The 48,636-nt window shown below is 36.4% G+C and carries 39 protein-coding genes, 1 tRNA gene, 5 pseudogenes and 1 riboswitch (1 of these 46 running past the window's edge); of the genes and pseudogenes, 31 read left to right on the top strand and 14 right to left on the bottom strand.

All coding sequences use genetic code 11. The features are described from left to right. Positions 1 to 260: 260 nt before the first annotated feature. Together AB3I42_RS07640 and AB3I42_RS07635 are read left to right on the top strand one after the other, a co-directional pair. Entirely contained in the window at positions 261 to 2,021 is a 1,761-nt protein-coding gene (locus AB3I42_RS07640) for a 1-deoxy-D-xylulose-5-phosphate synthase (protein ID WP_081122702.1), read from the top strand. A 201-nt stretch (positions 2,022 to 2,222) separates the two neighbouring features. Next, positions 2,223 to 2,696: a YbaK/EbsC family protein gene (locus AB3I42_RS07635; RefSeq protein WP_306690440.1), complete on the top strand. Its 474-nt coding sequence runs from the start codon at positions 2,223 to 2,225 to the stop codon at positions 2,694 to 2,696. Positions 2,697 to 2,980: 284 nt separating this feature from the next. On the opposite strand, the pseudogene AB3I42_RS07630 reads toward AB3I42_RS07635, so the two are convergent. Further along, positions 2,981 to 3,750, bottom strand: a pseudogene (locus AB3I42_RS07630) (ankyrin repeat domain-containing protein). A 227-nt stretch (positions 3,751 to 3,977) separates the two neighbouring features. On the opposite strand from AB3I42_RS07630, the gene AB3I42_RS07625 reads away from it, so the two are divergent. From AB3I42_RS07625 to AB3I42_RS07610, 4 genes are all read left to right on the top strand, one after another. After that, positions 3,978 to 4,592 (top strand): flavin reductase family protein, encoded by a 615-nt coding sequence (locus AB3I42_RS07625; RefSeq protein ID WP_010737636.1) that lies wholly within the window; start codon positions 3,978 to 3,980, stop codon positions 4,590 to 4,592. 433 nt (positions 4,593 to 5,025) lie between these two features. Further along, a riboswitch (M-box (ykoK) riboswitch) is annotated at positions 5,026 to 5,191 on the top strand. Positions 5,192 to 5,304: 113 nt separating this feature from the next. Next, positions 5,305 to 6,498 (top strand): FtsW/RodA/SpoVE family cell cycle protein, encoded by a 1,194-nt coding sequence (locus AB3I42_RS07620; protein WP_010737635.1) that lies wholly within the window; start codon positions 5,305 to 5,307, stop codon positions 6,496 to 6,498. A 79-nt stretch (positions 6,499 to 6,577) separates the two neighbouring features. Further along, the gene (locus AB3I42_RS07615) at positions 6,578 to 7,459 is read left to right on the top strand and encodes an LCP family protein (protein ID WP_010737634.1); all 882 of its coding nucleotides are present in this window, start codon (positions 6,578 to 6,580) and stop codon (positions 7,457 to 7,459) included. A 121-nt stretch (positions 7,460 to 7,580) separates the two neighbouring features. Then, positions 7,581 to 9,617: a penicillin-binding transpeptidase domain-containing protein gene (locus AB3I42_RS07610; protein ID WP_181933716.1), complete on the top strand. Its 2,037-nt coding sequence runs from the start codon at positions 7,581 to 7,583 to the stop codon at positions 9,615 to 9,617. Positions 9,618 to 9,730: 113 nt separating this feature from the next. Here the strand turns inward: AB3I42_RS07610 and AB3I42_RS07605 are convergent, their stop codons facing one another. From AB3I42_RS07605 to AB3I42_RS07570, 8 genes and pseudogenes are all read right to left on the bottom strand, one after another. Continuing rightward, entirely contained in the window at positions 9,731 to 10,933 is a 1,203-nt protein-coding gene (locus AB3I42_RS07605) for an MFS transporter (RefSeq protein WP_081122712.1), read from the bottom strand. 175 nt (positions 10,934 to 11,108) lie between these two features. Next, the gene (locus AB3I42_RS07600) at positions 11,109 to 11,561 is read right to left on the bottom strand and encodes a MarR family transcriptional regulator (protein ID WP_368022416.1); all 453 of its coding nucleotides are present in this window, start codon (positions 11,559 to 11,561) and stop codon (positions 11,109 to 11,111) included. A gap of 71 nt (positions 11,562 to 11,632) precedes the next feature. Further along, on the bottom strand, positions 11,633 to 12,784 hold the full coding sequence (locus tag AB3I42_RS07595; RefSeq protein WP_131773486.1) for a cation:proton antiporter: 1,152 nt from the start codon (positions 12,782 to 12,784) through the stop codon (positions 11,633 to 11,635). A gap of 242 nt (positions 12,785 to 13,026) precedes the next feature. Beyond that, a complete protein-coding gene (locus AB3I42_RS07590; protein WP_010737629.1) occupies positions 13,027 to 13,551 on the bottom strand; it encodes a DUF308 domain-containing protein in 525 nt (174 codons plus the stop codon). A 69-nt stretch (positions 13,552 to 13,620) separates the two neighbouring features. Then, positions 13,621 to 13,968, bottom strand: coding sequence for a DUF2200 domain-containing protein (locus tag AB3I42_RS07585; RefSeq protein WP_010737628.1), 348 nt, complete (start codon positions 13,966 to 13,968; stop codon positions 13,621 to 13,623). A gap of 148 nt (positions 13,969 to 14,116) precedes the next feature. After that, the gene (gene ahpF / locus AB3I42_RS07580) at positions 14,117 to 15,655 is read right to left on the bottom strand and encodes an alkyl hydroperoxide reductase subunit F (RefSeq protein ID WP_181933715.1); all 1,539 of its coding nucleotides are present in this window, start codon (positions 15,653 to 15,655) and stop codon (positions 14,117 to 14,119) included. Between the two features lie 11 nt (positions 15,656 to 15,666). Further along, entirely contained in the window at positions 15,667 to 16,230 is a 564-nt protein-coding gene (ahpC, locus tag AB3I42_RS07575) for an alkyl hydroperoxide reductase subunit C (protein ID WP_010737626.1), read from the bottom strand. A 212-nt stretch (positions 16,231 to 16,442) separates the two neighbouring features. After that, a pseudogene (locus tag AB3I42_RS07570) lies at positions 16,443 to 17,989 on the bottom strand (helix-turn-helix domain-containing protein). A gap of 143 nt (positions 17,990 to 18,132) precedes the next feature. Between AB3I42_RS07570 and AB3I42_RS07565 the strand changes: the two are divergent. Then, entirely contained in the window at positions 18,133 to 19,332 is a 1,200-nt protein-coding gene (locus tag AB3I42_RS07565) for an LPXTG cell wall anchor domain-containing protein (RefSeq protein ID WP_368022415.1), read from the top strand. Positions 19,333 to 19,456: 124 nt separating this feature from the next. Here the strand turns inward: AB3I42_RS07565 and bsh are convergent, their stop codons facing one another. From bsh to AB3I42_RS07540, 5 genes and pseudogenes are all read right to left on the bottom strand, one after another. After that, positions 19,457 to 20,434, bottom strand: coding sequence for a choloylglycine hydrolase (bsh, locus tag AB3I42_RS07560; protein ID WP_081122719.1), 978 nt, complete (start codon positions 20,432 to 20,434; stop codon positions 19,457 to 19,459). A gap of 304 nt (positions 20,435 to 20,738) precedes the next feature. Then, positions 20,739 to 21,764 (bottom strand): AI-2E family transporter, encoded by a 1,026-nt coding sequence (locus tag AB3I42_RS07555; protein WP_131773121.1) that lies wholly within the window; start codon positions 21,762 to 21,764, stop codon positions 20,739 to 20,741. A gap of 131 nt (positions 21,765 to 21,895) precedes the next feature. Beyond that, positions 21,896 to 22,327, bottom strand: a complete 432-nt coding sequence (locus tag AB3I42_RS07550) for a MarR family winged helix-turn-helix transcriptional regulator (RefSeq protein WP_034866544.1) — start codon at positions 22,325 to 22,327, stop codon at positions 21,896 to 21,898. 58 nt (positions 22,328 to 22,385) lie between these two features. After that, the gene (locus AB3I42_RS07545; protein ID WP_010719118.1) at positions 22,386 to 22,796 is read right to left on the bottom strand and encodes an organic hydroperoxide resistance protein; all 411 of its coding nucleotides are present in this window, start codon (positions 22,794 to 22,796) and stop codon (positions 22,386 to 22,388) included. Positions 22,797 to 23,005: 209 nt separating this feature from the next. After that, positions 23,006 to 23,542 (bottom strand): annotated as a pseudogene (locus tag AB3I42_RS07540) (YitT family protein); the annotation flags it as partial. A gap of 175 nt (positions 23,543 to 23,717) precedes the next feature. Between AB3I42_RS07540 and AB3I42_RS07535 the strand changes: the two are divergent. From AB3I42_RS07535 to AB3I42_RS07420, 24 genes and pseudogenes are all read left to right on the top strand, one after another. Beyond that, complete coding sequence (locus tag AB3I42_RS07535; RefSeq protein WP_325830180.1) at positions 23,718 to 24,044, top strand: hypothetical protein; 327 nt, start codon at positions 23,718 to 23,720, stop codon at positions 24,042 to 24,044. Continuing rightward, complete coding sequence (locus AB3I42_RS07530) at positions 24,025 to 25,386, top strand: isochorismate synthase MenF (protein ID WP_368022414.1); 1,362 nt, start codon at positions 24,025 to 24,027, stop codon at positions 25,384 to 25,386. Before AB3I42_RS07535 ends, AB3I42_RS07530 begins: the two co-directional genes overlap by 20 nt. Beyond that, complete coding sequence (menD, locus tag AB3I42_RS07525) at positions 25,383 to 27,131, top strand: 2-succinyl-5-enolpyruvyl-6-hydroxy-3-cyclohexene-1-carboxylic-acid synthase (protein ID WP_306690437.1); 1,749 nt, start codon at positions 25,383 to 25,385, stop codon at positions 27,129 to 27,131. Before AB3I42_RS07530 ends, menD begins: the two co-directional genes overlap by 4 nt. After that, positions 27,124 to 27,705 (top strand): alpha/beta fold hydrolase, encoded by a 582-nt coding sequence (locus tag AB3I42_RS07520; protein WP_368022413.1) that lies wholly within the window; start codon positions 27,124 to 27,126, stop codon positions 27,703 to 27,705. The genes menD and AB3I42_RS07520 overlap by 8 nt, the downstream gene beginning before the upstream one ends. After that, positions 27,672 to 27,959 carry a hypothetical protein gene (locus tag AB3I42_RS07515; protein WP_368022412.1) on the top strand — a complete coding sequence of 96 codons (288 nt, stop codon included), beginning with the start codon at positions 27,672 to 27,674 and terminating at the stop codon, positions 27,957 to 27,959. Before AB3I42_RS07520 ends, AB3I42_RS07515 begins: the two co-directional genes overlap by 34 nt. Next, positions 27,949 to 29,058: an o-succinylbenzoate synthase gene (gene menC / locus AB3I42_RS07510; RefSeq protein WP_368022418.1), complete on the top strand. Its 1,110-nt coding sequence runs from the start codon at positions 27,949 to 27,951 to the stop codon at positions 29,056 to 29,058. Before AB3I42_RS07515 ends, menC begins: the two co-directional genes overlap by 11 nt. Positions 29,059 to 29,387: 329 nt before the next feature. After that, a complete protein-coding gene (locus AB3I42_RS07505; protein ID WP_306690435.1) occupies positions 29,388 to 31,157 on the top strand; it encodes a glycoside hydrolase family 13 protein in 1,770 nt (589 codons plus the stop codon). A 98-nt stretch (positions 31,158 to 31,255) separates the two neighbouring features. Next, entirely contained in the window at positions 31,256 to 32,515 is a 1,260-nt protein-coding gene (locus AB3I42_RS07500; RefSeq protein WP_010737611.1) for an extracellular solute-binding protein, read from the top strand. A 394-nt stretch (positions 32,516 to 32,909) separates the two neighbouring features. Beyond that, positions 32,910 to 34,208: a carbohydrate ABC transporter permease gene (locus tag AB3I42_RS07495; protein WP_010719129.1), complete on the top strand. Its 1,299-nt coding sequence runs from the start codon at positions 32,910 to 32,912 to the stop codon at positions 34,206 to 34,208. 3 nt (positions 34,209 to 34,211) lie between these two features. Next, positions 34,212 to 35,063: a sugar ABC transporter permease gene (locus AB3I42_RS07490; RefSeq protein WP_010719130.1), complete on the top strand. Its 852-nt coding sequence runs from the start codon at positions 34,212 to 34,214 to the stop codon at positions 35,061 to 35,063. Between the two features lie 12 nt (positions 35,064 to 35,075). Beyond that, positions 35,076 to 35,891, top strand: coding sequence for an integral membrane protein (locus tag AB3I42_RS07485; protein ID WP_010737609.1), 816 nt, complete (start codon positions 35,076 to 35,078; stop codon positions 35,889 to 35,891). Between the two features lie 149 nt (positions 35,892 to 36,040). Further along, complete coding sequence (locus tag AB3I42_RS07480) at positions 36,041 to 37,207, top strand: class I SAM-dependent methyltransferase (RefSeq protein ID WP_010719132.1); 1,167 nt, start codon at positions 36,041 to 36,043, stop codon at positions 37,205 to 37,207. Between the two features lie 50 nt (positions 37,208 to 37,257). Continuing rightward, complete coding sequence (locus AB3I42_RS07475; protein WP_014834649.1) at positions 37,258 to 37,428, top strand: hypothetical protein; 171 nt, start codon at positions 37,258 to 37,260, stop codon at positions 37,426 to 37,428. Between the two features lie 460 nt (positions 37,429 to 37,888). Then, the gene (prdC, locus tag AB3I42_RS07470; RefSeq protein ID WP_368022411.1) at positions 37,889 to 39,238 is read left to right on the top strand and encodes a proline reductase-associated electron transfer protein PrdC; all 1,350 of its coding nucleotides are present in this window, start codon (positions 37,889 to 37,891) and stop codon (positions 39,236 to 39,238) included. Positions 39,239 to 39,264: 26 nt separating this feature from the next. Further along, entirely contained in the window at positions 39,265 to 41,160 is a 1,896-nt protein-coding gene (gene prdA / locus AB3I42_RS07465) for a D-proline reductase (dithiol) proprotein PrdA (RefSeq protein WP_368022410.1), read from the top strand. 13 nt (positions 41,161 to 41,173) lie between these two features. Beyond that, positions 41,174 to 41,482, top strand: a complete 309-nt coding sequence (locus tag AB3I42_RS07460) for a CBO2463/CBO2479 domain-containing protein (RefSeq protein ID WP_010719135.1) — start codon at positions 41,174 to 41,176, stop codon at positions 41,480 to 41,482. Further along, positions 41,483 to 42,199 (top strand): annotated as a pseudogene (gene prdB / locus AB3I42_RS07455) (D-proline reductase (dithiol) protein PrdB); the annotation flags it as partial. Positions 42,200 to 42,646: 447 nt separating this feature from the next. Further along, positions 42,647 to 43,189, top strand: coding sequence for a CD3073 family putative ECF transporter S component (locus AB3I42_RS07450; RefSeq protein ID WP_181914501.1), 543 nt, complete (start codon positions 42,647 to 42,649; stop codon positions 43,187 to 43,189). 110 nt (positions 43,190 to 43,299) lie between these two features. Next, positions 43,300 to 43,396 (top strand) — tRNA-Sec (locus AB3I42_RS07445). Positions 43,397 to 43,751: 355 nt separating this feature from the next. Beyond that, a pseudogene (locus AB3I42_RS07440) lies at positions 43,752 to 44,266 on the top strand (ATP-binding cassette domain-containing protein); the annotation flags it as partial. A gap of 57 nt (positions 44,267 to 44,323) precedes the next feature. Then, positions 44,324 to 45,373, top strand: coding sequence for a MetQ/NlpA family ABC transporter substrate-binding protein (locus AB3I42_RS07435; RefSeq protein WP_368022417.1), 1,050 nt, complete (start codon positions 44,324 to 44,326; stop codon positions 45,371 to 45,373). Between the two features lie 240 nt (positions 45,374 to 45,613). Continuing rightward, positions 45,614 to 46,246: a PepSY domain-containing protein gene (locus tag AB3I42_RS07430; protein ID WP_010737589.1), complete on the top strand. Its 633-nt coding sequence runs from the start codon at positions 45,614 to 45,616 to the stop codon at positions 46,244 to 46,246. Positions 46,247 to 46,321: 75 nt separating this feature from the next. Continuing rightward, a complete protein-coding gene (locus AB3I42_RS07425) occupies positions 46,322 to 47,254 on the top strand; it encodes a dihydroorotate oxidase (RefSeq protein ID WP_131773134.1) in 933 nt (310 codons plus the stop codon). A gap of 325 nt (positions 47,255 to 47,579) precedes the next feature. After that, a protein-coding gene (locus tag AB3I42_RS07420) for an amidase (RefSeq protein ID WP_181914503.1) crosses the window boundary here: on the top strand, positions 47,580 to 48,636 show its 5' portion. It continues 392 nt past the right edge of the window; the window shows 1,057 of its 1,449 coding nt (coding positions 1–1,057); it begins with the start codon at positions 47,580 to 47,582; the stop codon falls past the right edge of the window.

The following is a 48,636-nucleotide window of genomic DNA, read 5'->3' as shown; positions in this document are numbered from 1 at the left end:
ATGGGGCAATAATCAGATTTTTTTCTGACTATTGTCCCACTCTCTTTTTTTATCTACTTTAAAAAAATTCGGTCCAGTTAGTAAAGTTTATTCGTGTAAGCTGTTTAGAATAAAAATATCATTGTTATTGTGAAGTTTTACTCAAAATCCTCTTGACTTAGAGTTGACTCCAAGTAGTACAATATCTTTTGTGGTAACAATTACTAAGGCCGAAATGAGTTATTCTTTTCGGACATGTTATTGCAAAAGGAGAGAGAATAGTGAGTATAAAGACAAACATCTTAGACCAAATCAATGGTCCAACAGAGGTAAAAAAACTAACGATAGACGAAATGTCTGAATTAGCTACAGAAATGAGAGAAAAGATTTTACAAAAAAATAGTGCAATCGGAGGACATGTCGGCCCAAATTTGGGTGTCGTGGAATTAACAATTGCTTTCCACCATGTGTTTGACTCGCCCAAGGATAAAATTGTTTGGGACGTTTCCCATCAATCTTATGGACATAAGTTACTAACTGGTCGTAAAAATGGATTTGAGGAGGGAAGTTACCACGAAATTAGTGGCTATTCCAATCAACATGAAAGTGAACATGATTATTTTACTGTGGGGCATACTTCAACTTCGATCAGTTTAGCGGTCGGTCTTGCAAAAGCCCGTGATTTGAAACAGGAGAAAGGAAATATCATTGCTTTTATCGGGGATGGTTCCTTAAGTGGAGGCTTAGCTTTTGAAGGTTTGAATAATGGTGGAACAATCAATTCTAATTTGATCGTTTTGGTTAATGACAATGAAATGTCCATTGATGAGAATCAGGGAAGTTTATATCGTCATTTAGCAGAGCTTCGTGAAAGCAATGGGACAAGTAATGATAATTTATTTAAAGCGATGGGGTATGATTATCGCTACGTTGCGGATGGTAATGATTTAGAAACAGTAATTGAGGTTTTCAGAGAAATTAAAGACATTGACCATCCAATCGTTTTACATGTTCACACCGAAAAAGGTCATGGCTATGAGCCAGCCGTCGAAAACAAAATGAAATATCATTGGCATGTACCGTTTGATTTAGAAACAGGCGAAGCGAAGAATGCTCCTACTAGTGAAAGTTTTAATCAAATAATTATGAACTATCTTGATGAAAAAACGAAAACAAGTGCAACGCCTATCGTGGCTGTGAATGCTGCGATTCCAGGAATGTTTGGCTTAAAGGAATTTCAAAAAAAACATCCAGAACACTACTTTGATGTGGGGATTGCAGAACAACATTCGATCACATTTGCTTCTGCTTTAGCATCTCAAGGGATTCGACCTGTGGTATTCCATTCAAGTGTGTTTTTACAACGAGCATATGATCAATTATCTCATGATTTAGCGATCAACGAAAATCCAGTAGTCATTCTAATTGGAGGAGCAAGCATTTCAGGAAGTGATCGTACCCACCAAGGGACTTTTGATATTCCTTATCTTTCAAGTATTCCTAATATTAAATATTTAGCGCCAGCTACGAAGGAAGACTTACTTTCGATGTTGGATTGGAGTTTATCACAAACCGATACACCGGTTGCTATTAGAATCCCTGCTCATGGTGTGACATCTGGTGAAGCAATCGCAAAAGACTACGCTATTCCAAGTTACCAACGCTTGGTTGCTGGAGATAAAGTTGCAATCTTAGCACTAGGTGGCTTCCTTGAATTAGGTAAACAAGCTTTAGAAGAATTTGCGAATCAGGGGATTTCAGGCACTTTGATTAACCCTGGAACGATCACTGAACTTGATCATGAAACTTTAGAAGAATTAAAAGAAAATCACCAATTGATTATCACTTTAGAAGATGGTAGTCTTTCGGGCGGATTTGGTGAAAAAATCAGTCGTTATTATGGAGATTCAGCAATCCAAGTTCTAAACTTTGGTTCTCAAAAAGAGTTTACTGATAGTGTACCTGTTCAAACATTGTATGAACGTTATCATTTGACACCAAAACAAATCGTAGCAGATAGTCTTAGCAGTTTAAATCAATAGAAAAAACAGAGTAAATTCGTGATATCAAACGAATTTACTCTGTTTTTTTAAGAAATCCGACTTAAATAAACTATATTTATATTATGTAAACAAAGCTAGGGATAAACCGAACGATTAATGAAATAAACATTGCTTTTATCGATAAGAATCCCATAGAATAGAAAAGTAAAGAAATAATCTATTGTTAAGGAGGTTTTTTATTTGATTGATTTGCAAGAAATATTTACACAAAACCAGATTGCGTTTGAACTTTATCGCCATCGCCCAATTTTTACCAATGAGGATGCGTTAGTTGTAAAAGAGGAACAAGGGTTTAGTGGTACTGAGACGAAGAGCTTGTATCTAAAAGATAAACAAAACAATCGCTATATTTTTTTAACCTTCACGACTAAAAGAAGCGACTTTAAAAAATTAAGCAAACTGATTGGTAAAAGAGTGTCAGTTGTTTCGGCTGAAGAAATGGAAGCGGAAACGGGACAAAAGCCAGGTGCTGTTTCACCATTTGGTTATGAATCATCTGTTCCTATCATTATTGATGAAGAAATATTCGCTCAGGAAAAATTAGTATTGGTACCTGGTAGACCTGATCAAACCATGGTAGTCAAAGTAGCTGATTTAGATAAGATCATTCAAATATTAGAAATAAAAACGTATGTATTACCAGCAGGGGTGTAACCTGTAACCATAATGAAACAGGTTCATCTTAAGTAAAATCTTTTGTTTAACGTAAAGTTTCGTGATAGAAAAAACTACACATGAGTAAAGTGGCAGACGTGACGTTCCATACCAAAAAGCTTAGCTGATCAGAAAGTAAATCGAACATGGTTCAGACAAAAACGATGAGACGATCGTGAAAGTAAAACAAAAAAGCAAATGTCTAAACTATAAACAAAAGTGTCATTTTGTTATAAAACATCGATCATCAGCTTTTTTATTTGGAAATTATTTTGTTCCTGTAATCAAGTTAATTGAGATAATAGTTGATCATATCCTAATTCTCTGGCATAATCTTCGGCAGTTTTCCCTTGGTTATCACGCAATTCTTTATTTGCACCATGAGCCAATAATTCTCGGACGATGTCTTGGTAGATCTTTGAGCCATCTCACAAAGCCACAGCTTCAATTAACGCAGTATAGCCATAATGATTTTGATGGTCAATATCAACACGACCATCAGTTAGCAAAAGTTTGACGTTGGCTAAATGTCCTTTTTCGGCAGCTGGTATCAATGCATTACCACCAAAACGGTTAACGATCGACTGATCAGGTTCACTATTTTCAAGCATATAAGCAAGAATCTCAGTTTTTCCTTGTGCGCCAGCATATAAGTAAGGGCTATCTTGAATATGATCTTGTAAGTTGATGTTCGCACCGTGATCAACGAGGATTTTTGCAATATCGATCATATTATGGTGGACAGCAATCAATAATGGGATTCTCCTTTTTCATTTTGTTCATCAATCATCGCAGTTGACTGGTCTAACAACGTTTGAACTAGATTTAAATCCTCGGCACTAACAGCTTGTAACAAGCGACCTGGAGCAATTGACATTGGTGTTTCCTCCTTTGATGGATGGTTGGGATTAGTTGGTAAAGGCACAGAAGCTGTAGAATCCAAAACAATCGAATTCGTGCTAGTATTAGTACCATTTGACTGAGAGGAATGATCGGCACATCCTGCAAATACCAATAACGTAGGGAATAACCATAGGATTGAATAAGGTTTCATGAAAACGCCCCCTCCATATTATTTTAGTTGAAATAGCCATAAACAGCAAAGTAAATACTTGCTAAACAATGCACAGCTCTTTAATAGAGGAAAAAACGTAATTAGCAACACTTCCAATACGGATTCTTGACAAAAAAAGAACAATGATAGATAGTAAAAAATAGTGTCTGACTAAATCTAGACAGGAGAACAGTTTTTGATTCTGTCAAATGAAAGCAGGGGAGTAGATGTTTACACGTTTGTCATCTCAATTAACAGAAAGAGAAAATTATAAATTACTGATTGGTTCAATTATTCCCAGACCAGTAGCTGTTGTTTCAACATTAACTGAGAAAGGGAACTTAAACATTGCGCCATTCAGCTATTTTAATATCGTTAGTTCAAATCCACCCATCGTTTCGTTAGCTGTCCAAAGAAAGAATGAGCAGATGAAAGATACTGCTAAAAATATCTTAATAAGGAAAGCAGCAATTATCCAAGTTTTAGATGAGCAAAATGTGGTGGAGGTCAATAAAACAGCAGCAACTCTTCCGCAAGAAGAAAGTGAACTAACCTTGACTAACTTGACTACGAAAATAAATAGGAATGGTTCAATTCCACCAATCAATGAGGCAAAAATTGTTTTTGAAACGGATTTATATGACCATCTCGAAATTAAAAATGAGCAAGAAGTTACTGCCGATCTTTTCTTATTAAAAATCCATACGTATCAATTAAATGAAGAGGTATATGATCCAGTATCTGGGAAGATCGATCCCAAGAAACTACAACCAGTTAGTCGATTAGCAGGGAATGATTATGCAACCTTAGGGAAAATCTTTACCATCCCTAGGCCAAAGTGAACTACATGACGATAAATATGTTATTTTTAGAGGATGTATAATCCTAAGAATATTATTATAATATTGGCGTAAGAAATAAAATTTAGCTAAAACATTTTTTAGTTATAAAAAACAATAAAGTTTTTTTTAGGTAAACCGAATGATTTAAAGTTTTATTTGAAATATACAAGTAAAAAGGCAGATATGAGGATTTCTGGTGCATGGATAAACTGGTATGTAAATGTTAAGATAACTTGATAATTTATTCCGAAAAGTGAAAACGAGAAAATCAAAACAGAAAAATCAATCAAGTCAGCAAAGGATTTTCATATTAAACGACTTCCTAAAAAGGGGAAATATATTAAAGATTGATTAATTTTGTTTTTTTATCAAATAAATGATTGCTAAAATAGTTAAAGAAGCTTACTATTAACTCTGTAAAAAATAAAAATAGTAATAACCTTGTTAGGTGAGGCTCCTATACAAACATATGCTATTGCTCAGAAACGTCGAAAGACGCCAATGAGTCAAACAGGAATTGTCGGATTAAGGCTTTTTCAAATAGCTAAGAGTGTTTCTTTACGTTGTATAGTGCTAAAACTCGGACGATGAGATGATGCTAGGTCAGAATTCTTGTTCGAAAAGGTTTCTGACCTTTTCTTATATTCTATAACTGATTCTATATTTAACTGCTCGTGTTCGCCTAACTTGTGTAAGAGGAGGGGGATATGCGATGTGGAAAAACAGAAAGATCGACTGGTTGATTTTAGGCCCTTATTTGGCTTTGTCAATTGTCGGTCTTTTAGAGATATATAGTGCTAGTTCCTATCGTTTATTGGTAGCAGGAAGTGATCCTAAAAGCTTATTTATTCGGCAATTTTTGTTTATTATCCTTAGTTGGGGCGTAATTGTATTGACCTATTCCATCAGATTACAAGTTCTACTGAAACCAAGAATAATAAAAGCTGGATTGATTGTATCGGGCTTATTATTAGCGATGATGAAACTCGGGATTTTTGCTGTAACAGTTAATGGTGCCCAGCGGTGGGTTTCAATCGCTGGAATCCAGTTTCAACCATCAGAAATCGCAACCATTTTTTTGATTTTATATTTAAGTCGTTTTTTTAGAAATGACCGCAGTGTTCCTGAGAAACTTCATATACCAGTATTGATCGTGGGCGGAATCGCCGTGCTTGTTTTGTTTCAACCTAAAATTGCGGGAGCACTGATGATTTTAGCTATTGCTGGAGCTATCTTTTGGGCTGCAGCTATTCCCATTAAAAAAGGGCTGATAATTATCGGAGCAGCGATTGCTAGCTTGATCTTAGTAGCTGGCTTAGTTTTACTACTTGAAAAGCATCATTTGTTACCTTCATTTTTTGAACACGCTTATGACCGAATCGCAATGGTTCATAATCCTTTTTTAGATGAACATGGTGCAGGATACCAGATGAGTAACTCTTACTATGCACTATACAACGGTGGCCTATTTGGTCGAGGAATGGGGAATAGTATTACTAAAAAAGGTTATCTCCCTGAATCCGAAACAGATTTTATTTTCTCAGTCATTGCTGAGGAGTTTGGGTTGATAGGCGCATTACTTGTTTTGTTTTTGCTTTTCTTATTATGTATGCGAATCTTCCAAAAGAGTACGAAACAAAAGAACCAACAGGCAAATTTGATCTTAATTGGTGTAGGGACATGGATACTCGTTCAGACAAGTATCAATATTGGAAGCATCCTTGGTTTAATTCCAATGACAGGTGTACCATTGCCATTTGTTAGCTACGGAGGAACAAGCTATTTAATCTTGTCTTTTGCTATTGGATTAGCTTTGAATATCTCGTCTCGACAAGTGAAAGAGAAAAATAAGCAGGTTGAGAGGTTACAACTCAAGAAACCTAAACTGTTAAACAAGAACAATTAAGAATCTCTCAATTGGACTATCATAATAAAAAAATGGCTATATTTCAAGTAAGAGGTTCGGTTAGAAAGAGGAATCGAAAATGAAAACATTTCAAAAAGTGATTTTAGGTCTATTGACGGCAGTCGTCATTGTCATCGGCTATTTTTCTTTTGAGTTTGTTCATGGTTATTCTTCAACGAGTCGAGCAGACGATGTACCAAAAGTAGAAGCCAAAAGTGTTCCTAAGATTATCAATGTGGCATTGATTGGCTCTGATGCCCGGTCGAAAGAAGAAAATGGACGTTCAGATTCTTTGATGATTGCTCAGTATAATCAAAAAACTAAAAAAGCAAAATTGGTTTCGATTATGCGTGATTCTTATGTAGATATACCTGGGCATGGTCAAGATAAGATCAACGCAGCTTATTCATATGGAGGGATTGATCTTTTGAACCAAACATTGAAAGAAAATTTCAAATTTGAAACACCTTATTATGCAAGTATCACCTTCCAAGATTTCATTGATTGTGTCAATGAGCTATTCCCTAACGGTGTAGATATCAATGCTGAGAAAGATTTAGACTTGGATGGTGTATACATCAAAAAAGGTGAACAAACGATGGATGGGAATACCTTATTGCAATATGCGCGTTTTAGAGAAGATGCTGAAGGAGATTTTGGACGGATCAGAAGACAACAACAAGTGATCAAAGCAATTTCTAAGCAATTAAAAGATGTGACCTCCATCCTTAAATTACCAAAAGCAATCGGTCAACTCTTGGGAAGTATTAAAACCAATTTACCTGAAAGTGTATTAATTGATTGTGGCATTGATTTCTTAAAAGATGACAAACCAATTGATACGTTATCTGTACCAGTTGAAGGTAGTTGGAATTTTAATGATTACACACCTTCTGGTAGTGTACTAGAACTTGATTTAGAAAAAAATCAATTAGCAATCAATCAGTTTTTAGACCAATAGATTTACATTTTATTTAAAGTGTAAGAAGTTAGAAACAAGCGATTGTCGTTGTGTTCTAGCTTCTTTTCTTATGGTAAAATGGATAGAAGTTAAGATAAGAAAATGTGAGCGGAGGGACAAAATGAAACGAAGTGACAATCATCGTAGGAACAAGACTGGTGTTTATCTAACAAGCGCCCTTGTTTTGGTTCTTGCGGCTGGTGGCGGGTATTTTTACTATCAAAAAACGCATGAAGAGCAAGTGGTTTCAGCAGGAGAAAAAACGATCCAACAGTTTGCGGAACGTTTGAGTACTGGTGATTATAAAAAGGCGATGTCATACACGCAAATTGATTCACAGACTAAGAAGACAATTTCTGAAAAAGAAGCTCTTGAAAAATACCAAAATATTTACGGAGCTGTGGCCATAAAAGGCTTGGAAATCTCTAATTTAAAAGTGACGAAAAAAGATAGTGAAACCTATTCTTTTTCTTATAAAGCTAAAATGAATACAAGCTTAGGCGAATTAAAAGACCTATCATATAAAGGGACTTTGACAAATAAAAATGATCAGATCAAAATCAACTGGCAGCCGAACTTGATTTTTCCTCAAATGGAAGATACAGACAAAGTAAGTCTGACTAGTGAGGAAGCTAAAAGAGGCGATATCCTTGATCGAAATGGAAAGAAATTAGCAACGACGGGCAAATTGAAACAGTTAGGGATCGTTCCTAGAAAGCTGGGAGAAAAAGAAGAGAAAACAGCAAACATCAAATCAATTGCTGCAGCTTTTGATCTTTCAGAAGATGAAATCAATCAAGCTATCTCTCAAAGCTGGGTACAACCGGACTACTTTGTTCCTCTAAAAATCATTGATGGACAAACCCCCGAATTGCCAAGCGGAGCAGCGATCCAAGAAGTTGATGGTCGCACCTATCCGTTAGGCGAAGCAGCAGCGCAATTGATTGGTTATGTTGGTGATATCTCAGCAGAAGATATCAAAAAGAATGCTGAATTAAGTAGTAATGGTAAAATTGGTCGTTCTGGTCTGGAAATGACTTATGACAAAGAACTACGTGGCACCAATGGAGGGAAATTGAGTATTACGGATGCTGATGGGACAGAAAAAGAAGTATTGATTGATCAAGAAGTGAAAAATGGTCAGGATATCAAATTAACTCTTGATGCCGATGCTCAAAAAATCGCATTTGATAGTTTAGGTGGAAAAGCGGGTTCAACAGTAGCGACTTCGCCAAAAACGGGTGAGTTGTTAGTATTAGCGAGCTCTCCAAGTTATGATCCAAACAAAATGACAAATGGAATCTCTCAAGAAGATTATCAAGCCTATACGGAAAATAAAGATCAACCATTTATTAGTCGTTTTGCTACCGGTTACGCTCCCGGATCTACATTTAAAATGATTACTGCCGCAATCGGATTAGATAATCAAACGCTGAATCCAGACGAAGTATTGACGATCAATGGATTGAAATGGCAAAAAGACCAATCATGGGGATCGTATCAAGTTACTCGTGTCAGCGATGTGCCTCAAGTCAATCTGAGAAACGCAATGATTTATTCAGATAATATCTATATGGCTCAAGAAACCTTGAAAATGGGTGAGAAGAAATTCCGCGAAGGATTAAATAAATTCATTTTTGGGGAAGACTTAGATTTGCCGATCAGCATGAATCCCGCACAAATCTCAAATAAGGATAGTTTCAAGTCAGAAATCTTATTAGCAGATACTGGTTATGGGCAGGGAGAACTATTGATCAATCCGATCCAACAAGCAACAATGTATTCTGTTTTTGCTAATAATGGAAATCTCGTTTATCCAAAATTAGAGATGGATAAAGAAACGAAAGTTAAACAAAATGTCATTGCTTCAACAGCTGTACAGACGATTCTGCCAGATTTGAAAGATGTTGTTCAAGATACGAATGGTACCGCTCATTCTTTAGCTACTTTAGGCATACCAATAACAGCAAAAACTGGTACAGCGGAAATCAAAGAAAAACAAGATGAAAAAGGACAAGAAAATAGCTTCCTATTTGCTGTGAATCCTGATACAAATGGTTATCTCATGATCAGCATGTTAGAAGATAAAGCAGAAGGTGATTCTGCAACGAAACGTGCACCTGAGTTGCTCCAATACTTGAATCAAAACTATCAATAGACGAATGAATAAAACTAATCAATGACTGTAATCACTACTTACATTTGGGCTAGGAAACCTAAATTATTTAGAATACTACAGTCACTCGATTAGTTTTTTTATATAGGGATGCTTTAGAATGATCTTTTTACCTTTGGTTTAACGATAAAAGTAGCTAAACCTAATAAAATGAATCCTATAATGAATGGCATCGTATGATGGAAATTAGCATATAGTTGACCACCGATCATCGGACCGATCACTCTAGCTAATGCTTGGATGCTTTGTGAAGCCCCTTGGATTTTCCCTTGGTCCTCTTTGCTAGCATACGTTGAAATCAAACCATTATAGGAAGGACTAAAAATCGCATCACCTAGCCCGAAAAAGACCATGCCGATGATAAAGCAGGGGATCGAGCCATAAAAAGCGGAAAGGATGATGACAGAATAACCAATCATTTCACTGGTAATACCCATAGTAATGATCTGGTTTTCTCGCCAAAATTTTAATAAAATCGGCATAATCAACAGTTGAGCAAAAATGTCCATAATGCCAATTAACGAGAAAGTAAAACCGATGATAATTGGCGATAGATGGAAAGTATCAATTGAAAATTGAGCAAAAATCGCTTGGAATGAACCGTTGGGTAGCCAAATCAAAAAACCTGTGATCAATAACCATTTGACTGATCGAAAAGTGAAAACCAATTGGAGTTGCTTGAAGGGATTGATTTGCTGAAGAGAAAGATTTCTTGTACGTTCACGTTTAGTCAAACTTTCAGGCATGAAAAAATAACCGTAAACCGCATTACTCAAAGACAAAAAGGAGGCAACGTATAAGGGAATTGCTGGTCCGTACTGTGCCAAGAACCCACCAATCAAAGGACCTGCTGCAGTTCCAATCCCAACCGTCGCGCTAATCCATCCAAAAGATTTTGTTCGACTTTCAATTGGCGTCAAATCAGCAAAATAGGCAAGAATAGCTGAGATTTCGCCGCCGGTCAGCCCCTCAATTATTCTACCAAGAAAAAGTATCCATAAAGCTCCACCAAAGCCAAATAAATAGTACCCAATCGCAGAGCCAAACAAACTACTGATCAAAATAATTTTCCGACCAAACCGATCACTGAGTGCGCCTAACATAGGGGCGGCTAAAAACATGGAAAAAGCATAGATCGCACTGAGTAGTGTCACCGTGGTTGCTTGTTGCTGTGTGTTTTTTGTGTATTGCTCTACCATAAATGGGATGACCGGATTAACGATTGTTAACCCTAATCCAATCAAAAAGACCGAAGTGAAACCAAAAACGAGTGCATGTTTGTTGATTGTTGTATTCATATCAAAACTCCTTAGCTATAAAATGTTTCCTAGGAAACATTTTATATAGTATCCATTTATTGTTTCCTTGTCAACAATAAACGGAGAGATACTAAGATAGAAGAATGAAATCTAACGAAGAAGAGAGCAAAAAATCAACCGTGATCTTAAGATCACGGTTGATTACACATGCACTTTATTTTTCTAGTTTTGTTCTTTTTAAATTTTCTCTAAAGCGACCGATAAAACGAAAAACAGTATCAAACTCTTCCTTAGTCATTTGTTGAAAAACGACCTCATTTTCTTTAAGAAATTCTTCATGGAGCTTTTGATGCATTTTGTTAATACGCTGACCTTCAGCTGTCAGGAGAAAGTAACGCTCTTTTTTATTTTCAGGTTTCTGATAGCTTTCAAGTAAGCCATTAGTGATCATTTTTTTAGTTAGCTTACTAATCGCTCCACGAGTCATGTAACTAGCATTTGCTAATTTGGTTACATTTGGATTTGGAATTGATGCTACTTTTTCGATTAAGTCGATCTCATTTAAAGAATAGCCTTCGAGTACTTGTTCTAATTTTGGTTTATTACGCCAAGTGATCTTGTTAGTCAGATCGACCATCTCACTAATCAATTTAAGTCTTGAGTCCATTTTTCACCGTCCTTTTTCTCTAGTATAACGAATGGACATTATCATCACAACATTCATTGATAGATAGTAAGTTAATTGGCGTATACTTTTTTAGTGAAATATTTAAGAATCAGAGGTGAGATCAGAGTACTTAACAAAACAACGATCACTAAAGGAGAGTAGTAGTGATTTTCAATCAAGTTGCTTTGTTGTCCGATCTGTAAAATGATCAGTGCCATTTCACCACGAGAAATCATACCAGCTCCTACCATAAGTGCACTGTTGGAAGAAAAACCAGAGAATTTTGCTCCAATATATCCGCCAATAAGTTTAGTCAGAATCGCTACGAGTGTCAAAATCAAAATAAATAGTATCTGTTCACTAAATTTAGAAAAATCTACTTCTAAACCAACACTCACAAAAAATACGGGGATGAATACTGCATATCCCAAAGCTTCAACATTATTGTAAACTTCATGTTTTACTTTTGTTTGACTCACTGCAATCCCAGCAAAAAATGCCCCAATTACTGAACTTAACCCAATCAGGTCTGCTAAATAAGACATTCCTAGGCAAATGACTAATGACATAATGATAATGGCTGAATTCGCATAGATTTTTTCTGCTAGAGACATTAAAAATGGAGCGATCCATTTCACTAATAAAAAGATAAATAAGAAATAGAATAGTTGTTCCAACAAGAGTAAAGGAAGGGGTAGGTTGCTCGTAGACTTACCTGTTAAAAAAGATAAACTGAAGCTTAGCACTAGAACAACCAGAATATCATCAACAACAGAGGCACCTAGAATCGTTGATCCTTCCTTCGTATTCACAACATTTAATTCTTTTAATACTTCGACAGAGATACTAACAGAAGTCGCAGCTAAAATAATCCCAAAAAAGATTGCTTCATTGTTTGCTACTTGAAACACCTCGCCAGTAAGCCAACCGAAAAAGACAGGGAAGAGGATTCCTAAAAGTGCTACAAACATTCCTGGTTTAAAATATTTTTTTAATAAGGATAAATCACTTTCCAAACCTGCTAAGAACATCAGCAAAATGACACCAATTTCAGAAAAATCATGAACTAAAATATTTGGATGAACCCAGCCAAGTCCTGCTTGTCCTAGTAATACACCAACTAACAATTGCCCAATAACAGCCGGAATCCCAAATCTTCTTGAAATATGCGAACCAATTGTAGTTGCAACAAGGATTAGACACAAGATACCAATAAACTCCATAAGATAGTCAAACCTTTCTTTATTCAATAGTCTCAAATATATAATAACATTAATTATTTTATTTGTGGTAAAAAGAGATTGCATAAGAAATCAGCAATCAGAGACTCGGAAAATGAAAAATTTTAAAGCAAATAAAAAGAGGGAGCAAACAGAAAGTTTACCCCTAGAAACGAAAGATATTTGGAAAAAGCAACTTCTTCCATCTTCTAGGTAAACTAATAGTCATGCAACCTCTTATTTACTTACGAATATCTCTTGTTCACTTTAAAATAGCTAATGATTTCTGAGATACCCATGAAAATTAATAGCCCACCAAATAATTGGAAGAGTATCATAACGCTTTTGAATGGATTGAATAATAAAATCAAACCACCAATCAATAAGAGAATACTATAAGCACTCCAACCTTTCGAACGGGTGTTAAGTCCAACGAATAATTGAAAGAGACTTTTTAGGATAATAACTAAACCTAAGATAACTGGTAAGAGCGAGACGATTGCTGCTGCAAAGACCCACACGATTAGTGCGAGAATAAAAAAGGCAATCCCGCTAATTAAACCAAATCCCCATGCACCCGTTTGTTTTCGGTTTTTATTTGCTTCTAAAAGATTCAAAACTCCTAATAAAACAAAATACGCTGTAATGAGGTAGCCAATAAAATGGAATACAGCTGTCGGATTGATCACAATTGCAAGTCCGGCAATGATGTAAATGGCTGACCTTAGCAATGCGTAACGCTGAAAATTCGTTCGTATCATTTCAAACATAACATAACCTCCTTTTCATCTATTGTAACGGTAAACAGTTATTCTACCAAATAAAAACCTGCTTTTTATTTAGCTTCTTAATATTTTATCCATTTTCTTGCCTTTTGCAAGTTCATCAATTAGCTTATCTAAATAACGTATTTCCTGCATCAGTGGGTCTTTGATCGTTTCCACTCGCACACCACAAATCACCCCAGTTATCAACTGTCTGTTTGGATTCAGTTTGGGTGCTTGTTCAAAGAAGACTTGGAACGTTACTTCATTTTTCAGTTGTTTTTGTAATTCTTCTTCGGTATAACCAGTCAACCAGCGGATGATTTCATCCACTTCTGACCGAGAGTGTCCTTTTTTCTCAGCTTTTTTTACATAGAGAGGGTAGACACTTGAGAAACTCATGGTGAAAATTCGTTGATTCATGATAGCACCTCCTGCGATAAGTTTTCTTTTATTATATTCGTTTGTTCAATAAATGTGTACTTATCGCAATTGTAAAAAAAGAATAAATAAAAGGCTAAGGCAAGTTGATGAATAAACTTGTCTTAACCTTTTGAGATTTGTAGCAAAGTTATTCTTTTCTCATCAAATAGTCAAATGCACCAAGGGCTGATGTAGCTCCTGATCCCATAGCAATAATGATCTGTTTATAAGCACTATCTGTGCAATCACCAGCAGCGTAAAGTCCTGCTTCACTGGTAGCACCATGGGCATCAGTGATGATTTCTCCTCGATCATTTAACTCAAGTGTTCCAACTAACCAATCCGTATTAGGAACCAAACCGATCAGAATAAACACACCTGAAACAGCTATTGTGTGTTCTTCCTGGGTGGAACGGTCGATATAACTCAACGAATCAACCTTTGTCTGACCACTGATTTCTTTCGTCTGGGCATTTAGAATGACAGTGACATTTGTTAAAGTAGCTAGTTTATCTTGTAATACTTGGTCTGCTTTAAGTGTCGGAAGAAACTCTAAAATATATACATGTTTCGCCAACCCAGCTAAATCAATGGCAGCTTCAATCCCTGAATTTCCGCCACCAATCACTGCGATTTCTTTTCCGGCAAAGAGGGGACCATCGCAATGAGGACAATAGGCAATTCCTTTGTTTTTAAATTCTTTTTCACCAGGAACATTGATGGAACGCCAATGAGCTCCTGTTGCAACAATCGTTGTTTTTGATTTCAGTTGATTGCCGCTTTTTAAATTGATTTCAAAGAGATCTGCTCCTTTGTTTAGTGACACAACTTGTTGATTTGTCATAACAGCAACAGGATAAGACCGTAAATGTTCTTTGACTTGTTTCATCAATCGTGGACCTTCTGTGTAAGGTGTACCGATTAGATTTTCGATGCCTAACGTATCTACGACTTGACCGCCAAGTGTATCAGTTACGAGTCCAGTACGGAGGCCTTTTCTAACTGCGTAAATCGCTGCGCTGCTTGCTGCTGGACCGCCACCGATAACTAGAACGTCAAATAATTCTTTTGTATTGATTTCCTTTTGTTCCATTAGATTCGGGCCAGCTATTTTTCCTAAAATTTGTTCAATCGTCATTCGTCCACTAGCAAATTCTTTTTCGTTTAAAAAGACGGTTGGCACGGCCATGATTTGTTTTTCAGTGATTTCATGCTGATACATCCCACCTTCGATCATCGTATGGGTGATCAACGGATTCAAAACCGCTAAAATGTTTAACGCTTGAACAACATCAGGGCAGTTGTGACAGGTTAAACTGACATAGCTCTCAAAATGTAGAGGCTGATTAATTTCTAAAATGGATTGAATCAAAGTATCAGCTATTTTAGGTGGTCGTCCACTTACTTGTAATAAAGCAAGGAGGAAAGATGCAAACTCGTGGCCTAAAGGAATACCTGCGAAAGTGATCCCGCTAGTCTTTTGTAAAGAATTGATTTCAAAGCTAGGGGTACGTGGCAACGTCTTTTGTTCAACCGTAATTTTATCAGTCATATCTGCCACTTCGTTCACAAACTCGAATAGTTGTTGGGAATTGGCTGTGTCATCTGTACTAACCGAAAAAACAACTGGTGCTTCCATTAAATCAAGATATTGAGCTAAATTTTGTTTCGTTTCCTTATCTAACATCGGCTCATCCTCTAAATCTTTCCAACAAGATCGAAACTAGGTTTTAGTGTTTCGCCACTTTCTTTCCATTTCGCTGGACAAACTTCACCAGGATGCGTACGTACGTATTGTGCGGCTTTGATTTTGTCAATCAAGGCACTTGCGTCACGTCCAATACCATCAGCATTGATTTCCATTGCTTGTACGATACCATCTGGATCTATGATAAAAGTTCCTCTTTGTGCAAGTCCACTTTCTTCATTCAATACATCAAATAAACGAGAAATGTGGTGAGAAGGGTCGCCAATCATGGCATATTCTATTTTTCCGATAGCTTCAGATGAGTCATGCCATGCTTTATGTGTAAAGTGGGTATCCGTTGAACAAGAAAATACTTGGACGCCTAGTGATTTTAATTCATCGTATTGTTCCTGTAAATCCTCTAATTCTGTTGGACATACGAAAGTGAAATCTGCTGGATAAAAGCAAATAATACTCCAATTACCAGTAAGATTAGCATCGCTGATATCGATAAATTCTCCGTTTTTATAAGCTTGTGCGGTAAATTCTCCAACTTTTTTTCCAATCAATGACATATGAAAACCTCCAATTTATTTTGCTTTATTTATAATTAATATAATTTAATAACGGTTGCAAAGTCAAAGGTTTTTTTGTTATTTTAAGAATGTCTCGTAAAAATAGGAGGTTATTTATAGGTAGAATAGAAAAAGCCGTACATGGGAATAGTGGCTGCTTCCTTTGTTTAGTAGGATTCATCGACTATTTTTCCATGAACGGCTGCATTGGATCATTTATTAGAAAATGGTGTGCAAGATGTATAATCATTTTCTTGCTTTAATTCAAAGATATATCCAGCAATTTGAGTAATTACTTTTTTCCATTCTTGCGGTGTCACATAATTGTCCAATAAATAGATTTTTTTGATATGTGGCGGCAGATGCTCTAAGGGACAGTCACTGACGATGATATCACATTCTTCCATATAATTTTTTTGGATGATGATCGACTCGGAAGAAAAGATCTGCTCGATTTTGCCCATCAAATCTTTACTCACATAAAAATCCTTGGTGTAATTGATACCTATGACGATCGAGTGTTGAGGTTTAAAGCGATCATACAAATGAAGTAAGTCTTCAACGATCCATTGCATATTTTCTTTGATCAATAGATCTGGCAGCTCTTTACTGATTTTTTGTCTAAAAGTGACGTAGAATTGTTTGATCTCATTTTGTAAGTTTTCAAAATTTTCTTTTCCTTCATATAAAGTATAGGTAGGTAAAGGAGTATTGGGTTGATCAGGATTCAAAAAAGTACTGAAAAGTTTATTTCGAGCAAAGTTCAAGGCATAAAGTTTTTGTTGGTTGACTGGTACTTTTAAATGAAAGTGTCGGCTAAAAGACTCCACTAGCTTTTTAGAGTAAACGATGTAAGGAACATTAGCTTCTAGTAACATTTGGTAATGTTGAAAGCTAAGCTCGTCACTTTCTAGTTTTGAGATCGCTAATCTTGCTAACAGGTTGATTAAAACCCGCTGCTCATGACAGATAGATGAATGATCGTTAAGTAAATCAAATTCTGGAGTAACCAAGTATTCAATATAGTCATATTCTTTAAACTCTCTTTGGACATTCTTCAACGATGTAACTGGAAAGTTCTCTACACAGATTTTTAATAGTAAAAATAATTTCTCTTTCATACCTCCACTTAGGGCATCAAGTAATTCTTGTTTAAAATAAGTTGTTAGTTCATACGTAATAGATTGTGGGGTTTCCATGCCGTAGGGGACAGAAGTATTTGAAAAAATATTCCAATAAACATCTAAAAAACAATACTGGATCTGTACTTCCGTTCCTGCTACGATTTTTTTCCTTTAGCTGTAAATTTAAATGCAATCCCATACAATTTAAGGAACTGATTGACAGCTTTCATTTTGGAATAAAGATAAGAGGAGCTGTAATTTGTTGTTTGACTAATGCTAACAATTGAATGACCAGTTGGTTCTAACAGGGCTGTTAAAATTTTAAAATTTGTCGATTCTAAACAGTATTTACCAAATAATTCATAATAACATTTTGCACTATCTGTATTCTTTAAATCTAACTGGACAAATTTCTTTTGCCTGATCAAAGAAACATCTTCTAAATCAAGTGTCATAAAATCCTGTTCTAATTCTTGGAGATAAAGCAAAAAATTAGAATCAGACATCTCAAAATAATCAGCGAGGTAGTGAGTGGTAATGAAGAATGGGTGTTCTGCAAGAAAAAGAAAAATATTGAGCTTGGTAACACTTTTTTTATTTAAAAGATACTTTTTGATTGCTTCTTGTGTTTGCATGTTATTCCTCCATTTGATTTTCCATCCAGCATTTTACTAAAAAATTAGCTATTTTGAACAAAAAAACAGTAATAATATTTTAGCCGTTTGTATTATCTTATGTATTGCAAGCCAAAAGTGTTTGAAACGGGGGAGATGTAAAAATGAATCACTTAAAACTTATAATGGCTACTGTTGCTTTGACAGGCCTATCGGTAACTGCCGAAGCAACGCAACAAGTAAAGATTGAAGAGCACCACCCAATCGTTACTAAAACGAAAGAGCCTGGGTGGGCAAACGTGAATTGTATCACACTACAGGATGAATTTTCCACAACAAATTCAGGAATCATGAAATTTCCGGTGGGAAAAACGGTACCAGTCAAAGCCAGTGTCAGCTATTCAGGCGATAGACAACCAATCTCACAATCCAATGTAGTATTTGAGAAAGTTGATCCAGCATTGACGATTGGGTACGATCCAACTACGCTTCAGATTAATGGACATAAGGCTAGTTTTACCTTTACTGTAACATTAAATCAACATTTAACAAAGCCAGCATTATTTACGATCAAAGTAGCTGATGGCAGTCCGACAGATAATCAGCATCTTACGCCTTATAGTCAACGTCAGACAGTTGAAGAAATGCTTAATGTTGATGAGGATAATTTTACCGAATTACCAGAAATTGAACCGACTGATCCAACACCGGAAGAAAAGCCAGATCCAGTTGAACCGACTGATCCAACATCGGAAGAAAAGCCAGATCCAGTTGAACCGACTGATCCAACGCCGGAAGAAAAGCCAGATCCAGTTGAACCGACTGATCCAACGCCAGAAGAAAAGCCAGATCCAGTCGAACCGACTGATCCAACACCGGAGGAAAAACCAGATCCAGTCGAACCGACTGATCCAACACCGGAGGAAAAACCAGATCCAGTTGAACCGACTGATCCAACGCCAGAAGAAAAGCCAGATCCAGTCGAACCGACTGATCCAACACCAGATGAAATGAAAAAACCTCAAGTGGAAATCGAGATACCTAAGAAAGAAGAATTTCCAACTGTGGGGGAATCTTTAATTGACGTTAATACGAAAAATCAAGTAATTTTGCCAGATATGATCAAAGAAAAATCGCATCAGATGTCTTTATCAGGTAGTTTTACGCCTAAAAATGAAAACAAATATGAAATAAACAATGATAATTTCTCAGATAATGAAAAATCTCTTGGTAATGGTATAAGTGGTCAATTACCAAAAACAGCAGATAAAGCAACACCAAGTTTTATGTATCTTGGGTTTACACTTATCATTTTCTCTATTTTCGGAGTGAGAAAGTTACGAAATAGTGAAAAACAAAGTTAAAGCAAACAAATAACATTATTATTAAAAGAAGAGAATGAGGAGCACATCCTCATTCTCTTCTTTATAAAATAGAAAATTACTAGAAAAATAAGTGATGAACCATAAGTATTAAATCACTTATTTTTTATTTGTTTAAATAATGTATTTGTTCTTGATCAACCATTGGATAAGTAATCAATTCAGTGCCTTCGAGATTTTCTTTATGCATTTCAACTGCGGTGATTTGGTGATTGTTGTAAGTAGTATAGTAATAGATCCCTTTGTCCATGTTACAACAAGACGAATAGATCGTATATTCAAACTTCCCATTTCCTACATCACACAATCCTTTTTGTTGTTCCACGGATGTTAATATATGGAAAAATTGGTTTACGCTCTCCATCTCTGAATCTCCTGAGACTGATTGCCATTTTGTAAAGGCAGCTTTTACGAAACGAGAAGCAGATGATAAATCGCCTGGTAAGCCTAATCCACCCATTCCACGACTATACACATCCAACTCTAGATTTTTCGCAAAATGATTGGAAGATACAGTAGGAGAAACATGACGGTAGTTATTTAAATTAAACAATTGATAATCAAAAGGTGGATTATTTGTTAATACACCGACTGGATTATTGTAAATTTTCAAACCATCAATGGTTGATTCGATCACGAGAGCTTCATTTTGGTCAGCAAGCATCCAGTGAAGAGGAGAAAGTGGAAGTTCTTCACTAAAATTGATATTTACTAAGTTGATCTCAGCAAGTAATTTTTTTGCCTCATCGATTGTTGCGCATTTTCCTAATAACCAAGGGATAAATTCGAATGGTGAGATATTGGCTTTACCAGAGTCTTCTTCAAAGTAATGAGCATTTTCAGGGAAATTCAAACCTGCCATGCTAAGTCCTTTTTCATTTGTTGCTTCAAAATATAACGGATAATTATCAACAACTGCAGCCATACCAATTAACGCATAGTGAGAGGGTAGAGGATCCGTTCGACGAAATTTAAAAGGATAGTTTCTAGGCGTAATTGTCACTACTTGTCCATAAGAAAGCTCTAAATCTAAGTTTCGTCCAAAATAATGATCTTTAGTTGCATAAACAATGGATGTACACATGATACATCTCCTCCTTTTATTAATATAAATTAATGATAATACCAATTTTAATTTTTTACCAGAAAAACTGATTTTTGATTAAAAAAACTCCTATTATAAAAAAAGATCTTTTCTAAGATGGATTTACTTTGTAAGGATTAACAAGACAAGTGTGCGGTGTTCTAGAAAATTTTAGCGGAAAATAAGCCGAAGAATGCCCTAACTAGAAGGGATTCTTCGACTTATTTCTCAGAGCTAGAGACGTCACAAAATTTTTATGACAATTAAACTGAAGTAAATCTTACAGGTTCTGATTCAAAGAAAGTCACTCTTTGAGGGGATGGTTGGGAATTTCTTTCACTTTTAATATATCTAATAAGAATGTAAAAATTGGAATACCAACAATCAAACCCCATACTCCTAAAAAGCGTTCGCTGATCAATAATACAATAAAGGTATAGAAAATCGGTAATTCTGTTTTACTAGACATCAATTTTGGATTCAAAACATAAGATTCAAGTAAATGGACGATTAAAATCGTTAATAAGATGTAAACCACATCTTTTATGCCACCTTGAGAATACGCAATAAAGGATAAGGGCACACAAGAGATAATGACACCAGCAACTGGGATCAAACTTAAAATAAAGATCATAATTGCTAAACTAAGCAACTGATGGAAACCAAAAGCAGCTAAAGCAATCGTTGTGAGGATCGTGTTTAATAAAGCAATAATGAACTGTGCCTCTAATACTAATCCAAAGGTATTGACAAATTTATCAGCAAAGTAATAAATGTCTTGGAAGAACCAAGAAAATTCGCCTTTTAAGAATAAGCGGGAAAATAGGATTGTTTTTTTCTTTTCGATCATAAAAAAGAAACTTAAGATAAAAGACATAGTAAAGGCGACAGCCATCTTACCAAAGTCTTGTAAATAGCCTAAAGCAATTGATGCACCATTTTGTAATTGTTCAAAGAAATCATTTCTTTCAATGTAATTATGGATATAAAGTAAAACCGGATCAGCGTCTTTGGGTTGATGTTCATAGAAATTGATGACTGATTTGACCATGTCAAATGTTTGGTGTACCAAGACGGGGATATAAATTGTAAATGCTAAATAGATTAGGTAAACCACAAGAGCATAAACAATAATGGTTAATACTCCGGTTGGAACCTTAATGAATCGTTGGATAATTTGCACTAAGTGAATCATTAAATACGTAAAAATAAAAGTTAGTAAAATTGTTGTAATCATGCTTCTTACAAGAAAAAGGACTACAATAATGATTAATAGAACAGTCATACGACAAATTTTTTCATTCGCCAAAAAGCGTTGGTAAACAGACAAATCAACAACCTCCAAGTAATTTAAGTCATAGCGTACATATTTGATTATAAAGCGGAAATAGGGAATTAGGAAGAAAAAAATAAAAACTGCAGACATTGATGAGCAATGTCTGCAGTTTGACTGTTTAGTTCCTAGTGTTTTTCCCGAAAATTAGTTAGCATTTTCTTGCTGAGTTTTTGCAAAAGAACAAGCTCATCCGGTTCAAGTGGAAGACTCGCTAATATTTTAGCAGGAATATCTTTTGCTTTTTCTTCTAAAGCTTTTCCATTAGAAGTCAGTGATAGAATCGTAATACGCTCGTCTTTATCTGCTCTTCTTCTTTGAAGTAGGCCTTTGTCAGCCATTTTTTTTATGACGGGCGTCAAGGTTCCAGAATCTAAACAAAGTAAGCTGCCAAGTTCTTTCATTGTGACTTGTTGGTTTTCCCATAAAACAAGCATTACCAGGTATTGCGTGTAAGTTAAATCTAAAGGCTTCAGCAAAGGGTTGTACGAGCGAATGATTTCTTTAGAGGCGGCATATAAAGGAAAGCACAACTGGTTTTCTAAATATAAATCTTCCATTTTCTCCACCTCGATTCTCGTAGTTCCTTGTTAGCATAGCTGATTTTGTAATAAATGTCTAGCTGTTAACGGCAGTCAATGTCACTTCAATATTACCTGCAGTTGCCTTAGAATAAGGGCAAACCTTATGAGCTGCTTCTAGTAATTCTTGTGTTTCCTCTAAAGAGAGACCTTCAACATGACCTTCAATTTCAACGCCTAAAACAAAACTCATTTCATTTTCAGCATACAAAGATACTTGAGCACTGATGGTAGAAGCACCAGAGATATTTTTTTGATTTTTGATCAATTCTAACGCACTATTGAAACAAGCACTGAAACCTGCTGCAAATAATTGCTCAGGATTCGTTGCATCGGCTACACGACGTCCAGGAGCCGCAATTGCAAGTTCAAATGAATGATCTGGACTATGAACTTCACCTGAACGACCACCAGTATTGATCATTTTTGTAGAATACATTTTTTTCATAAAAAACACTCCTTTAAATTTGATTTTGTACAATTAAATTGTATACAACTTAATTGAGAAAGGCAACTAATTCGTTTCAGCATGGGCATAAAAAAAACGAGCGACTACACGTTATGGCATCACTCGTTTTAGATAAATTATTTAAGCAGAATCAATTTTTAGAAGAAATACAAAAATAGAAGAGGAAGTATTTATGAATAAGCTTCTTATTACTCAATTGGATGGTAAGTAAAGCCACTACCAGTTACTTCAGCTACACTGCTGACAATCACAAAAGCAGTAGGGTCGATTTCTTCGATCAATGGTTTGACTCTTGAAAACTCCTGGTCTGTTACGACGATCAATAAAACTTCTTTAGATTTGCGGTTGTAGCCACCTTTTGCTTCTAATAAAGTTAAGCCACGACCAATTTCCGCACTTAAACGTTGGCGGATTTCTTCGATAGAAGTTTCGCTCATCACCATTATCGATTTTTTACGATTCATTCCTGTTTCAATATATGACATTACAATCGAGGTAACGACGATCGAAAGAATGGCGTATAAAAATTCTTCAAACCCAAAAATAAATAAATTAAGTGATACAACAAACGCATCTGTTACCAATAAACCAATCGAAGTATTCAAATGAAAGTACTTTTTGAAGATCAGTGGTGGAATAGTTGTTCCGCCACTTGAAGAATTATTTTTGTATAAAATAGCGACACCCAGAGCAAAGATCGCACTACCAAAGATCACTGAAAGTAAAATCGATGGGACAGATCAAGCGAATGAATCTGGAGAAATTCTTTTGAAAGGTCCGTCGATCGTTAAAGGATATCTCAACGGACGAGATCGACATTCGTGGACGAAAGAGGGCTGGTTTTGTACTGGTGATTGGGGCTATTTAACAGATACTGGTGAACTAAAAATTCTTAGTCGAATGAGTGAGCGAATCATCTCTGGCGGAGAAAATATTTACCCTGCTGAGATTGAAGCAATTTTTTTAAAAAGTCAGAAAATTGCAGAGGCTATTGTTATTGGTAGAGCCGATCCTAACTGGGGGCAACGCCCAGTAGATTATTTGAAATTAATAGATAAGGTCAGCGTTAATGAAATTTGCAATCTCATGGAGCAACTTGCTTCCTACAAACATCCTGACGAAATTTTTGTCATCCATGATCTACCAAAAACAGCCTCAGGAAAACCATTAAAACGACTTTTTTTAACAGAAGAAAGAGTGAACTATATTGACTACCAACTTATTTAATCTAAATCTACAGGAAGTACCTGAAGCTGACTATGTATGTTATAGCTTTAAGATTCCTTATGAACCGTTAGCAAATCTCTTTGCAAAAGCGAGTGACTTTAAAGGCACACGTTTCTTTTGGCAAACGCCAGACAAAAATGTCGGTTTCTTGGGGTTTGGGCGTAATCTTTTAAAGAAGCGTGGAAACTGGTCCACCGAAGACCTGATAAATGCTAAACAAGAGTTTTTTAAAAAACTTTCGTTTCTGGTTCCTGAAAAAGAGACTCCGATTCTTTTTGGAGGATTACCTTTTGATGCTGAAAACAAAAATCAAGCGCCTATTTGGGGAGAATTGGCAGAGGGCTGTTTTATTCTACCCGAAATATTAATCAAGCAAAATCATCAGCAACTAACCGTTGTAATAACCGCAAGTAATCATTTTAAAACTTTAAAAGAACTCGATGAGTTTATTAAAGAAAAAATGAGACTCATTAATGAAATGAAAGAGCGATGTGTCCCAGATTTTTCGCCAAGTCAAATATTAAAAGAAACTGAAGTAGCTGTTCCTCATTTCTTAAAAGCTGTTGAAGAGACGATCGAAGTCACAGCAAATAAAAAATCAGCACTTAAAAAAGTGGTTTTAGCAAGACAGATGCAATTAGTTGGCAAAGAATTTTCTGTTGAAAAAATCTTACTTCATCTGATTAGTCAACAACCAAACACCTATCTCTTTGTTTTAGAAGCAAAAGGTCAAGCGTTTATTGGCGCAACACCTGAACGTTTGCTTCAGGCGACTGATACCCATTTCTTGACCGCTAGCATTGCTGTCTCTATCGCTAGAAGTTCAAACGAAAGAGAAGACGTTACATCGGGAGAAAAACTTTTAAAAGACTCTAAAAATATTGGAGAACACCAATTAGTCGTCGAACGTTTAACAGAACATATGCACTCATTTATTAAGGGGAAACTAACAGTATCAGAAAAAAGTCTTTTAAAAAACCGAGACATTCAACATCTTTGTTTGACGTTGAAAGGGAGCCGTCAGGATGGTTTCTCATTTTTAGAAGTCATACGACAACTACATCCTTCACCAGCTTTAGGCGGTGTTCCTAAACAGGCAGCCATTGATTGGATAGCGGAAAAAGAACCTATTGGGCGAGGGTTATACGGTGGTCCAATTGGCTGGTGTAGTTTAACTGAGGATGTTGGTGAATTTGCAGTTGGTATTCGTTCTGGAGTAGTGAGTGATACTGAGGTCCAGTTGTATGCTGGCTGTGGAATTGTGCCAGATTCAACGCCTGAAGCGGAATACTTAGAAACTGCTCTAAAATTTCAACCGATGATTCGAGGTTTAAAAGAATGACGAACACAAAAGAGCTGACTGCTTATTTATTAGCATTTATCCATGGATTGAAAGAAAGTGGATTAAAAGAAATGGTCATTAGCCCAGGATCACGCTCGACACCACTGGCCTTATTGGCTTATCGTGACCCGGAAATCAATTGCTATATCAATGTGGACGAGCGTTCGGCTGCTTTTTTTGCGCTTGGTTTAGCAAAAGCACAAAAGGAACCTGTTGGTCTGATTTGCACATCAGGAACTGCTGCAGCAAATTATTATCCAGCCATTTGTGAAGCTGAGGCGTCAAATGTTCCACTCGTTGTGTTGACCGCTGACCGTCCACCAGAGGCGCAAGGCGTAGGAGCACCACAAACGATAGATCAGCAACATTTGTATGGAAGCCATGTCAAAAAGTATATCGGAATGGCTTTGCCTGAAGAAGGAGAATCTTTTGAAAGATATGCGTTTTTTCAGGGTTGGGAGAGTGCGGCTGCTGCAATAAAAATTCCTAAAGGACCTGTACATGTGAATCTACCTTTTCGAGAACCTTTATTACCAGATTTGTCCCAATCATTTACACGTCATTATTCAAGAAAAGGGGAAACGATCAATAAAGTAACTTCCTTTTCGTTACCAGAACTTGATTCTTGGTTGACCAAAAAAGGGTTGATTATTGTTGGAAGAGAATTGACCACACAACAGGCAACGAAAATGATTGAACTAGCTGAAATCGTAGGATGGCCTATTCTTGGTGATCCACTTACAAATTTAGGAAATTGCGGGAAAGAAAGCGACAATTATATTTCTCATGTTGATTTGATCTTTGCCGATCAACGCTTAGAAACACCCGAAATCGTTTGGCAGTTTGGTAACTTGCCATTGGCCAAAAACCTCATGCTTTATTTAAATCAGTCAAAAGACCTGACTTATGTCATCATTGATGAAAGCGAATCTTGGAAAGACTGGTTACATCAAAGTAATTATGTTTTACCAATTGATCCACTGACGTTTTGTAGCATGGTTAAGAACATGAGCGATGAAGAATTTCATACTCATGCAGATAGAAACTGGTTATCCTATTGGCAAGAAAGAGCAAAGCTTGCCAGACAAACGATAGAAACAACCTTACCCTTAGATGCCTATAACGAAAGCAATGCTAGTAAGCGTCTTTTTCAATTGTTAAAGTTTGACGAAACACTCTTCTTGTCCAATAGTAATGCTATTCGTTTTATTGATCGCTACGCTGGTTTTTCAAAACAACGATTTTCAGTCTATGGGAATCGGGGAGTAAATGGTATTGACGGGATTGTTTCAACAGCTGCAGGTATTTGTGCGGCTAAGAAACAGCAGATGTTTTTGTTGATTGGTGACTTAGCTTTGTTTCATGATATGAATGGGTTACAAATAATCAAAGAACTTGAGCTGCCGGTGACTGTGGTCGTTTTGAATAATAACGGGGGAGGTATCTTTTCTTTCCTTCCTCAAAGGGAATTAGATAACTCCTTTTTTGATCCTTTGTTTTCAACACCCTTACATCTAGACTTGGAGAAAGTGGCAGATCTCTACTGCGGCGCTTATAAAAAGCCCAAATCGCTGACTGAATTTGAACAAATAGTTTGTGAAAGTCGAGAAAGAATAGAAAGTAAAGACAATAGAGAAGAGAAAGAAAATTCAACTTGGACGTTGATTGAGGTCGTTGGCGAACAAAAAGCACCAGCAGAGCTTTGGCAACACATGATTGAGGGATACGGTAATCGAAATGAGTGAGGGAAAAATAAAAATCAATGGTGTTAATTATGCTTATCGTTGGTTACAGCGAACATCTCCAATGAGACCTACTATCATTTGTTTACACGGATTTACCGGAACTTCCATGAGCTTTTCTTTGTCTTTTCAAGATTTAAATGTTTTAGCAATCGATTTGATCGGGCATGGTAAGACGGATGTTTATGTTCATCCTTATCGCTATAAGCTTCCATTACTTGTTCAAGATTTAGCACAATTGGTTTTGCAATTAAAGATCGATGCTTTTTATTTGTTGGGGTATTCCATGGGGGCCCGTACCGCGTTAACTTGGCTGATTGAACAACCAAAAGGAATTTTAGGCATCATTATGGAAAGTGGTACACCAGGCATCAGTTCGCTTAGCGAAAGACTCATACGTCAAAAAAAAGATCTTCTATTAGCGCAAAAGATCATGACTGAACCATTGTCTGGTTTTGTGGATTATTGGGAATCGATTCCATTATTTGAAAGCAAAAAGAACTACCTGATTCGACAAGAAGAAAGATTCGCCAAGGAAGACTTATGCAACAATCAATTGGTTTGGCGCTTAGTTTGATGTACATGGGAACTGGGCAACAGACGAATTACTGGCCATCGCTTAGAAATATCCAAAGACCGATCCTTTATATAGCAGGAGAATATGATACTAAGTTTCAAAAAATCGGAAAAAAATTGGTTGAAGAAAATAGTCTGTTTTCCATGGCGTTGGTTCCCAAAAGTGGACACTGTATTCATCTAGAACAGCCAACGAAATTTGTTTCCCTAGTAAATCAATGGATAATGGAGAAAGAAAAAAGTGATACAAATTAGAAAAATCGAGCAATTACAACTTAAATTACCTTTGACTTCCCCTTTTGAAACGAGTTATGGAATTCTAACTGAAAAAGCGTTTGATTTATTGATAATCGAGGATGAATTAGGCAATCAAGAAGTAGGAGAGTTGGTTTCTTTCCAACAAGCGGACTATATTGAAGAAACGATCGACATGAGTCGCTTGATCATCAAAAATGAATTGATTCCTTTACTTACTATGTCTCCAATCAAAGAGCCTTTCGAAGTTCAGCGACGATTGACGAAAGTGCAAGGGAATTTTATGGCAAAAGCAGCCTTGGAAACAGCTATTTGGGATTTATATGCCAGACGAAAGAATGTCAGTTTCCGAGAAATTTTCAAAAGTACGAAAACAGAATTAGCAGTTGGGATTAGTTTAGGTATCCACACAGATTCTGCAAAATTGTTAAAACAAGCTCGAATGTATGTTTCTCAAGGCTATACGCGGTTGAAGTTAAAAATCAAACCAGATTACGATATCGAACCATTAACCTTATTACGAAAGGAATTTCCTCACTTGCTTTTGATGGCAGATGCCAATTCTGCTTATACATTAAAGGATCTACCGGTATTGTTAAAATTGGATCGATTAAACCTAGCGATGATTGAACAGCCTTTTAATCAACGGGATTTTATCGAGCATGCGTATTTACAGAAACAATTAAAAACACCAATTTGTTTAGATGAGAATATTCGTACACTAAATGATGTTAAAACCGCTCATACCTTGGGAAGTTGTCGTGGGATTAATCTAAAAATCCCCAGAGTGGGTGGGATCGCTGAGGCATTATCCATCGTAACATTTTGTCGTGAACATAACTTGACGGTGTGGCTAGGTGGAATGTTTGAATCAGGAGTAGGACGTTGCTTAAATATACAATTTGCCAGCCAAAATGACTTTACTTTCCCTGGCGATATATCGGCATCAGATCGCTATTACTACGATGATATCATCAAAAATAAAGCTTGCCTCACTGATGGGAAACTTGCAGTTCCCTTAGGAAAAGGCAATGGGGCAGTCCTTGATCAAGAAAAAATCGAACGTTATTGCTACAAAAAGGAACTCCTTTTTTCTTAATAATAAACGTTTGACAAATAATATGATCACTGTGGTCGTTGTAGAGATACACCAAGTAATCAGAAAGAATCCAAAAGCAGCTCTTTCTCTTTTGGATTCTTTCTTTTTGTTGAACTTTTTTTATATGAATCAGCAAGTAGCGAGTATAAAATTACACTTTCTACAATACCGATAATTCAGCTAATGTCGCCATTGACCTAACTTCTCCTTTTGATGAGATAATCATGGGAAACAGAATTCTGTTACCGATAACATAAATGAAAGCGTTGTCTTTTGTTGTTCACTCTTTTATAGTGAACACGTAATCTTAAATATGAAGGAGGAAATACATGAACACCGCAGCAATTTATCATCGACCGGAAAGTGAATATGCTTTTTTATATACAGCTGATACTTTCAGAATTCGTTTACGTACCTGTAAAGACGATGTAAAAAAAGTTTATCTTATTAGTGGCGATCCTTATACGATTGATTCACAAAAATGGTATCTGGAAGAAATACCAATGAAAAAAAGTCTGAGTACTTTAGTTCATGATTACTGGGAAGTGGAACAAACAAGCTCGACTAGAAGGTTACAATATGGGTTTCATATCGTAGGGATTGATGGCACAGAATGTTTTTACGGGGATCAAGGGATTTTTGCGTATGAACCAGCAAACTTAGCAGAAGCAAATTACTATTTCCGGATACCCTATTTTCATGAAATTGATCGTTTCAAAGTGCCGCAATGGGCAAAAGAAACGATTTGGTACCAAATATTTCCTGAACGATTTGCGAATGGCGACTCAACTAACGATCCAGCTCATACGCTACCATGGGGAAGTAAAGCACCTGACCGAGATGATTTCTTTGGTGGTGATTTACAGGGTGTGATTGATCACCTCGATTACTTAGTCGATTTGGGAATCAATGGTATTTATTTTTGCCCGATTTTCCAAGCTATGTCTAATCATAAATACGATACGATCGACTATTTGAAGGTTGATCCAGCCTTTGGTGACGAACGTCTGTTAAAAGAATTAATCGAAAAAGCGCATAAAAAGGGTATCCGCATTATGTTAGATGCTGTTTTCAATCATATTGGTAGTGACTCGCCCCAATGGCAAGATGTGATCAAAAATGGCGAAAAATCAATTTATAAAGATTGGTTCCATATTCATTCTTTTCCTGTGGATGCCTATCAAATGACGAATTTACCCGAAACAGCAGCAAATTTATCTTATGATACGTTTGCTTTTACACCTTTCATGCCTAAACTCAACACAGCAAATCCTGAGGTTCAATCGTATTTACTAGATATTGCTACTTATTGGGTGAAAGAATTTGATATTGATGGGTGGCGTTTAGATGTCGCTAATGAAGTCGATCATCATTTCTGGAAATTGTTCCATGAAAAAGTCACTGCAATCAAACCAGATATTTATATTTTAGGCGAAATCTGGCATTCATCCCAAGCTTGGTTACAAGGAGATGAGTTCCATGCTGTAATGAACTATGCATTTACAGACTCAATCAAAGACTATTTTGTTAAACGAAAAATCACTGCTTCACAAATGGCAAGTGGCATGAACCATCAGCAGATGCTGTACCAAGATCAAGTAAACGAAGGAACATTTAATTTATTAGATTCCCACGATACTGCGAGAATCCTAACCTTGTGTAATGGAAATAAAGAGTTGATGAAAGCTGTACTTACTTTCATGTTTTTACAAAAAGGCGCACCTTGTATTTATTACGGAACGGAAATCGGATTGACTGGAGAAGATGATCCTGATTGTCGTAAATGTATGATCTGGGAGAAAGAGCAACAAGATACGGAATTATACGGTTTTATTAAAGAATTGATTTATCTTCGGAAACGATTATCTGAAATTTTAATCACAGGTACGATTTGCTGGGAGCTAATTGATGATAGTCAAGACGTGATTCATTTTTCTCGTGAATTGAACGGCCAAAAGATCCATGCTATTTTTAATCAATCTTCCACAAGTTATTTGGTTGATCAGAAAAATGAAATTATCTTAAGCCAAAATAGTGAATTATTAAATGATGGGAAAGCTGAAATTCAACAATTCGGATTCATTTTGATGTGTGAATAACTTGTTACCGGTAACATGCAGAAAGCGTTTGCAAGTTGTCGTTTTATAACAGTATACTCTTTATACAAACAACATTTATGGAAGTGGAGGAACAAAAAGTGAAGAAAAACTATGTTAAAAAATTAGGGTTGGGTTTATTGTCACTTGGTATTTTAGGTGGATTAGCAGCTTGTGGTAATGGAAAAGCTGATACAGCTAGCGGTGGAAATGATGAAAAAACATTAACTGTATCGGTAGATTCTGGTTATAAAGATTACATCAATGAGATCAAGGGTGATTTTGAAAAAGAGAATGATGTCAAAATCAAGCTAGTTGAAAAAGATATGTTCGATCAATTAGAAGCGCTTTCTTTAGATGGACCTGCCGGTAAAGGACCAGATGTGATGATGGCAGCCTATGATCGAATTGGTGCGTTAGGACAACAAGGCCATTTAGCGGAAGTCAAATTAGGAAATGAAGCCGACTATGATGAAACAGATAAAGCACAAGTGACCTATGACGGAAAAATTTACGGCGAACCAGCAGTGATCGAAACATTAGTCTTGTACTACAACAAGGATCTAGTAGATGCAGCACCAACCACTTTCAAAGAATTAGAAAATCTAGCCAAAGACAAACGCTTTGCCTTTGAATCAGAAGCAGGAAAAAATACTGGATTCTTAGCAAAATGGACTGATTTCTATTATTCTTATGGTTTACTAGCAGGCTATGGCGGGTATGTTTTTGGTGACAACGGAACTAATCCATCAGATATTGGTCTAAATAATGCAGGATCAATCGAAGGAATCACTTATGCTACAAACTGGTTCCAAAATGTTTGGCCAAAAGGGATGCAAGATATCAAGAGTGCAGGCGATTTCGTTAGCCAACAATTCATGTCTAACAAAGCAGCCGCAATCATTGATGGCCCTTGGCAAGCACAAACTTATAAAGACAACAAAATCAATTATGGGGTAGCAAAAATTCCAACATTGAACAACGGCGAATCTTATCAACCGTTTGGTGGAGGAAAAGGTTGGGTAGCAAGTAACTATTCTAAAAACAAAGAATTATCACAAAAATGGTTAGACTATGTGACAAACACAAAAAATCAAGAAAAATTCTTTGAAATGGTCAATGAGATTCCAGCCAATCAAGCAGCACGTGAAACAGCTAAATCAAAAAATGATGAATTGACAACTGCGGTGATTGATCAGTATGAAACTGCGCAAGCAATGCCAAATATTCCAGAAATGGCTGAAGTTTGGACTGGTGCTGAAAACTTAATGTTTGATGCAGCTTCAGGTTCTAAATCGCCAAAAGAATCTGCTAACCAAGCAGTGAAAACCATAAAAGAAGCGATTGAGCAAAAGTATTAAAAGTAACAAAGTGATCTCTATTCACGATCAAATGGATATTTTTACTAGATGTGGTGATAGTAGACCACTAAATCTCATTTGGTCAACCAAATCATAAAACAAGTCATGGATCAATAGGTGAAACAGTTGAACGGTGTATTTTCTTTAACTGTTTCACATTGATTCGTGTGAATAACATCCACGAGCAGAGTTTTTTTATAGCAACTGAGTGAGGACTACAAATGAATGGAAAATGGTTTTTGATAGCAATTATTGATGACTGTCATGGATAGCTACTATTTATAGTTACTATGTATAACTGCTATGAATAGTTACTTATAGATGGCTATTGTGGATAGCCGACTGATTCATTTCCTTGCGCAAAGAATAAAATAGTAGTACTGGGGGTATCGTTATGCAAGACGAACAAAATAATATCAATGTAAGAAAAATTACACTTATGTCTCTCATACCTGGCTTAGGGCAATTTGCTAATGGTCAAGCGTTCAAAGGAATCGTATTTCTAGGTATTTTCGTAGCATTTATTCTACAACTGATAGTTGGTGGCTTCCACTCTTTGATTGGCTTAGTCACACTGGGAACAGTTCCGATGGAGGATCACTCCTTATTTATTTTGATTCAAGGAACGCTGCAACTAATCATTACGGTTATTTTTTTTATTTTCTATGGACTGAATCTGTTAGATGCCAAACGTGTCGCAGTTTTACGCAAAGAAGGTAAGAAAATCAACCGAACGATGAAGGAAGTTATACATAATATTGGTGATGAGGGTTTTCCTTATTTGCTTACACTTCCAGCCTATCTTTTGATGATTTTTACGATTATTTTTCCAGTTCTAGTCACATTATTTACAGCATTTACCAACTATGATTTCAAACATATCCCACCTGCTAGTTTGATTGATTGGATCGGAGTAAAAAACTTTTTTAGTATCTTCTTCTTAAGTTCTTACCGTAATACCTTTTTCTCTGTGTTTTCTTGGACTGTTATTTGGACACTATGTGCAACGACACTTCAAATCACATTAGGTATTTTTACAGCCGTTATTGCTCACCAAAAATTTATTAAATTTAGACGTTTTTTTGGTATTATTTTCCTTTTACCATGGGCGGTACCAGCATTTATAACAATTATGAGTTTCTCTAATATCTTCAATGATAGTGTGGGGGCGATCAACACCCAAGTGATTCCTTTTATCAATCATCTGCCATTCGTAGACATTAGCGCGATTTCATGGAAAACAGATCCATTTTGGACGAAAGTTGCGATCATTATGGTTCAAGGGTGGTTAGGATTCCCTTATATCTATGTCATGGTAACAGGTATTTTACAATCCATTTCTGAAGATTTATATGAAGCAGCAAAAATCGATGGTGCAAATGCTTGGAAACGTTTCTCTAATATCACGTTACCGGCTATTTTTCTAGTAGCAGCGCCAACGTTTATTACTCAGTATACTGGTAATTTCAACAATTTCTCGATGATTTATTTATTTAACAACGGTGGTCCTGGAAGTGTAGGAGGGGGCGCAGGTTCAACAGACATCTTGATTTCTTGGATCTATAAACTAACGACGGGAACCTCGCCACAATACTCCATGGCTTCAGCCATTACACTAATTATTTCTGCAATTGTCATTTGTGTTTCTTTACTTGTGTTTAAAAAGACTAATGCATTTAATATGGAGGACTAAGCGATGAAACAATTTAATTCAAGTGCTAAATTCCAACGAAGATTGTCACAATTCTTGACCTATGTTTTTTTGATTCTTTTGTCGATCATCATTATCTATCCATTGTTGATTACAGCCAGTACAGCATTTAAATCAGGTAATATCGCTGCTTTTAGTCTGGATTTATCCAGTGACTGGACACTAGAAAATTTTAGACGGCTATTCTCAGAAACGTTATATGGTACTTGGTATAAAAATACCTTGATTATTTCCATTCTAACAATGGTTATCCAAGTGACTGTTGTAACTTTGGCTGGTTACACTTATAGTCGTTACCGTTTCATTGGACGCAAATCAAGCTTGATGTTTTTCCTGGTGATTCAAATGGTTCCAACGATGGCTGCATTGACCGCTTTTTACGTCATGGCTTTTCTACTTAACGCCTTAGATCGATACTGGTTCTTAACAATGATCTATATTGGTGGGGGAATTCCGATGAATACTTGGCTAATGAAAGGTTATTTTGATACTGTTCCACTTGATTTAGATGAATCTGCTAAATTAGATGGAGCTGGTCATTTCCGGATTTTTCTACAAATCGTTTTACCGTTAGTTAAACCAATGATTGCCGTTCAAGCATTATGGGCCTTTATGGGACCGTTCGGAGACTTCATGCTCGCTAAATTTTTACTACGCACACCAGAAAATCAAACAGTGGCAGTTGGTTTGCAAACATTCATTTCTGATGTGACAAATCAACGGGTTTCATTATTTGCCGCAGGAGCGATCCTCATTGCATTACCGATTTGTTTATTGTTCTTCTTTTTACAAAAAAACTTTGTCACTGGTTTGACTTCTGGTGGTACAAAAGGTTAGGAGCAGGTGTTGATGCAAACATTTCCTTTGAATTACTTTTCTCATTTAAATAGTCCTAGACGTCTTTTTGCTGGTAGAAGACAGTTGTCATGGCCTAAATTGAGTCTGATCTTTCTTTTCTTGGTCGCGTTGATGGTTATGCCGATTACCATGTATTATACCAATCAGGTAAAAGCAATCCCTATGGAGCAATTTTTGACAGTTCACCAACTAATTGATCAAGATGGAGTAAATAAATTTTTAGAATTACCCATGGAGAATGGGCAAATAAATCACTCACCAATAACGATTTATCAGAATAACGAAATACTGATTGGGTCAGGATTGACGAAAGAACAAAAAAACGAAAAAAACGCCTTTATTGATTTCGCAAAAAATCATTGGACAATCCAGCAAAAAGAACAGGGGCGTATAAGAACCTATCAAATGAATTACCAAGCGTCTTTCAATCCCGAATCAGTCCGAACGCCACAAGAGTTTCAAGCATTTTTAGAACAGGAATTTTACGCCAGTAATCGTCCAATGATTATTTTATCTTATAGTATGAGTTTAGGAATCATCTTATTTATAATGACTAGCTTCATTTTATTTGGTGCTTCTTTCTTTTTATGGCTAACTAGAAAGAGTCGTTTTTCTTCCATCCAAACATTCAAAGAAAGTGCCAATTTAATGTTGAATGTGATTGGAGTTGGCTCCATTATTGCCACGATTGTTGGATTCTTTTATTTTGATTTTGTTTTGATGTTAGGTATTCAATCAACTGTTTCAGTTCTTTTATTGCTATGGATTTTTGCTAAAACTGGATTTAAAGATGAAGTCAAGGCCTAAGATCATCAACTAATTATGAGAAAATAAATGTGAAAATAATGAAAATTTGATAGGTAACAAAGATTTTTTTCTGAAAAATACCCTTCTGAGTTGATTCTTTTAATTTTTAGTATTAACGTTAAATAGTAGCAATTCTAAGGAGGAAAATCATGTTAGAAAAAACAGTATATAATCAATTATTTTCACGTTCTTTCTCCCTTCCAGTCGAAGTTACTTACTGGGATGGTACGACAAAACGCTATGGAGATACTGACAATCCTCCCCAAATCAAAATTAAGATCCATGAAGAAATACCAATGAAAGAAATCACAAATAACGCCTCTCTAGCTCTAGGTGAAGCTTACATGGATCATCGTATTGAGATTGAGGGAAGTATTCAAGCGTTGATCAACGATGCTTACCAACAAGCAAACAGCTTTTTAAGAGGGAGCGACTATTTAAAATGGCTTCCTAAAAAGCAAAAACACACAAAAAAACAAAATCAAGCAGATATTCATGCACATTATGATCTAGGAAATGATTTTTATGAAATGTGGCTAGATCCAACATTAACCTATTCTTGTGCTTATTTTGAGACACCTGAAGATACATTGGAACAAGCCCAAATCAATAAAGTCCACCACATCTTAGATAAACTTTTTATCAAGGATAATGATACGTTATTAGATATCGGTTGTGGTTGGGGAACCTTGATGTTTACAGCTATCAAAGAATACAATGTAAAAGCAACTGGTATTACCTTGAGTGAAGAACAATATAACCATATTACTAATCGGATCAAAGAAGAACATCTGGAAGATAAATGTCGGGTCTTATTAATGGATTATCGTGATCTAAAAGATGAAACGTTTGATCATATTACAAGTGTCGGGATGTTTGAACATGTGGGAGCAGACAACTTAAAAGAGTATTTTGGTGTCATCCAAAAATTACTAGCTCCTAAAGGAACAGCGTTGATTCACGGTATTACTCGTCAGCAAGGTGGGGCAGTTAATGCTTGGATCAACAAATATATTTTCCCGGGTGGATACATTCCAGGATTAGCAGAAATCGTAACAGATATTACGGATAATGATTTACAGTTAATTGATTTAGAAAGTTTGCGTCGGGACTATCAGCTTACTTTAGAACATTGGACAAATAATTTCCATAAAGTACAAGACAAGGTAACAGAAACTATGGGCGATTCCTTTTATCGAATGTGGGATCTTTACCTTCAAGCTTGTGCAGCATCTTTTGAATCAAGTAACATTGATGTTATCCAATACTTACTTGTTCAACCAAGTAATAATGATCTTCCAATGCATCGTGCATAAGGGGAAAACCTAATAAAAAATATTAATTAAGATTCGCATGAAAAGAGGCTTTGAAAGAAGCGTTTAGCTCCTCCCTTATTATTGAGGAGTTGCTTCTTGAACGCCGTGAATCAGAGGTCGTAAAAACATCGGGTAGCTCTGATGACAATAAGAAAGAATTTTTTGAAACAGCTTCTCATGTTTTGAAAAATTCAGGCTTATTTCAAGTAGCTGATGTTTGAACACCGTTTACTCGTTTTTAGAGATACTAGAAGAGACTGAGACAACTTTTGTCCCAGTCCCTTTTTTATTGTGAAAATGTCTAATGCTGGCCAACCTATTTTTTTGATTTTTTATTAGCTAAAAAGGAGATGATTATCGAGCTGATTTTGCCAATAGAATAGAACAGATATTGAAAGAGCAACCGTGCTAAACTGTATTTTTTGATGAATGAAAATGAAAAAATTATGATAATCAAAATTGCATAGACTATATGTGTCGTTCAATAAAGTGAAAAAAGATTTTCCATCAGTTCTCACTCTATGTATATAATCATTAAGTGCATGTTGTTATTTTTTATCTATATTTAAATAAAAAACAATACATATATTTTCGTTGTTATAAAAGTATTTATAGAACTATAAATAACAATTGTTTATAAATAAATCGTTCATCAAACCTCCGTGTTGTGATATTATAAACATGAGCTGTGGGTGGCTAGTTTACTCAAGTTCAAGTAAAACAAGGGAGGTGAAAAGAGTGGAAAAAATTCTTATACCATTAAAACAACATGTAGGCGCTTCATCAAAGAGTATGGTAAAAATAGGCGAATATGTGCAACGTGGACAAAAAATTGCTAAACCAGATGGATTAGGAGCAAACATTCATTCTAGCTTTTCAGGTGTTGTATCAGAAGTAACCAACGATCAGATTGTGCTAAAGATTGATGAAAAGCAAAATTTTTCAAGTTATCTTCCTATTCCAGAAACATCCTCTTATATTCAAGCAATCAAAGAAGCCGGAATTGTCGGAGCTGGTGGAGCTGGGTTTCCGACAGATATAAAATTATCTTGTGAAATACCAGAAGGCATCTTTATCGCAAATGGTGCAGAATGTGAAGCTTTATTACTTCACAATGTAAAGCAAATGAAAAGTCAAATCAAACAATTGATTCGTGGAATAAAGTATTGCATGAGCATTACGAAAGCACCCAAAGGAATCATTGCCGTTAAAGGAAAACATCGAGAGTTAGTCATACAATTGTTAAAGTTTACCAACAATGAACCGACAGTAGATGTTTACCAATTACCTGACATCTATCCTGCAGGCGATGAACGTGTAGTGATTCGTGAAGTGTTGAACATCACTTTAGACCCTGGTCAACTACCAATCGAAATCGGAGCAGTAGTGGATAATGTTGAAACAATTAAACGCATTGTCGAAGCGATTGAACAGCGAAAGCCATTTATTGATAAAGATCTTACGGTATCTGGTCGTGTAAAACAAAAGAAAACAGTCTTTAAAGATGTCCCAATTGGAACACCTGTCAAGCAATTAATTGATCAAGTTGGAGGTTTTATTGAGCCCCATGGAGAAATTGTGATCGGTGGACCAATGACTGGTCATAGCGGCACGGAAGAAACCCCCATTACGAAAACCAGCGGAGGGGTATTGGTTGCTATGCCATTTCCTCAAGAACACCGAAAAATAGGACTATTACTTTGTGAATGCGGCGGTTCAGAAGAAAGAATGACTGAAATAGCTGAAAACATGGGTGCTGAAGTTGTTGCTACACAACGCTGTAAGCGAATGGTAAAAGTGAATGGAAGATATAGATGTACCTTGCCAGGTATATGTCCAGGACAAGCACAAACAGTCTTTACTTTGAAAAAAGCAGGTGCTGAAGTTGTGATGACTGGAACTTGTTCTGATTGAACGAACACCGTTATTGGTGTAGCTCCTAGGTTAGGAGTTCCGGTTTATCATTATACAGATCATGTACTTCGGGCAGATGGGCACAGACTATATCGTAAATTACCTACAACGAAATAAATTTAAATTTTAGGAGGATTTAACGAATGTCTATTACGGCTGAAACTGCCCAAGAACATGCAAAAGATCTAGCTGTACTCTGTTGTCGTGCGGAAGCAGGCATAGTGATTACGCCAGAAAATCTAGAGGACCCCGCAATTTTTCTTGATCTGGAAGAATCAGGGTTACTTGAATTTTCTGAAGATGTGTTAACAATTGAACAAGTACTTGGTACAACATTAAAAGAAACAACGGATGCGTTGATTCCATTGACAAAAGAATTACTGGAAGGTGTATCTGAAGGAATGAAAGAAGTTCATTTAAATGAAAAAAAAGAAGTTGAGACTTCTGAAACAATTGCGACGCCAACCCAAGCTGCTTCATCTTCTGTAACAAGTGGTCAGACTATTAAAATTCATATTGCTGAAGGAAAAGGAATTGATTTAGAGCTTCCTTTAATGATGGCTGCTCAGTTAACCGAAACGGTAAATCCTGCACCGGAATCAATAATTCCTGAGCAAGTAACGCCAATAATACCAGCACCGGTTTTGGGAAACTCAAATCAGGTGAAAGAAAAAGTGATTCGTTCTGTACGACATGATCATCTAAAAATTGATCAGGTGATTTTTGGGGAAGAAACAAAAATCGAAGGAACAACTTTAATTTTACGAAAAATGACAGAAATTTGTGCTGAAGCAGTTGAACTGGAACAGCTCGTTGAAGATATGACTTTAGAAATCATTACACCAGATAAATACACTGAATATAGTGAAACGATTATGGACGTTCAGCCAATTGCCGCAAAAGTTGAAGGCGATCTTGGGCATGGAATTACCCGAGTACTGGATGGTGTCGCCATGGTTGTTACAGGGACGGATGCTAATGGAGTTCAAATCGGTGAATTTGGTTCTTCTGAAGGAGAATTAGATCGTAACATTATGTGGGGACGTCCTGGAGCACCAGATAAAGGAGAAATCTTTATTAAAACCCAAGTGACAATCAAAGAACACGCGAATATGGAACGTCCGGGTCCGCTAGCCGCTCACAAAGCTTCTGATTACATCACTCAAGAAATTCGTGAAGCCCTCAAAAAAGCGGATGAATCATTGGTGATACATTCAGAAGAAATTATACAGAAACGTCGAATTGGCAATAAGAAAGTTTTGATCATCAAAGAAATAATGGGGCAAGGTGCGATGCATGATAATTTGATTATGCCCATCGAGCCAGTTGGAACATTTGGCGCAAAACCAAATGTTGACCTTGGCAATTTGCCAATCCTATTGGCACCAACAGAAGTATTAGATGGAGGAATCCATGCGTTAACTTGTATTGGACCGGCTTCGAAAGAAACTTCACGCCATTATTGGCGGGAACCGCTTGTTAAAGAAGCAATGGCAGATGAAGAAATTGATTTAGTCGGTGTTATGTTCGTCGGCTCTCCACAAGCGAATACTGAAAAATATTATGTTTCAAAACGTTTAGGAATGACTGTCGAAGCCATGGACATTGATGGTGCCATTGTAACCACTGAAGGTTTCGGAAATAATCATATTGATTTCGCTTCTCACATGGAAGAAATTGGAAAACGTGGAATCAAAGTGGTTGGCGACTCTTATAGTGCTGTTCAAGGAGCCTTAGTTGTTGGTAATTCTGAAATGGGCGCAATGGTTGATAATAATAAATCAAAACAAGGGATTGAAAATGAAATTTTATCAAATAATACCTTGTGTAGAGAAGACGCCATTCGTGATTTAGCTATGTTAAAAACGTTAATGGGTGGAGGAACAATTAAACCAGCTGAACGTAAATGGAATCCGAATGTCAAACAAAACAACATTGAGATTATCGAAAAAACAACAGGAAGAAAAATAGACCTGGAAGAAAATGAGCAATCTTTGCTGAAAAGTAAAAAACGTCAAGAAATTTATGAAAAAGAATAAAATAAGGTGCAAAATGGATAGAATCGAAAAATTAAAGTATGTCTCTACTGAACAAATGTTTGAAGGGATACTTGTTGAAGTTCGAGATGCGAGCGTAACTATTGATATCAAAGGACGACTAGGTCAATTAAAAATTCCGCGGCGCATGATTATTTCAGAGTACGATTTAAAAATAGGACAAGAAGTTGGATTTTTGATGAGTTATCCAGAGGTTTTGGAAGAAGCAGCCAATACTCATTACGTTGAAGCAATCACAGAACATGAACGTCGACGTTTAAAAAATCAACAGAAGAAAATAAAAATGAGAGAGGAAAATGAGTAGATGAGTTTAACAGTATTCGAAGGATTACAGTCAGAAATTTTTGTACCAATCACACCCAAATCCGTCTTTACGCCCGTTAAAAAAGAGCTGAAAGAAATGCGGATTGCTTTGGCAACGGCAGCTGGTGTCCACTTAAAAAGTGATACACGCTTTAATTTGGCAGGAGACACAACGTATCGTGAGATTCCAGATGGAGTACCAACTGAAGATTTAATGGTCTCACATGGTGGATATGACAACGCAGACGTTAATCGGGATGTCAATGCAATGTTTCCGATTGACCGATTACATGAATTAGTAAAAGACGGCTTTATTAAAGAAGCTGCCCCTGTACATTATGGCTTTATGGGAGGCGGCGGTGACCAAGATGCCTTTAATGAACAGACGGGACCAGAAATCGCACAAAAACTCGTAGAAGAAGAAGTTGACGCAGTTGTTTTAACTGCTGGTTGAGGGACCTGTCACAGAACTGCCGTGATCGTGCAGAGAGCAATTGAGGAAGCAGGGATTCCTACTATTTTAATCGCCGCATTACCACCAGTAGTACGGCAAAATGGTTCACCTAGAGCTGTAGCACCACGTGTACCGATGGGCGCTAATGCCGGAGAACCACATAATATTGACATGCAAACGGGTATTTTAAAAGATACTTTAGAAAGCCTAGTTTCAATTGAAACACCAGGGAAAATTGTGCCATTACCTTATGAATATATCGCTCATCAACATGCGGTGATACCTGGATGGGAGCGGGCTCGTGGTGCTTTTCCTTTGGCCATTTCTTTATTAAATCAAGGCGTTGCGTTGCTACAATTGCCTTGTCCTGAATTTTTGACCTTAGGAAAAGAGAGACCACCAATGACTTATCAAGAATATGTTGCTATACCAGGCTATCGTCAAAAATGTCAAAGTATGTTGCAACCAGTCATTCAACAAATCAAAGAGTACCAAGCGAATGATTATCGCTATTTGGGAATCATCGGGATCAATGAAAGTCCTAATTGTTCCATCTCAGCACAGCGAGGCGTACTAATGGAAGAGTATTTTGAATTATGTAAGAATCATGGGATTGTTAATCCTTATTTTGAAGTTCCAACTTGGTATACAGAAGAATCACAAGGCGATTTATATCAGAAATTAAAACTATTTTTAGAAGGAAAGTAAACGATGAATAATAAAATGAAAATATTGACTTTATGTGCAATGGCCGTTGTTTTAAATGTTGTTTTAGGTGAGGCTGTTTCACTAATGAAAATCCCCTTATTATTTTTAGATACGATGGGAACGATTTATATTTCAACCAATTTTGGTATGAGTTATGGGGTAATGACTGGGATTGCCACTAATTTATTAATGTGGATCATCAGTGGGCCGTTGGCTGTTCCTTTTGTATTCGTAAATATTGTTGTAGCAATTATCTGTTCTTTACTAGCGAAGAATGGATTTTCTTACAAAAAAGCGCTAATAGCAGGGGGACTATTAGCCGTTGTTTGTCCAATGATCGGTGCGCCGATCCGTTTAGCTTTATTTGGTGGTTTTACCGGTTCAGGAACGGACATCCTCATTTTTGCTTTCAAGGCTTCCGGTAAAGAAATGATCACTGCAACTTATTGGGCAACTGTTGCAGGAAATATTGTGGATAAGATGCTTTCTTGTTTACTCGTTGCTTGGTTTATGAAACGTTTACCGCAACGTATCCTAGTAAAATAAAAAGAGAACGACTAACAGATATTAAAGCTAGTCTAGTCTTTTATAACTACAAACATTCTAGCATTTGATATTGATTGAACAAACGAAAAATGTTAGAATGTTTTTATTAGGGGAGTGGATGGGTTCTGGTGTTCCCTCTGGTCTTCAAAACCAGTATGAGGAGTTAAGAGCTTCTTGGGTAGGTTCGATTCCTACACATTCCCGCCAATTGAATACATACAAAGCTAAAAACATTGATACAGAGCCGTTCTGTTGATGTTTTTAGCTTTATTTTTTTGTCGCCACTGCATTTCCACTGCATTTGATTATTTTTCGAGGTAGTTCATTGCTTGATCACTGTTTTCATCAAGTGTAAGAAAGGAACATTCTGCTTCTCGCTTTTTATCAATGCCCATGTGATTGAAATCACATATTAGTCTCGACATGGCTATTTTTCCATGCTATATTTAATTCAAAAAGAAGAAATTAAAATATAGATGTGCGCATCTACTACATAAAAAGACTTAATTATTAAGGATTTTTATCGTCTTTCTATTAATTCCCACATAGTTAAAGTTTTTATATGAATACGCCGGAAAGGAATGAGAGCTTGATTTCATTTGAACACGTTTCAAAGTCTTTTGGAGGTACCATGATCCTAAATGATCTCAATTTATTTATACCAAAAGGTAAAATCTTTGGTATCATTGGACGAAGTGGTGCAGGAAAAAGTACAATGATTCGTTTAATAAACGGATTAGATCAACCAACAAAAGGTAATATATCTCTATCACAAGATGTGAAAAGCAGCACAATATTTCAACATTATGCCTTATTGCAGTCAAAAACTGTTGCTGATAACATTCGACTTGCTCTGAGATTTAGCAAAGTCAATAAGCAGGAATACGACAAAAGAATTGAAAACGTTTTACATTATGTATCAATGATAGAGAAAAAAATACATATCCCTCCCATTTATCTGGTGGGCAGAAACAACGAGTGGGGATTGCTAGAGCGTTAGTAACGGAGCCTTCGCTTTTATTATGCGACGAAATTACTAGCGCTCTTGATCCAACCGCTAAAAAAAGTATTTTAAATTTGTTAAAAAAAGTGAATGAGGAACTAGGAACCACCATCATTTTGGTCACCCATGAAATGGAGGCGATAAAAGAAATTTGTGATGAAGTGGCTGTCATTGATTCAGGAAAAGTTATTGAACAGGCAACAACCAAAAAAATGTTTTTAAGCCCTCAAAGCAATTTAGTTCGTGAATTTTTAGCAGATATGATTTATCCTAAGTATCCAAAAAAAGAATCGATTTCCTTTAATTATGTCCTTTACTTCCTGATGAATGCCACAAATTATGCTCGTTTTCAAGAAAGTAAAATGGAGGGGACGGTCTATGATATCAAAACCATACATATTAGCGGAGAACGTTTTTTTGCGATGTATTTTCTAACAAATAAAATTCCTGATAATGAATTTATTGACCAACTAATTAGTTATGAGAAGGTGACCGTATTAGAATCGGAAAGATATACGATTAAACGAATTGAATTTTCTCAATTTATCCAATCAAATACTGCCTTAGGTGAAGGAAAGATTGATGTAAATGTTGCTCAACACTCCGCTTATATGAATGTTTTCAATAAGGAGAATGGGACTGATTTAGTTCCTTTAGTTGCTACACCCTCTGTTCCGTGTAATTTGTACTCTTCCAAATATACAAGTAAAGAAGAGGTGAAAAAAGGAATGATGATTGGGATTCCCCAAGATCCGAGTAATGCAGCACGAGCCTATGCAGTTCTTGCTAAAGCTGGTTTTATTCAAGTGGATAAACAAGTGAAAAGTACCGACTTGACTGCAAAAGCAATCACAAATAACCCCTATCAGTTAAATATCAAAGAGATGGACACGAACACTTTACCACACGTGTTGGATGACCTTGATTTTGAAGTCATACCTGGAAGCACAGTTGAAGATGCAGGAATTCGACAACAACTTCATTTGATCGAGCTAGAAAAAATGGTGCCTGAATTACAAATCGTAGCTGCTGTGACAAAAGAAAATGAAAAAACGGATTGGGCAAAAGCGATTAAGAAAGCCTACCGATCAGAAAAATTTCGTACATATATCAATAGTCATAATAAAGATAATTACTGGATCATACCTGACATTTCTGAAACTGAGAATAGCAGTCAATAAAGATATTACATATTAGCAATTGAAAGGAAGCGTTGCGTTTTTACTTAAAACACGTTTTGCTTGTTCGTAGAAGCGGAGACAATTTTTTTCTTATTTTGATTTTTTAGACAAGACTGATTACTTTTTTAGTCTTGTCTTTTTTTGCTATTTAATGATTGATTTGTTCAAAAATGACAGAACAACTTTACTTGTGTATACTTAAATTAAAGTGATTTTTATTCAAGAAAGGAAATAAATTTTATGAAAACTAATGTTATTTTTTGTGGGCTGTTTTCTTTACTATTGTTAGCAGGGTGTCAATCGAATCAGGCTACACCAGAATCAACGCCAGCGCCAGCGACTACGTCAACAAGTACTGGTCAACAAACAACTTCTTCAACCGAAGCATCAAATCAAACAATGAATTCTGGGACGAATGCAACAAAAGAGATCAAAGTATCTGCACAAAAAGCGATTGAGTTGTTTCAAAAAGAATATCCAAATGCAGCGATTACCAGTTTAGAATTAGATAGTAGTTGGGGAAGTTTCTTCTATAAAATCGATGGTGTTGATGATCAAAATGAATACGAAATGAAGATCAATGCAGCAAACGAAGAAATTCAAAAACAAAATCCTGAGCGTTTAGATCAAGATGAACAAAATGGACAGAAGAAACAAGAAGATGCTTTGGACACAAGTAAACTTCTAAGTATTGAAGAAGCAGCAAAGATCGCTGAAAAACAAGCGGGTGGGGGAACAGCCACTGACTGGGATCTTAGTAAGGAACTTGGTACCACTTACTGGGAAGTGAAAGTGAAAAACGGGAATAAGAGTACTCAAGTAAAACTCAATAGTCAAACAGGAGAAGTTTTAGCAACTGAAAATGATGATTAATTGTCTTGATCCTCTTTGCTTTTGCTTGACTTGATGATAAACTAGAAAAAATGATTCATCAAAGGAGAGAATGACTTGACCTTAGAAACGACTTTTTTTAATCATACTTTTGCTAACCCTTTTATGAATGCCTCCGGTGTTCATTGCATGACAACGACAGAACTAGTTGAATTGGAACAATCCAATGCTGGCGCTTTTATCACAAAGAGTTGTACACTGAATGAACGTGCTGGAAATCCAGAACCTCGTTATTTCGATGTACCTCTTGGAAGTATTAATTCCATGGGATTACCTAATCGTGGATTTGATTATTACTTAGATTATGCATTGAACTATGAAAAACAGCAGACACAACCGCTCTTTTTCTCTATTGCAGGTATGAGTGCAGCAGAAAATTTGGAAATGTTGACAATGATTGAAAAGAGTGACTTTCAAGGAATCACTGAATTGAATCTTTCTTGTCCCAATGTTCCTGGCAAACCACAGTTAGCCTATGATTTTGAGGCGACGGAAGATTTATTGCAACAAGTTTTTGCCCGTTTCACCAAACCATTAGGAATCAAATTGCCCCCATATTTTGATTTGGCGCATTTTGATCAAATGGCTGAAATTTTGAATCTATTTCCTTTAACTTATGTAAATTCTATTAATAGTATCGGCAATGGTTTGTATATCGATACTCAAAAAGAAGCAGTCGTGATCAAACCTAAAGAGGGTTTCGGTGGACTTGGTGGAGAATATGTGAAACCAACCGCTTTAGCGAATGTCCGTGCTTTTTATACTCGCTTGAAACCAGAGATAAAAATTATTGGTACTGGAGGCATTCGAAATGGACAGGATGCTTTTGAACATTTATTATGTGGAGCAACTATGCTACAAATCGGTACCGAACTTCACAAAGAAGGACCGAAAATTTTTGATCGGATCACGAAAGAACTCGAACAGATCATGACAGAAAAAGGGTATCGAACCATCGATGAATTTAGAGGGAAACTAAAAACGATTTAATCGTTAACGATTCTCTAAGTGATGAAATAAAAGACAACAATAAAAAATAAGCCAAAGAATCCAAACATAGTTTCTCTTATTTTGGAAATCTTTGGCTTATTTTTATGCAATCCGGTGGTTTTAGAATAATAACTGGTGGTTAGCTTTTAGTCTATTCGTTGGTTTGCCATGAATAGTACCTTAGCTATTAGGATACAATAGGTGTATATAATTACTGATAATAGCACCACCGTTTCTAACATGAAGCGTAATCATTCTTTTTGTTTGTTGAATAGAAATATGAGAAAATGGCACAAAGGTATGACAAATAAAAGGAGGGATTTACTTGAAAGATGGCATGGAGATCGTGAAGGATCTAAAAAAGAAGCAGTTCAGTTACAAGGAATTAGTCAAAGAGGTTAGCCAAAAAGTAGCAAAATTAAATCCAGAATTAAATGCGTTCGTTACTTTTGAAACAGATCAACCGATTAAAGATGAGGCACCAATTCTAAAGGATGAACAGCCTTTAAGCGGCTTACCGTTCCCGTTGAAAATGTTAGGACAGGAAAAGCAAGGTTGGTTAGCTACATCAGGCTCAAAGCTTTTTCAAACTCATCGCTCATCTAGAAATTCAAATTTTGTTTCGCAAGTTGAAAAAATTGGTCTTATCCCACTTGGACAAACAAATGCGCCAGAGTTTGGATTTAAAAATATCACCGACCCACAACTTTATGGTCCAGCTAAAAATCCTTGGAATCTTGCGCATTCGCCAGGTGGTTCAAGTGGTGGGGCAGCAGCCGTTGTTGCTTCTGGCATTTTACCGATCGCTGGTGCTAGTGACGGTGGAGGATCAATTCGCATACCTGCTTCCTTTTGTGGTCTGATTGGCTTAAAACCTTCACGAGGAACGATGCCAGTTGGTCCTCATGCTTGGCGAGGTTGGCAAGGAGCAGCGATTGATTTTGGTTTGACCATTTCTATGAGAGACACCAAAGCTTTATTTGCAGGACTGCGAAGTATCCATTCAGGAGCGCCTTATCAAGTTTCGCCAGCGGAATGGCAAGAGCATCCACCAAAAAAACGGTTGAAAATCGCTGTTTGCACAGAATCACCGATCCACACAAAAATCAGCGATGAAGCACGACAAGCAGTGACCAATGCGGTGACATTTTTAGCACAAGAAGGCCAAGAAATCATTGAAATCAATTACCCTCTTGATGGAAGAGCCTTGATTCAGTCTTATTATCAAATGAATGGAGCAGAAACAGCTAGTATGATTCACTCGATTGAATCTGGATTAGGACGACCGGTTGCTCAAAATGAACTTGAACCGATTTCCTGGGTCCTGCTAGAGTATGGGAAGAAGGTTTCTGCAGCGAACTATATCCAGTCGCTTCATGTTT

The sequence above is a fragment of the Enterococcus sp. C53 genome (genome assembly GCF_040887425.1).
GTDB classification, from domain to species: domain Bacteria; phylum Bacillota; class Bacilli; order Lactobacillales; family Enterococcaceae; genus Enterococcus_B; species Enterococcus_B hirae.
This window is presented reverse-complemented; position numbering and strand designations above follow the sequence as displayed.

What these genes read in the sequence shown, in the direction of transcription:
- AB3I42_RS07485 (WP_010737609.1), top strand. Translation starts at nt 35,076, where the DNA reads ATGCAAACATTTCCTTTGAATTACTTTTCTCATTTAAATAGTCCTAGA.
- ahpF (WP_181933715.1), bottom strand. Translation starts at nt 15,655, where the DNA reads ATGTTAGATAAGGAAACGAAACAAAATTTAGCTCAATATCTTGATTTA.
- AB3I42_RS07505 (WP_306690435.1), top strand. Translation starts at nt 29,388, where the DNA reads ATGAACACCGCAGCAATTTATCATCGACCGGAAAGTGAATATGCTTTT.
- AB3I42_RS07545 (WP_010719118.1), bottom strand. Translation starts at nt 22,796, where the DNA reads ATGAAAAAAATGTATTCTACAAAAATGATCAATACTGGTGGTCGTTCA.
- AB3I42_RS07490 (WP_010719130.1), top strand. Translation starts at nt 34,212, where the DNA reads ATGAAACAATTTAATTCAAGTGCTAAATTCCAACGAAGATTGTCACAA.
- AB3I42_RS07435 (WP_368022417.1), top strand. Translation starts at nt 44,324, where the DNA reads ATGGAGGCGATAAAAGAAATTTGTGATGAAGTGGCTGTCATTGATTCA.
- AB3I42_RS07460 (WP_010719135.1), top strand. Translation starts at nt 41,174, where the DNA reads ATGGATAGAATCGAAAAATTAAAGTATGTCTCTACTGAACAAATGTTT.
- AB3I42_RS07615 (WP_010737634.1), top strand. Translation starts at nt 6,578, where the DNA reads ATGAAAACATTTCAAAAAGTGATTTTAGGTCTATTGACGGCAGTCGTC.
- AB3I42_RS07610 (WP_181933716.1), top strand. Translation starts at nt 7,581, where the DNA reads ATGAAACGAAGTGACAATCATCGTAGGAACAAGACTGGTGTTTATCTA.
- AB3I42_RS07495 (WP_010719129.1), top strand. Translation starts at nt 32,910, where the DNA reads ATGCAAGACGAACAAAATAATATCAATGTAAGAAAAATTACACTTATG.
- AB3I42_RS07535 (WP_325830180.1), top strand. Translation starts at nt 23,718, where the DNA reads ATGAGTGAGCGAATCATCTCTGGCGGAGAAAATATTTACCCTGCTGAG.
- AB3I42_RS07480 (WP_010719132.1), top strand. Translation starts at nt 36,041, where the DNA reads ATGTTAGAAAAAACAGTATATAATCAATTATTTTCACGTTCTTTCTCC.
- AB3I42_RS07600 (WP_368022416.1), bottom strand. Translation starts at nt 11,561, where the DNA reads ATGGACTCAAGACTTAAATTGATTAGTGAGATGGTCGATCTGACTAAC.
- AB3I42_RS07450 (WP_181914501.1), top strand. Translation starts at nt 42,647, where the DNA reads ATGAATAATAAAATGAAAATATTGACTTTATGTGCAATGGCCGTTGTT.
- AB3I42_RS07605 (WP_081122712.1), bottom strand. Translation starts at nt 10,933, where the DNA reads ATGAATACAACAATCAACAAACATGCACTCGTTTTTGGTTTCACTTCG.
- AB3I42_RS07590 (WP_010737629.1), bottom strand. Translation starts at nt 13,551, where the DNA reads ATGTTTGAAATGATACGAACGAATTTTCAGCGTTACGCATTGCTAAGG.
- AB3I42_RS07515 (WP_368022412.1), top strand. Translation starts at nt 27,672, where the DNA reads ATGCAACAATCAATTGGTTTGGCGCTTAGTTTGATGTACATGGGAACT.
- AB3I42_RS07430 (WP_010737589.1), top strand. Translation starts at nt 45,614, where the DNA reads ATGAAAACTAATGTTATTTTTTGTGGGCTGTTTTCTTTACTATTGTTA.
- bsh (WP_081122719.1), bottom strand. Translation starts at nt 20,434, where the DNA reads ATGTGTACATCCATTGTTTATGCAACTAAAGATCATTATTTTGGACGA.
- AB3I42_RS07620 (WP_010737635.1), top strand. Translation starts at nt 5,305, where the DNA reads ATGTGGAAAAACAGAAAGATCGACTGGTTGATTTTAGGCCCTTATTTG.
- ahpC (WP_010737626.1), bottom strand. Translation starts at nt 16,230, where the DNA reads ATGTCATTGATTGGAAAAAAAGTTGGAGAATTTACCGCACAAGCTTAT.
- AB3I42_RS07550 (WP_034866544.1), bottom strand. Translation starts at nt 22,327, where the DNA reads ATGGAAGATTTATATTTAGAAAACCAGTTGTGCTTTCCTTTATATGCC.
- menD (WP_306690437.1), top strand. Translation starts at nt 25,383, where the DNA reads ATGACGAACACAAAAGAGCTGACTGCTTATTTATTAGCATTTATCCAT.
- AB3I42_RS07565 (WP_368022415.1), top strand. Translation starts at nt 18,133, where the DNA reads ATGAATCACTTAAAACTTATAATGGCTACTGTTGCTTTGACAGGCCTA.
- prdA (WP_368022410.1), top strand. Translation starts at nt 39,265, where the DNA reads ATGTCTATTACGGCTGAAACTGCCCAAGAACATGCAAAAGATCTAGCT.
- AB3I42_RS07520 (WP_368022413.1), top strand. Translation starts at nt 27,124, where the DNA reads ATGAGTGAGGGAAAAATAAAAATCAATGGTGTTAATTATGCTTATCGT.
- AB3I42_RS07585 (WP_010737628.1), bottom strand. Translation starts at nt 13,968, where the DNA reads ATGAATCAACGAATTTTCACCATGAGTTTCTCAAGTGTCTACCCTCTC.
- AB3I42_RS07625 (WP_010737636.1), top strand. Translation starts at nt 3,978, where the DNA reads ATGTTTACACGTTTGTCATCTCAATTAACAGAAAGAGAAAATTATAAA.
- AB3I42_RS07595 (WP_131773486.1), bottom strand. Translation starts at nt 12,784, where the DNA reads ATGGAGTTTATTGGTATCTTGTGTCTAATCCTTGTTGCAACTACAATT.